The sequence below is a fragment of the Pseudomonas syringae pv. tomato str. DC3000 genome (assembly GCF_000007805.1).
In the GTDB taxonomy this organism is placed as follows: Bacteria; Pseudomonadota; Gammaproteobacteria; order Pseudomonadales; family Pseudomonadaceae; genus Aquipseudomonas; species Aquipseudomonas avellanae.
The window spans coordinates 1,650,901-1,708,253 of record NC_004578.1 but is presented as its reverse complement, the minus strand read 5'-3'; the positions used below and the strand labels follow the sequence as shown (position 1 = coordinate 1,708,253).

The following is a 57,353-nucleotide window of genomic DNA, read 5'->3' as shown; positions in this document are numbered from 1 at the left end:
TTCATGGGCCGTACGCACTGGCCCGAAAGAACGCCGATGAATAGGCGTAGGCCCGAGCCGGGCCAGTGCCTCAAGGTGCACCGGCGTAGGATACCCCTTGTGCCCAGCGATGCCATAACCCGGATAAATCAGCTCGAGCGCAGCCATTTCACGATCACGGCTCACTTTGGCGAGAATCGATGCGGCGGCAATCGCCGGCACTTTGGAGTCACCCTTGACCACCGGTGCAGAGGGCACCGACAGTTGCGGGCAGCGATTGCCGTCAATCAGGGCCAGTTTCGGGGTGATGCTCAACCCTTCTACGGCGCGCTTCATGGCCAGCATTGTGGCGTGCAAGATGTTCAACTGGTCGATTTCTTCAACTTCAGCCCGGGCGATGAACCAGCACAAGGCCTTTTCCTGAATTTCGACAAACAACTTTTCGCGTTTGGCTTCGGTCAGTTTCTTCGAGTCATTGAGCCCGAGAATGGGCTTGGCGGGGTCAAGAATGACTGCAGCGGTCACCACTGCGCCACACAATGGGCCGCGGCCGACTTCGTCAACGCCTGCGACCAGGTCCTCGACAAGGGTGAAATCCAGACCTGTTTGCATGTTTGGCGAACTCACAGTGAAAGTGGCAGGCCGAGCAGGCTCAACACTGCATCGGCGGCCTGATTGGAGGCATCACGGCGCAGGATGCGGTGAATGGCATCAAAACCTTCAGTCTGCGCGTGGCCGTCTTCGATCAGCGGCAATAGCGTCCGTGCAAGCGCTTCGGGGGTTGCATCATCCTGCAGCAGTTCAGGCACCAGCAAGCGTTGGGCCAGCAGATTGGGCAGAGACACGTAAGGGCTTTTGACCAGCCGCTTGAGCACCCAGAACGTCAACGGTGCCATGCGGTAGGCGACCACCATCGGACGCTTGTAAAGCAGGGCTTCCAGCGTGGCAGTGCCAGAGGCGATCAGCACCGCATCGCAGGCGGCCAGCGCCACATGCGAGCGCCCGTCGAGCAAAGTGATCGGCAGATCGCGACCTTGCAGCAGTTGCTCCACCTGAGCCCGGCGCTGCGGGCTGGCGCATGGCAGCACGAAGCGCAAGCCAGGACGCTCGACCAGAAGGCGCTCGGCGGCATCAAAAAACAATGCGCCCAGACGACCGACCTCGCCTCCCCGGCTGCCCGGCATCAACGCAACAACCGGACCGTCGACCGACAGGCCCAGCTCGGCGCGGGTGGCGCCACGATCGGATTCAAGTGGAATGGTGTCTGCCAGCGGATGGCCGACAAAACGCACCGGCACGCCCTTCTCTTCGTAAAAACGCGCCTCGAAAGGTAGTAGCGTGAGCATCAGGTCGCAGCCTTCGCGGATCTTCAGCACGCGCTTTTGACGCCAGGCCCAGACCGACGGGCTGACGTAGTGCACGGTCTTGATACCGGCGCGACGTAGCTGTAGCTCGATGTTGAGCGTGAAATCCGGTGCATCGATGCCGATGAACACATCGGGCTTTTCATCGATCAGGGTCTGAACCAGCAATTTGCGTCGGGCCAGCAGCTCGCGCAGCCGCCCCAGCACCTCCACCAACCCCATCACCGACAGACGCTCCATCGGGAAATAGGACTGCATGCCCTCGGCTTCCATCAGCGGGCCGCCCACACCGATGAAACGAACATCGGGATGACGTGCTTTCAGGGCACGCATCAGGCCGGATCCGAGGATATCGCCGGAGGCCTCGCCAGCGACCAGTGCGATACGTAAGGGACTGGTCATGGTTAGCGAATGATGCCGCGAGTCGACGTCTGAATGGACTGCAGAAACACTGCGACTTCAGGAAACTGCGCCGCAGGCTCAGCCAGATCAGACAGTGCCTGAGCGATGGTCAGCCCCTGGCGATAGACGGTCTTGTAGGCCCGGCGCAGGGCATGAATGGCTTCTTCGGAGAAACCACGACGGCGCATGCCTTCGAAATTCATGCTGCGCGCCTCGGCCGGGTTACCGAACACCGTCACGAACGCCGGAACGTCCTTGCCGATGGCCGTGCCCATGCCGGAGAAACTGTGCGCGCCGATGTGGCAGAACTGATGCACCAGGGTAAAACCGGACAGAATGGCCCAGTCATCCACGTGGACATGGCCTGCCAGCGCGGTGTTGTTGACCAATATCACGTGGTTGCCGATCACACTGTCGTGGCCGATGTGCGCATAGGCCATGATCAGGTTGTGATCGCCCAGCGTCGTCTCGGCACGGTCCTGAACGGTCCCGCGGTGAATGGTCACGCCTTCGCGAATCACATTGTGATCGCCGATGACAAGACGGGTTTCCTCACCCTTGTACTTGAGATCAGGCGTGTCCTCGCCCACCGATGAAAACTGGTAGATGCGATTATGCTTGCCGATCTTCGTTGGCCCCCTGAGGACAACATGAGGACCGACAACTGTACCCTCGCCAATTTCCACACCGGGTCCGATGATCGACCAAGGGCCGACCTCAACGCTGTCGGCCAGAATGGCCGTCGGATCGATGATTGCGCGAGGGTCAATCAAACTCATAGCTTGCGTTCCGCACAGATGATTTCGGCAGAGCATACCGCTTTACCATCAACGGTGGCCTTGCACTCAAACTTCCAGATCTGGCGTTTGCTGCTCAGAAACGTTGCTTCAAGAACCAGTTTGTCACCCGGAAAAACCGGTTGGCGGAAGCGCAGCTTGTCCGAACCTACGAAATAATAGAGCGTGCCGTCGGATGGCTTGGAGTCGAGCATCTTGAACGCAAGAATACCCGCAGCCTGAGCCATGGCCTCAATGATCAGAACGCCCGGCATGATTGGATGCTGGGGGAAGTGACCGTTGAAGAAAGGCTCGTTGACGCTGACATTCTTGTAGGCGCGAATGTTCTTGTTCTCGATATCCAGCTCGGTCACGCGGTCCACCAGCAGGAACGGGTAACGATGAGGCAGGTATTCGCGAATTTCGTTGATGTCCATCATTTCGAGAGGAAGCCTGTAGTAAAGATTAGGAGTGCGTCGCGACTGCGCAACACCCCTCTACATCAAGGAGGCAGTTTATCGACTGTGCACGCTTGATATTAAAAAGGTATCAGCCATCAGATGAGCGATTATCGGCGCAGGTCACCGTCTCGACAGCCTTTTCGAGCTTTTGCAGACGTCGCGCCATGTCATCGATCTTGCGCAGACGAGCTGCACTCTTGCGCCATTCTGCAGATGGCTGCATTGCCGTACCCGACGAGTAGGAACCCGGCTCGGTGATGGAATGGGTCACCATGGTCATGCCGGTGATGTAAACGCCATCACAGATGTCGATATGCCCCACCAGCCCGACACCGCCGGCCAGCATACAGTGCTTGCCGATTTTGGCGCTTCCGGAGATGCCCACACACGCAGCCATTGCCGTGTGATCGCCGATCTGCACGTTGTGGGCAATGTGAATCTGGTTATCCAGTTTCACACCATTGCCAATTCGCGTATCAGACAGCGCGCCACGATCAATCGCGGTATTGACGCCGATCTCGACGTCGTCACCCAAGGTGACGCCACCGATTTGTGCAAACTTCTGCCAGACACCCTTGTCGTTGACAAAGCCAAAGCCTTCGCCGCCCAGCACCGCACCCGACTGAATGACCACACGTTTGCCAATGCGCACGTCGTGGTAAAGCGTCACACGCGGAGCCAGCCAGCCACCTTCACCGATCTCGCTACGGGCGCCGATGAAGCAATGCGCACCGATGGTGACATTGGCCGCGATACGGGCACCGCTCTCGATCACAGCAAACGCGCCGATGCTGGCCGCAGGATCAACCTGCGCATCCTCGGCAATCACGGCTGTTGGATGAACACCTGCACTGCTTTTAGGCTTGGGGTCAAAAAAATGCGAAATGCGCGCGTAGGCCAGATAAGGATCCGGGACCAATAGCGCATCACCGGTGTAACCGTCGGCATCTGCAGGCTTGAGCAGCACAGCAGCGGCCTGGGTATCGACCAGGTATTTACGGTATTGAGGTTTTGCCAGGAAACTGATTTGACCAGGGCCGGCCTCTTCCAGAGTGGCCAGCCCGGTAATGTCCTTGTCCTTGTCGCCACGTAGCGTAGCGCCAAGGAACTCGGCCAACTGGCCGAGCTTGATGGTTATGCTCATGGTTACTTCAGCTGGTTCATGCGCTCGATGACCTGGCGAGTAACGTCATACTGAGGTTTGACGTCAATCACAGCACCGCGCTCGAAGACCAGATCGAAACCACCTTTCTTGATGACTTCTTCAACAGCCTGATCCAGTTTCGGCTTCAACTGCTTGAGCATTTCACGGTCAGCAACGGCTTTAGCTTCGTTCAGTTCCTTGGACTGGAACTGGAAGTCACGAGCCTTTTGCTTGAATTCAAGCTCCAGACGCTCACGCTCAGGCTGAGCCATCTTGTCGCCACCACTGACCAGACGGTCCTGAATACCTTTGGCGCTGCTTTCCAGGCTTTTCAGCTTGGTCAGTTGCGGGCCGAATTTCTTTTCGGCATCCACAGCGTATTTTTTGGCAGCGTCAGATTCCAGCAAGGCCATCTGATAGTTCAGTACCGCAATTTTCATGTCGGCAAATGCAGGGCTTGCGACCAGAACGGTGGCCAGCAGTACCAATTGAGTCAACTTACGCACAATACAACTCCTACAAAATTCGTTGCGTTATCAAAGGTCAGACGCTTAGAAAGTCTGACCCAGGGAGAATTGGAAGACCTGGGTTTCTGCTTCGTCGTCCGGCTTCTTGATCGGCATCGCCAAAGCGAAGCTCAGAGGGCCGAGCGCAGTGATCCAGGTAACGCCGATACCCACAGAGCTGGCCATGCCGGACAGGTCGATGTTGTTGCACTCGACTTTCTTGCCGCTGGCCGTCGTCCGGGTGGAGTCACAGTTGGTATCAAATACGTTACCGACATCCCAGAACACGGAGGTGCGCAGGGAACGCTGGTCCTTGATGAACGGCAGCGGGAACATGACTTCTACGCCACCTTGTACCAGGGCGTTGCCGCCGAACGGCAGTGGATCCTGATCAGGGTCCGGATCAGTGCCTTGATTCCCCGTTACAGCCACACCACGGCTTGGCGTACTACGTGGACCAAGCGTGCTGTCCTTGAAACCACGAACCGAGTTGAAACCACCGGCATAGTAGTTCTCGTAGAACGGCAGACCCGAGGTCGAACCGTATCCGTCGCCATAACCCAGCTCGGTGTGCAGACGCAGGGTGTAGTTATCGGTGATCGGGTGGAAGTACTGAGCACGGTAATCCAGCTTGAAGAACGACAGGTCGCTGCCCGGCAAGGTGGATTCGAACACCAGGCTTTGCGAGTGACCACGGGTGGCCAATACGCCTTTGTTCAGAGTCGATTCAGACCAGCCAATCGAGCCTTTGAAGTTCAGGTACTTGTCGCCTTCTTTTTGTACGAAATCAAAGATTTCATCGACAGTGTAACGGCCGGTCTTGATCTCATCCTGCTGCACGGTCAGGCCGTAGGTCAGGCGCGAGGTTTCGCTGATCGGGTAGCCGAGGTTGATACCGGCACCCAGGCTGTCTACTGCGTAGCTTGCGACATCAACGTCGAGGTCATCGTAGTTGGTGGTGCGGTAGAACGCGCTATAACCAAGGCTGACACCGTCCGGCGTGTAGTACGGATCGACGTAGCTGAAGTTGTAACGGCTCTGGTATTCACTGCGGGTCAGGCCGATGCTGACCTTGTTACCGGTGCCGAGGAAGTTGTTCTGGCTGATCGAACCTCCCAGGATCAGACCGGCGCTTTGCGCGAAGCCGACGCTTGCAGTGATCGAGCCGGAAGCCTGCTCTTCTACTGCGTAATTCACGTCAACCTGGTCGTCGGTGCCTGGTACAGGTGGCGTTTCGACGTTGACTTCCTTGAAGAAGCCCAGACGGTCCAGACGGGTTTTCGACTGGTCGATCAGGTAGGTAGAGGCCCAGCCGCCTTCCATCTGACGCATTTCGCGGCGCAGCACTTCGTCTTCCGACTTGGTGTTGCCACGGTAGTTGATGCGGTTGACGTAAGCACGCTTGCCGGGATCGACCACGAAGGTGATATCGACAGTGTGATCTTCGTTGTTCGGGGTCGGCACGCCGTTGACGTTGGCGAAGGTATAGCCTTCGTTACCCAGACGACGGGTGATCAGCTCGGAAGTCGTGGTCATGACCTTGCGCGAGAACACCTGGCCCGGCTGCACCAGCAACAGGGATTTGACCTGATCTTCCGGCACCTTGAGGTCGCCGCTCAGCTTGACCGACTTGACGCTGTATTTTTCGCCTTCGTTGACGTTGACCGTGATGTACACGTTCTTCTTGTCAGGCGTGATCGACACCTGGGTCGAGGCGATATCCATGTTGATATAGCCGCGATCAAGGTAGTACGAACGCAGACGTTCAAGGTCACCCGAGAGTTTCTCACGGGCGTACTTGTCGTCGTTCTTGAAGAACGACAGCCAGTTGCTGGTCTTCAGCTCGAACAGGTCGGTCAGGTCTTCATCGGAAAAGACCGTGTTGCCCACCACGTTAATATGCTGGATGGAGGCAACGGTGCCTTCATTGATGTTGATCTTCAGGCCCACACGGTTGCGTGGCTGAGGAACAACCTCGGCGTCGACCTCGGCGGAGTAACGACCCTGGGCAACGTATTGACGTTGCAGCTCGTTACGCACGCCTTCGAGGGTCGCACGCTGGAAAATTTCACCTTCAGCCAGACCGGACTGTTTCAGCCCTTTCATCAGGTCTTCAGTGGAGATGGCCTTGTTGCCCTCGATTTCGATACTCGCAACCGACGGGCGTTCGACGACGTTGATGACGAGTACGTTGCCATCGCGACCCAGCTGGATATCTTGAAAGAAACCGGTTTTGAACAACGAACGGGTAGCATCGACCAGACGACCGTCATCCGCCTGCTCGCCTACGTTCAGCGGCAACGCACCAAAGACACTGCCGGCGGAAACCCGCTGCAGGCCGTTGACGCGGATATCGGAGATGGTGAAGGACTCGGCGTGAACTTCAGCGATCATCAGTGCGGAAAGAACCGCAGTTAGCAGCAGACGTTTCATGAAGTCCTTTCTTATTCCAACTGGCAATAAACAAACTGCCGCAAAATGCGGCAGATTCGCAACTCGGTAAGGCTTTTCGGCAAAGCGTTACAGTCGGCCCAGATCGTTGACCAGCGCGAGCAACATTATGCCCACCACCAGACTGATACCGATCTGTGCCCCCCAACCTTGAACCTTTTCCGAAAGGGGACGACCACGCGCCCACTCGATCAGATAAAACAACAAATGCCCCCCGTCCAGGACAGGAATGGGCAACAAATTCAGAACACCCAGGCTTATGCTCAGGTAGGCGAGGAAATTCAGAAAATCTCCAAGGCCTGACTGGGCCGAAGCGCCCGCCACTTTAGCAATGGTTATCGGTCCACTCAAGTTTTTTACCGAGAGCTCGCCGAACAACATTTTCTTGAGCGAGTCCAGGGTCAGCACGCTCATGGTCCAGGTGCGCTTTACACCCTCGACCATCGCGGCGAAAGGCCCGTAACTGACCTCGCGCAGCATTTCAGGTGGCCAATCGACAGCCTTGACACCGGCACCCAGGTAACCTGCGGCAGCCTTGCCTTCGCCTCGGGCTGCAAGGGTAACAGGTACGTCCATCTGCACGGCGTCACGCTCGATGCGTAGTGAAACTTTGGCTTCGGGACGCTCGCGCACCCGATCGACAACCTGCTGCCACTCGTTAAGGGGCTGACCGTCCATCGAAATCAGGCGATCACCTGTTTTAAGCCCCGCGCTCTGAGCCGGCCCCTTGGGGTCGATCTCTGCCAGCACCGGCAGCAAGGCCGGACGCCACGGACGGATGCCCAGGGATTTGATCGGATCAGGCTCTTCAGCGCCTTTGAGCCAGTCACTGAGCACCAGTTCGCGAGAAGTATCGACCGTCGAGCCCTGATCCCTGACCTTGAGCGCGATGGTGCCGCTTTCGCCAAGGCGGCGGACCAGTTGCAAATTGACCCCGGCCCAGCCCGATGTCGGCTCGCCATCGACAGCAACGATCTCCTGCCCGGCAGTCAGACCGGCCTGCTGAGCAATACTGCCGGACTCAACGGCACCGATGACCGGGCGAACCTGCTCGCTGCCCATCATCGCCAGCACCCAGAAGAATGCGATGGCCAGCAGGAAGTTGGCGGTAGGGCCTGCGATCACGATCGCAATGCGCTGCCCTACCGTCTTGCGGTTGAAAGACTGATCAGCCAGTTCCGGCGGAACATTGCCTTCGCGCTCGTCGAGCATCTTCACGTAACCGCCCAGAGGAATCGCAGCGACGACGTACTCAGTCCCCTGACGATCACTCCAGCGCAGCAACGGCGTGCCGAAGCCTACCGAAAAACGCAGCACCTTGACGCCACAGCGCCTGGCCACCCAAAAGTGGCCAAACTCGTGAAAGGTCACCAGCACGCCCAGCGCAACAAGGGTGCCGAGAATCATATATAAAGCGCTCATCAGCCTTCTCCGGGTACCGACTGCTCGGCCAGTGTGTTAATCATCGCAGGCCGCGAGGCCCACCCTTGACGCACCACATCAACCCTTTCATTCATATTCTGGCGTGTTGTCTGGCGCTTATCGCTCGTTTCTTTCGAGCCATTGGCCTGCCAGCAAACGCGCCTTCGCATCCGCTGCAAATACCGCATCGAGCCCTACGACCGCAGTCACAGGCTCACGATTCAGAACCTCCTCGATGATACCGGCGATTTCCAGGTAACGGATACGCCCATCGAGAAATGCCGCCACAGCCACTTCATTGGCGGCATTGAGCATGGCGGGCGCACTGCCGCCAGCTTCGGCAGCCTGACGCGCCAGCCTCAGGCAAGGAAAACGCTCCTCGTCGGGCTCTTGGAAATCCAGCTGACCAATGCGAAACAGATCCAGTGGCGCGACGCCAGAGTCTACACGTGCAGGCCATGCCAGTGCATTGGCAATAGGCGTACGCATGTCGGGATTACCCAACTGGGCCAGTACCGAGCCATCAACGTAATCGACCAGCGAGTGGATCACGCTTTGAGGGTGAATCACCACCTCTACCTGATCAGGGCGTGCGTCGAACAGCCAGCAGGCTTCAATCAGCTCCAGCCCCTTGTTCATCATGGTCGCCGAATCGACCGAAATCTTGCGCCCCATTGACCAGACCGGATGAGCACAGGCCTGTTCCGGGGTTACATCCTGCAACTGCTCCAGCGGTGTTTCGCGAAACGGCCCGCCTGAGGCAGTCAACATGATGCGCCGCACACCGACAGCGCCCAGACCGCGAGCAAAATCGCCGGGCAGGCACTGGAAAATCGCATTGTGTTCGCTGTCGATAGGCAGCAGCACCGCACCGCTCTGGCGCACAGCCTGCATGAACAGGGCGCCGGACATGACCAGCGCTTCCTTGTTGGCCAGCAACACCTTCTTGCCCGCCTCGACCGCAGCCAGTGTCGGACGCAAGCCAGCCGCGCCGACGATGGCCGCCATAACCGCATCGACCATAGGATGCGCCGCCACTTCGCACAGACCGCCCTCGCCCACCAGCACTCGGGTATCGAGCCCGGCCGCCGCCAGGTCATCCTGCAGTTTTCGAGCGGCAACCTGCTCGGGCACTACCGCGTATTGCGGCGTGTGCTTGATGCACAGGGCCAGCAACTCGTCCAGACGACTGAAGCCGGTGAGCGCAAACACCTGATAAAGCGTCGGATGACGTGCAACGACATCCAGCGTGCTCAGACCAATCGAGCCGGTTGCACCCAGAATGGTAATGTGTTGCGGCCCACTCACATGACACCCCAGTCAGCGGCCCACAACAGCACGGCAAATACCGGAATGGCGGCCGTCAGGCTGTCGATGCGGTCCAGAACGCCGCCGTGCCCAGGCAGCAGATTACTGCTGTCCTTGACCCCGGACTGGCGCTTGAACATGCTTTCGGTGAGGTCACCGATCACGGAAATGAACACGATCACAGCGGCACCCAACAGTGCGGCGATGAACTGAACGACAGTCCAGTCACGCCAAACACCGACTGCCGCGGTGATACCCAGACTGACCACCAGACCGCCGTATACGCCCTCCCAGCTTTTACCGGGACTGACCTTGGGAGCCAGCTTGCGCCTGCCGAAAGCCTTGCCGGAGAAATACGCGCCGATGTCAGCCGCCCACACCAGCACCATCACCGACAGGATCAGCCAGTTGCCCAGCGGCCATTGCTTGATGAGCACCAGCCCCTGCCACGCGGGCAGCAGGATCAGCAGACCGATCACCAGCTTGCAGGCAGCACTGGCCCAGTGACTGCTGGAATCGGGATAAGTCAGAACAAGGAAGGTCGCAACGCTCCACCAGATGACCGCCGCGACCAGTACCCAGGGTTCAAGACCCGGCAGCAGGTACATGAAAAACAGCAGCACAGCGACCAGGGCCGCGTACCCCACACGCATCGACTGGGCAGCAAAGCCCGCCAACCGCGCCCATTCCCAGGCACCCAGTACGACCACTACGCCGATAAAAAGAGCAAAGTACATGCCGGTCAGCAGGAAAAAGCCACACAGGGCAATCGGCAACAGAATGAGTGCCGTGATGATCCGTTGTTTCAGCATTAAGCCCGGGCTCCAGCTTCTACCTGTTCGCTGGTCTTACCGAAGCGACGTTGGCGAGAAGCGAAATCTGCCAGCGCGGCGCGCATGGCATCGTGTTTGAAGTCCGGCCAGAACAGGTCGGAGAAGTACAGCTCGGCGTAAGCCAGCTGCCAAAGCAGAAAATTGCTGATGCGGTGCTCGCCACCGGTGCGAATGCACAGGTCAGGCAACGGCAGATCGCCCGTTGCCAGACAGGTCTGCAGCAACTGGGGAGTGATGTCCTCCGGCTGCAGATGCCCTGCCTGAACCTCGCGCGCCAGCCGCTGGGCCGCTTGCGCGATGTCCCACTGCCCGCCGTAGTTGGCAGCGATCTGTAGCACAAAGCGGCTGTTGCCGGACGTACGCACTTCCGCTTCACGCATCGCAGCCTGAAGCTCAGGGTGAAAGCGCGAACGGTCACCGATAATCCGCAGGCTGATGTCGTTCTCGTTCAGGCGCTTGGTTTCACGGCGCAATGCCGTGAAAAAAAGCTCCATCAACGCACCAACCTCTTCGGCCGGGCGCTGCCAGTTCTCGCTGGAGAACGCGAACAATGTCAGCACTTCAACCTTGGCTTCGGCGCAGACCTCGATAACAGCCCGCACAGCGTCGACACCCGCCTTGTGGCCAGCCACACCCGGTAACAGGCGTTTTCTGGCCCAGCGATTATTGCCATCCATGATAATCGCGACGTGGCGCGGTACCGAGGACGGTCCGGCCGATTTTATTTTTTCCATGAAAGCGTCCGAAACCTTAAACAGCCATCAGATCAGCTTCTTTCTGCTTGACCGCAACTTCGATATCCGCCACGAATTTGTCGGTCAGCTTCTGCACGTCGTCGGCAGCACGGCGCTCTTCGTCTTCGCTGATTTCCTTGTCCTTGACGAGGTCTTTCAACTGACTCAACGCGTCACGACGAATGTTACGTACGGCAACACGGGCGTCTTCGGCAGCATCACGCGCCTGCTTGGTGAAGCCCTTGCGGGTTTCCTCGGTCAGCGCAGGCATGGAGATCAACAGCAGCTCACCCAGGTTGGTGGGGTTGAAGCCCAGACCGGAGCTCTGGATAGCCTTGTCGACCGCCGCGAGCATATTGCGCTCGAAGGCCACAACCTGAAGGGTGCGCGAGTCCTTGACGGTCACGTTGGCAACCTGGCTCAGCGGGGTGTCGGCACCGTAGTAAGGGACCATGACGCCACCCAGAATGCTTGGGTGAGCCTTGCCGGTACGGATGCGGGTGAACGCGTGAGTCAGCGACTCGAGGCTCTTCTGCATGCGCGTCTGAGCGTCTTTCTTGATTTCGTTGATCATTGTTGGGCTTCCTCGATCAGGGTTCCTTCAGCGCCGCCATGGACGATATTCAGAAGGGCACCCGGCTTGTTCATGTTGAAGACGCGCAATGGCATCTTGTGATCGCGACACAGGCAGATTGCAGTCAGATCCATCACACCCAGCTTGCGATCCAGCACTTCATCGTACGTCAGATGATCGAACTTCTCGGCATTCGGGTCCTTGAACGGATCTGCGGTATACACACCATCTACCTTGGTGGCCTTGAGCACGACATCGGCGTCGATTTCAATCGCGCGCAGGCAGGCAGCCGAATCGGTGGTGAAAAACGGGTTGCCAGTACCGGCAGCAAAGATCACCACTTCCTTGGCACTGAGGTGGCGCATGGCCTTGCGACGATCATAATGATCCGTCACACCCAGCATCGAAATGGCCGACATCACGATAGCGGTGATATTAGCGCGCTCCAGCGCATCGCGCATTGCCAGGGCGTTCATCACAGTGGCCAGCATGCCCATGTGATCGCCCGTTACCCGATCCATGCCCGCAGCACTCAGTGCCGCACCACGGAACAGGTTACCGCCGCCGATGACCAGACCGACCTGAACACCGATACCGACCAGTTGGCCGACTTCCAGCGCCATGCGGTCCAGCACCTTGGGATCAATGCCGAACTCTTCCGAGCCCATCAGGGCCTCACCGCTGAGCTTGAGTAGAATGCGTTTATAGCGAGCCTGATAACCACTGCCCTGCTGAGCCATTGCGAATCTCTCCTGCGGCGTTTTCTGAAAAAAATCTGTGCTGGCTATCTCAAGCCTGCGCTTACTTTAGCTTGACGCTCGACGAGCGTCGGGAGAATGCAGCCTTGTGAGCCCAATCTCCAGGGAAAATTTCCCTTTCTCTTTCGACAAAGAGGCCGCACGCGTGAGCGGGCAGCCTCTTCGGGGCGACAGTTGAAAAACCGTCTTACTGCTTGGCAGCAGCCAGTTGAGCAGCAACTTCGTCAGCGAAGTTGTCAACTGGCTTCTCGATGCCTTCGCCTACTTTGAAGTAGGTGAAAGAAACGATTTCAGCGCCGGCTTTCTTGGCCAGATCACCGACCTTGATTTCCGGGTTCTTGACGAACGCTTGCTCGACAAGGCTGGCTTCAGCCAGGAACTTGGTGATACGGCCGCCAACCATCTTCTCGACGATTTCAGCTGGCTTGCCTTTGATCTTGTCTTCGTTCAGTTGCAGGAAGACACTCTTCTCGCGCTCGATCGCTTCGGCCGAAACTTCCGAAGGGAACAGGAACTCAGGGTTGCTTGCCGCGACGTGCATGGCGATATCTTTAGCCAGCTCGACGTTGCCGCCTTTGAGGGTAACAACCACACCGATCTTGTTGCCATGCAGGTAGCTGCCGACAACATCACCCTCGATGCGCTTCAGGCGACGAATGTTGACGTTTTCGCCAACCTTGCCGACCAGTACCAGACGTGCAGTTTCCTGAGCTTCGATCAACGGAGCCACATCAGTCAGCTTGTCAGCGAAAGCTTTTTCGACGCTTGCAGCAACGAAATTCTTGAAATCGTCCTGCAGGGCCAGGAAGTCGGTCTGCGAGTTGACTTCGATGATGACAGCAGCTTTGCCGTCGTCCTTGATGGCGATCGCGCCTTCAGCAGCAACGTTGCCTGCTTTTTTAGCGGCCTTGATCGCGCCGGAAGCACGCATGTCGTCGATTGCTTTTTCGATGTCGCCGCCAGCCTTGGTCAAGGCCTTTTTGCAATCCATCATGCCTTCGCCGGTACGCTCGCGCAGTTCTTTGACCAACGCTGCAGTAATCTCTGCCATTTCAAAATCCTCTTGGATAGGTCTTCAACCATTCCACCCGGCTCGCCGGGCGTGCAATTCTGGAAAAATCAGGGTGGCAGCAACACATGACAGCAAGGTCATGGCTACAGACCGACAAATCATTTCCTAGGTGGCAAAAAGGGGGCTAAGCCCCCTTTTCGCGTACTGAGTAAACGCCAGGCGTTTGTACTCAGCCTTCTACAGCAGCTGCAGCTGGAGCTTCTTCGACGAATACGTCGGTGCCGCCAGCAACATTGTTACGACCACGGATAACAGCGTCAGCCATCGAGCCCATGTACAGCTGGATGGCGCGGATTGCGTCATCGTTGCCCGGGATGATGTAGTCAACGCCTTCCGGGCTGCTGTTGGTATCGACAACGCCGATAACCGGGATGCCCAGCTTGTTGGCTTCGGTGATCGCGATGCGCTCGTGATCAACGTCGATAACGAACAGTGCGTCTGGCAGACCGCCCATGTCCTTGATACCACCCAGGCTGCGATCCAGTTTTTCCAGATCACGGGTGCGCATCAGGGCTTCTTTCTTGGTCAGCTTGGCGAAAGTACCGTCTTCAGCTTGTACTTCCAGCTCGCGCAGACGTTTGATCGACTGACGGATGGTCTTGAAGTTGGTCAGCATGCCGCCCAACCAGCGATGATCGACGTACGGCGAACCGCAACGTGCTGCTTCTTCAGCAACGATCTTGCCAGCGGAGCGCTTGGTGCCGACGAACAGAATCTTGTTTTTGCCCGACGCCAGGCGCTCAACGAAAGTCAGAGCTTCGTTGAACATAGGCAGGGTTTTTTCAAGGTTGATGATGTGAATCTTGTTACGCGCGCCGAAAATGTATTTACCCATTTTCGGGTTCCAGTAACGGGTTTGGTGACCGAAGTGCACACCGGCCTTCAGCATATCGCGCATATTGACTTGGGACATGATAGTTCCTTGATAAGTCGGGTTAGGCCTCCACGTATCCCAATGACCAACCAGTGGCATCTGCCAAGGGCACCCAGGTCATCGTGTCGACACGTGTGTGGGTTTGTGCTTCAAGGACGGACCTTGGAAAGCGGCGGATTTTATATCACAAAAGGGAAGAGAACGGAACTCCCATCAAGTTCTTGTTTTGCCGCGCTTTTAGAGAGGCATCGATTGCCTATAGAAGGAAGCGATGATCACCCGGCACGGGCGGTCTGATAGAATCGCGCTTTTGCGCACCAGCCGCGTGCCGGACACGTCGAGAGATCCAGTATGACCATCACCCTCAAAACCCCGGAAGACATTGAAAAGATGCGCATCGCCGGCCGTCTGGCCGCCGAAGTTCTGGAAATGATCGCCCCCCATGTCAAGCCGGGCGTCACCACCGAAGAGCTGGACCGCATCTGCCACGACTACATCGTCAACGAGCAGCAGGCGATCCCGGCTCCGCTGAACTACAAAGGCTTTCCCAAGTCGATCTGCACCTCGATCAATCAGGTGGTCTGCCACGGCATCCCCGGCGACAGGAAGCTCAAGGACGGTGACTCGCTGAACATTGACGTCACAGTCATCAAGGACGGTTACCACGGCGACACCAGCAAAATGTTTCACGTCGGCACCGTCCCGGTGTGGGCCGAACGCCTGTCGAAAGTGACCCAGGAATGCCTGTACAAGGCCATCGAGATCGTCAAACCCGGCACCCATCTGGGCGACATCGGTGCGGTCATTCAGAAACACGCTGAAAAGAATGGTTTCTCTGTGGTTCGCGAGTTCTGCGGGCACGGCATCGGCAAAGTGTTTCACGAAGAGCCGCAAGTCATGCATTTCGGCGAGGCGGGCACCGGCCTTCAGCTCAAGGAAGGCATGACCTTCACCATCGAGCCGATGATCAACCAAGGCCGCGCGGAAACCAAGATCCTGGGTGACGGCTGGACCGCGATCACCAAGGACCGCAAGCTCTCGGCGCAGTGGGAACACACGCTGCTGGTGACGGCCGACGGTTACGAAATCTTCACTTTACGCAGCGACGATACCATTGCACAAAAGGCTCCCTGACCCCAGCCTGCGTGGCCGAACGCTCGATATCACACTCGCACAGCTCGACACGAGGAATGCCGTTCCATGCCGCAAGTAGATCCAGACCTGTTCGATCGCGGCCAGTTTCAGGCCGAACTGGCCTTGAAGGCCAGCCCCATCGCTGCGTTCAAGAAAGCGATCCGCAGAGCAAGAGACGTCCTCGATAACCGGTTCAGGTCGGGCCGTGACATCCGCCGCCTGATCGAGGATCGTGCCTGGTTCGTGGACAACATCCTGCAACAGGCCTGGGATCAGTTCGAATGGAGCGAAGACGCCGACATCGCCCTGCTGGCAGTCGGCGGCTACGGTCGCGGCGAGCTGCACCCGTACTCGGACATCGACCTGCTGATTTTGCTGGAAAGCGATGATCACGAAGTTTTCCGCGAACCTATCGAGCGTTTTCTGACGCTGCTGTGGGATATCGGCCTGGAAGTGGGACAAAGCGTACGCTCCGTCGATGAGTGCGCGCAGGAAGGCCGAGCCGATCTGACGGTGATCACCAACCTGATGGAAAGCCGCACCATCGCCGGCCCCGAGCATCTGCGTCAGCGCATGCTGGAAGTCACCAGCACGCAGCACATGTGGCCGAGCAAGGAATTTTTCCTGGCCAAGCACGCAGAGCAGAAAAAGCGTCACCACAAGTACAACGACACCGAGTACAACCTCGAACCCAACGTCAAAGGCTCGCCCGGTGGCCTGCGCGATATTCAGACCATTCTCTGGGTGGCGCGGCGCCAGTACGGCACCCTCAACCTGCACGCGCTGGCAGGCGAAGGCTTTCTGCTGGGCAGCGAAAACGCACTGCTGGCCTCCTCTCAGGAGTTTCTCTGGAAAGTGCGCTACGCCCTGCACATGCTGGCCGGACGATCCGAAGACCGGTTGTTGTTCGATTATCAGGTTCGCATCGCCGGGCTGCTGGGCTATGAAGACAACGATGCCAAACTGGCCATCGAGCGCTTCATGCAGAAGTACTACCGCGTGGTCATGAGCATCGCGGAGCTGAGCGATCTGATCATTCAGCATTTTGAAGAAGTGATTCTCTCCGACGACGACGGCACCCCCCAGCCGATCAACTCGCGCTTCCAGTTGCACGACGGCTATATAGAAGCAACGAACCCGAACGTCTTCAGGCGCACGCCGTTCGCCATGCTCGAGATCTTCGTGCTGATGGCCCAGCACCCGGAGATAAAGGGCGTGCGTGCCGACACGATTCGGCTGCTGCGTGAGCACCGGCACCTGATCAACGATGACTTTCGCAACGATATTCGCAACACCAGCCTGTTCATCGAGCTGTTCAAGTGCGAAATCGGTATCCATCGCAACCTGCGCCGCATGAACCGCTATGGCATTCTCGGCCTGTACCTGCCGGAGTTCGGCCACATCGTCGGGCAGATGCAGCATGACCTGTTCCACATCTATACCGTCGATGCGCACACGCTGAATCTCATCAAGCACCTGCGCAAGCTGCAGTACACCGAGGTCTCCGAGAAATTCCCACTGGCCAGCAAAATCATGGCCCGCCTGCCGAAACCGGAATTAATCTATCTGGCCGGGCTGTACCACGACATCGGCAAGGGCCGTGGCGGCGACCACTCGGAGCTTGGTGCCGTCGACGCACAGGCCTTTGGCACGCGCCATCACCTGCCAGCCTGGGACAACCGGCTTATCGTCTGGCTGGTGAGCAACCACCTGGTGATGTCCACGACCGCGCAGCGCAAGGACCTTTCCGATCCGCAGGTCATCCACGATTTCGCCCAGTTCGTGGGCGATGAAGTACATCTGGACTACCTGTATGTGCTGACCGTCGCCGACATCAACGCGACCAACCCGACCCTCTGGAATTCATGGCGCGCCAGCCTGTTGCGCCAGTTGTACACCGAGACCAAGCGCGCCTTGCGTCGCGGCCTCGAAAACCCGGTTGACCGTGAAGAGCAGATTCGCCGTACCCAGACTGCCGCGCTGGACATTCTGGTGCGCAGCGGTACCGACCCTGATGACGTCGAGCAACTCTGGTCAGCGTTGGGCGATGACTACTTTCTGCGCCACACCGCCGGCGATGTGGCCTGGCACAGTGACGCGATCCTGCAGCAGCCTGCCGATGGCGGCCCGCTGGTGCTGATCAAGGAAACCACGCAGCGTGAATTCGAGGGCGGCACCCAGATATTCATCTATGCGCCGGACCAGCACGACTTCTTCGCCGTGACCGTGGCCGCGATGGACCAACTGAACCTGAACATTCATGACGCGCGCATCATCACGTCCAGCAGCCAGTTCACACTCGACACCTACATCGTACTGGATCACGAGGGCGGCTCGATCGGCAACAATCCGGAACGCATTCAGGACATCCGCGACGGCCTGACCGAAGCGCTGCGCAACCCGGACGATTACCCGACGATCATCAAGCGTCGCGTGCCCCGCCAGCTCAAGCACTTTGCCTTCGCTCCGCAGGTCACCATTCACAACGACGCCCAGCGCCCGGTAACGGTGCTCGAACTGCTGGCACCCGACCGGCCGGGCCTGCTGGCACGCATTGGCAAGATTTTCCTGGAGTTCGACCTGTCATTGCAGAACGCCAAGATTGCAACCTTGGGCGAACGTGTGGAAGACGTTTTCTTCATCACCGACGCCAACAATCAGCCGCTGTCCGATCCGCAATTGTGCAGCCAGCTGCAGGAGGCCATCGTCAAGCAACTGAGCGTCAACTCAGAGCCCGGCGGCGACCTGCGGATCAGCATATGAACACTGGGGTCTGCTCCCGTTTCATCGCGAGCCGCGATGAAACGGGAGCAGACCCCAGGCCAACCGAATCGACTCAACGCAGCTCATTGAGGAACACGTTCCATGAATAACGCCATGCAACTGCTTCAGCCCTACCCTTTCAAGAAGCTGCGCGCTTTGCTGGGAAGCGTAACGCCCAACCCCGAAAAACGCCCGGTGGCGCTGTCCATTGGCGAGCCGAAGCATCGCTCACCCGATTTCGTTGCCAAGGCTCTGGCAGACAACCTTGATCAGATGGCGGTTTACCCCACCACACTGGGTATACCCGCGCTGCGCGAGGCCATTGCCGGCTGGTGCAACCGTCGATTCGGCGTGCCGCAGGGCTGGATCGATCCGGCGCGCAACGTATTACCGGTCAACGGGACACGCGAAGCCCTGTTCGCCTTTACCCAGACAGTCGTCAATCGTAGCGATGACGGCCTGGTGGTCAGCCCGAACCCGTTCTATCAGATCTACGAAGGCGCGGCTTTTCTGGCAGGTGCTCAACCGCACTATCTGCCATGCCTGAGCGACAATGGCTTCAACCCTGATTTCGATGCAGTCGACGCGGACATCTGGAAGCGCTGCCAGATCCTGTTTCTGTGCTCGCCGGGCAACCCGACCGGCGCGCTGATCCCGGTTGAAACCCTGAAAAAACTCATCGCGCTGGCTGACGAACACGACTTCGTCATTGCCGCAGACGAGTGCTACAGCGAACTGTACTTCGACGAACAGACCCCGCCGCCGGGCCTGCTCAGCGCCTGCGTCGAACTGGGTCGCCAGGACTTCAAGCGCTGCGTGGTGTTCCACAGCCTGTCCAAGCGCTCCAACCTGCCGGGCCTGCGTTCGGGGTTTGTGGCGGGCGACGCAGAGATCCTCAAGGCCTTCTTGCTGTATCGCACTTACCACGGCTGCGCAATGCCGGTGCAAACCCAACTGGCCAGCATCGCCGCCTGGAATGACGAAGAGCATGTTCGCGCCAATCGTGACCTGTATCGCGAGAAATTCGATGCCGTGCTCGACATCCTCGCCCCGGTGCTGGATGTACAACGCCCGGACGGTGGCTTCTACCTGTGGCCGAATGTCGGCACCGATGACGCTGCATTCTGTCGCGACCTGTTCGTCGATCAGCATGTCACCGCAGTGCCGGGCTCGTACCTTTCGCGGGAAGTCGACGGCGTCAACCCGGGCGCTGGCCGAGTGCGTCTGGCGCTGGTAGCGCCGCTGGCCGAGTGTATCGAGGCTGCCGAACGCATCCGCGCATTCGTGCTCAAGTAAAACACTCGCCTCGCCGCATGCAATGTGCGGCGGGGTAACAATGTGCGGCGGAGTAATTAGTTACCACCTGCTACGCCCTGCCTGACAGTACCTTCAACCTTCATTTATCACGCTTCCTGACAGGAGGCGAACCACCATGAAGGTCAATCATATGTCCGCACAATCCGCCCTCCAGAGCATAAAGCTGCCTGCATCCTGCGCCATGCGCAGCGCAGAGAATCATCAGGCATCGTACGAAGCCGCCATTGGCGAAACGCCGGCCAATGCAGCAATCACCCCGACCTACGAATCAGAAACGGGCTACGACACCGACGACTCAAAGCATCTGGCCCGACTCCTGGTTTCGTTCACCAAATACTGGGCACGCGGGCGAACACTGAAAATTCTCTTTCAGAAAAATCCGCCAGCCATCCTGACAGCCCCTATCGTCGAAGCTGCAAAAAAATGGCTGCCTCATATAAACCTGAAATTCGAGTTCGTCACAGACGGAACGAGCGATATCCGAATCGGCTTCAATGAACATCTGAACTGGAGCGCCATAGGGACAGACGCCCTGCTGGCCGGGCAAAACGAGCCCACCATGGAATTCAACGTCAAGGAGCTGTACACGGCAGAGCTAAGCCCCCTGCCAGAATTGACACGCATTGTGCTCCATGAATTCGGGCACGCTCTGGGCGCTGTCCACGAGCATCAGCATCCCCAGGCGAATATTCCCTGGAACGAGCCGCTTTTGCGCCCATTGCTTTTGCAAACCGGGTTGAGTGACGAAGAGATCAATACCAACTTTTTCGACAGGTACGAAGCCGCGGACTTTCACTATTCCGCTTACGACCGCGACTCCGTCATGCATTTCGATATCCCCAACGGCCTGACCCTGGGCGACTTCGAGATCATCAACGTCGGCAAGACGCTCAGCCCCAAAGACATCGAAGTGATGAGCGCTATCTACCCGGATCGCGCCAATTCGAAATTCGACACGCCATAAAAAAGCCTGCGAGGCTGGCATCCACAGCCGGCAAGCAATGGAGCGCCACGTACTTCCATCAGTGAAGTGTGGCGCGACAGCTTCTGTAACTCCAGGTTACTGGCGGGTTCGCATCCTTTCTGCCACCCACCCAACCGCCCAGCTCACAGGGTCGTGGGACTGCATGGGCATCAGCGGTTTGCCTTCGCGCGCCGCCAGCCTGCCCTCTGCCTCGGCCTGGGCGTGAATCCAGATGGTGCTCTGCTTGAAGCCCTCGGCACGCTGACGTTCCCTGTAATAGCGCTGCCGGACAAGTGCCTCCTGACGCTTCTTATCTTGTTCAGACATAACGCGACCCAGTATTAAAGTTGAACGTCATCATTATCCGGCGCGGCTTATCACTCAAGCTGATGACGGTGAAATTTTCTTAATGATAGTCATTGATGTTACCTATCCTCATTCAGTCGCCAGATCTACGCGGCGCAGCGTCGAGTTGAATGACGTGGCATAATGTGCGGCTAAATTGCAAGGAGAAGCAGTGGGGAGTATCGAGCAAGATCAGCCTCCCCACCCTAAAACAATGACTTACACTCTGTTTGGCATCAAAGCCTGCGACACGATGAAAAAGGCCCGTACCTGGCTTGACGAGCATTCCGTGAGCTACGAATTTCATGATTACAAGACACAGGCCATTGATCGCGAACACCTGACGCAATGGTGCGATGAACATGGATGGCAGGTCGTACTGAACCGCGCCGGCACCACGTTTCGCAAGCTCGATGACGGACAAAAGGCCGATCTCGACCAAGCGAAAGCCATCGAACTGATGCTCGCGCAGCCGTCCATGATCAAGCGCCCGGTGCTTGATCTGGGCAATAAAACCCTGATCGGCTTCAAACCTGACCTGTATGCAGCGGCTTTACAGTAAGCCCAAGCGCTACTGAAAGCCCCTTGATAAAGTTAAGAGGTATTTGCATGTCCACTACTCTGTTCAGCCTGGCCTTCGGCGTCGGCACTCAAAATCGTCAAGGCGCGTGGCTGGAAGTGTTCTACGCCCAGCCATTGATCAACCCGTCGGCAGCGCTGGTCGCGGCCATCGCACCTGTTCTGGGTTACACAGACGGCAACAAGGCGATCACCTTCAACGTCGATATGGCCTACAAGCTGGCCGAAGCGGTAAAACCGGTAGACGCGACCCAGGCTGCACTGCTGACTCGTCTGGCTGAAAGCCAGAAGCCACTGGTTGCAACGCTGCTGGCTGAAGACGCAACGCTGACGTCGACCCCCGAGGCATACCTCAAGCTGCACCTGCTGTCGCATCGCCTGGTCAAGCCGCACGGCCTGAATCTGGCGGGTATCTTCCCGCTGCTGCCTAACGTTGCCTGGACCAGTCAGGGCGCGGTCGATCTGGCCGAACTGGCCGAACGCCAACTTGAAGCACGCCTCAAGGGCGAGCTGCTGGAAGTGTTCTCGGTCGATAAATTCCCGAAAATGACCGACTACGTCGTGCCAAGTGGCGTGCGTATCGCCGACAGCGCTCGGGTGCGCCTGGGCGCCTACATCGGCGAAGGCACTACCGTGATGCACGAAGGCTTCGTCAACTTCAATGGCGGCACCGAAGGCCCGGGCATGATCGAAGGCCGCGTTTCCGCAGGCGTATTCGTCGGCAAGGGTTCGGACTTGGGCGGCGGTTGCTCGACCATGGGTACGTTGTCCGGTGGTGGCAACATCATCATCAAGGTCGGCGAAGGCTGCCTGATCGGTGCCAACGCCGGTATCGGCATCCCGTTGGGCGATCGCAACACCGTTGAATCGGGCCTGTACGTGACCGCAGGCACCAAGGTTGCGCTGCTCGATGAAAACAACGCGCTGGTCAAGATCGTCAAGGCCCGCGAGCTGGCGGGTCAAAACGATCTGCTGTTCCGTCGCAACTCGCAGACCGGCGCCGTGGAATGCAAAACCCACAAGTCGGCCATTGAGCTGAACGAAGCACTGCACGCTCATAACTGATGCTGTGCGCGGACTCAACGCTATCCAGCATTGAGTCCGCCCCCACAGTCTGGACGAACAATGCCCCTCCTCTCTCCTTGGCGCGCCGATTTTCCGGCCATCGCCGCACTGCAACGGCAAGGCCAGACGTATCTGGACAACGCCGCCACCACGCAAAAACCGCAGGCGCTGATTGATGCCCTGACTCATTACTACACCAACGGTGCCGCCAATGTGCATCGCGCCCAGCATTTGCCCGGCGCGCACGCTACCCAGGCGTTCGAGGCCAGCCGCCTCAAAGCCGCCCACTGGCTGAATGCCGGCGAAAGCGGGCAGATCATCTTCACCCACGGTGCCACTTCTGCGCTCAACCTGCTCGCCTACGGGCTGGAGCATGAATTTACCGCAGGCGACGAGATCGCCCTCAGTGCCCTGGAACACCACGCCAACCTGTTGCCATGGCAGCAACTGGCTCAGCGCCGCGACCTGAAACTGGTGATTCTGCCGCTTGATCGCGACGGCGTGATCGACCTGGACGCTGCGACCAGCCTGATCGGACCACGCACGCGCCTGCTGGCGGTCAGCCAGCTTTCCAACGTGCTCGGCACCTGGCAACCGCTGGCGCGCCTGATCGCCCTGGCTAAGGCACAAGGTGCACTGACGGTGGTCGACGGTTCGCAAGGCGTGGTGCACGGTCGCCACGACGTTCAGGCATTGGGCTGCGACTTCTATGTATTTTCCAGTCACAAGCTTTATGGCCCGGAAGGACTCGGCGTGCTGTACGGGCGCAACGACGCACTGCCAAGCCTGACGCACTGGCAGTTCGGCGGCGAAATGGTGCTGACTGCCGACTATCAGCACGCGAAATTTCGTCCTGCACCGCTGGGCTTCGAGGCGGGCACGCCGCCCATCGCCAGCGTGATCGGCCTCGGCGCCACGCTGGACTATCTGGACAGCCTCGATCATCAGGCGGTTGCTGAACACGAAGCCAGGCTGCACCGCCGCCTGCTGGAAGGCTTGCAACAGCGCGATGGCATACAAGTGCTGGGCGCACCAGACCTGGCATTGGTCAGCTTTGTCGTGGACGGCGTGCACAATGCCGATCTTGCGCATTTACTGACCGAACAGGGCGTCGCTGTGCGTGCCGGTCATCATTGCGCGATGCCGCTGCTCAAGACGCTTGGCTTGCCTGGCGCAATTCGGGTTTCGTTGGCGCTGTACAACGATTCGGATGACCTGCTGCGGTTCTTCAGCGCACTGGATCAGGCGCTGGAGCTGCTTCGATGAGTCTTCCTGCGCAGGCCCAAACCGCTCTGGAAACCTTCGTGCAAGCGCAGAGTTGGGAACAGCGCGCGCGCCTGCTCATGCAATGGGGTGATCGTCTGCCGCCCCTGGGCGACGCCGAGAAATCCGACGAGCATCTGGTTCACGGCTGCGAAAGCAAGGTCTGGCTGACTGGCGAGGTCGGCACCGATGGCTGGCGCTTTCGTGCCAGCAGCGACGCAAGGCTGATTCGCGGGCTGGTGGCGCTGCTGCTCGCGCGCGTCAACGGGCTGTCAGCCCAGGAGGTGCAAGCCGTGGACTTGCCTGACTGGTTCAATCAACTGGGCCTCGGACGCCAGCTTTCACCTTCGCGCAGCAACGGCCTGAATGCCGTGCTGCAGAAGATGCGTGAATTGACTCAAGCCTGATTGGCCGTCACAGCCGCCGGCTTTGCACGTTCGGACGGCCGCCGTGTGCCGGCAACCAGTTTGTCGACGGCGCGAGTGGCGGCGATCATGCCGAAGGTGGCGGTCACCATCATCACAGCACCAAAGCCACCGGCACAGTCCAGCTTGACGCCATCACCAATGAACTTCTTTTCCAGACAAATGCTGCCGTCAGGCTTGGGATAGCGCAGTTGCTCGGTGGAAAACACGCAAGGCACGCTGTAATGGCGGTTCGGGGTGCGTGAAAAGCCGTAATCGCGACGCAAGGTGGAACGCACCTTGGAAGCCAGCGGGTCATTGAACGTGCGGTTCAGGTCAGCGATCTGGATCAGCGTCGGGTCGATCTGCCCGCCCGCCGCGCCGGTAGTGACCATTTGAATCTTGCGTCGTTTGCACCAGGAGATCAGCGCAGCCTTGGCATTGACGCTGTCGATGCAGTCGATCACAAAGTCCATGTCCGGGGTAATGCACTCGGCCATCGTGTCGCGCGTCACGAAATCAGACACCGCATGCACGACGCAATCAGGGTTGATCGCCCGGATGCGCTCGGCCATCACCTCGACCTTGGGCCGCCCCACGGTCGTGTCCAGCGCGTGTAGCTGGCGGTTGCTGTTGCTGACACAGACGTCGTCCATGTCGAACAGCGAAATCTCGCCAACGCCACTGCGCGCCATGGCTTCCGCCGCCCACGAGCCCACGCCGCCGATGCCAACGATCGCTACATGAGCCGCGCGCAGGCGTGCCAGCCCCTCAATGCCGTATAAACGGGCGATGCCTGCGAAACGTGGATCGTCTGTGCTCATGATCAATACCCCGAAAACCGGCGCGCATTATAGGGGGTTGTCGAGGGTTAGGACACCCGGCTTGTTACCCGGTCGCGATCAGCGCTGAGGGTGCAAAAAACCTTTGTTTAGCAGCGAAAACGCAGAAAAGAGTCTAAGTGCCGACCACACCTGGTACCTCGATGCCGCTAGGGTTAATAGACGCGACAGGAAGTCGCGATGTCGATATACCGCATGGAGCACAGTTTAGACATGAATAAAAAAATATCAGACGCTCCAATCTGGCCGGTCAACTCATTCAAATCCGTCGTGACCAAAGTCCCGGACTGGCCTGACAGCATCTCGGGCCTTGCCTATAACCCCTTTCGTCCCGGACAAAGTCCCTACAAGCACATCTATCCGACCCGCGAGCAAATCAAAGAAGACTTGCTGCTGATCCGCCCGTTGACTCGACATGTAAGAACCTACTCGGTCGAGCAGACGCTGGCCTGTATTCCCGAAATAGCCGAAGAACTCGGCATGAGTGTCACACTCGGCATATGGATAGGCTGGGACGAAAAACGCAATGATCGGGAACTGATCGAGGGCGTGAAGCTTGCCAATCAGTATCCCAGCGTCCGGCGTCTGATCATCGGAAATGAAACATTACTGCGCAATGACGTCACCGTCAGCCAACTGATCGATTACATGCAAACGGCACGACAAGGTGTCAACGTTCCGATTTCAACCTCAGAGGGATGGCAACAGTGGCACGATACGCCGGAACTGGCTGATCACGCAGACTTCATCGCGGCGCATGTCTTGCCATTCAGGGAGTTCGTTCCAGTCACCCAGGCAGGCTCTGCAGTTCTCGCACGGGCGAACGAATTGAGGCTGATGTTTCCCGAAAAACCGCTGATACTTTCCGAGATTGGCTGGCCAGACAAAGGCAACTTCAGAAGACGCACCACCGCCTACGTCGCCGAACAGTCAATTTACCTGCGCAGCCAGCTCGCGCTGTTGAACCAGAGTGGCCTCGACTACTTTGTCAGGGAGGCATTTGATCAACAATGGAAAACTGAGGAAGGGTTGCCGGGGCCTCACTGGGGCCTGTTCGATGCCCAGCGAAAGATAAAGTTACCACTGCAAGGCCCAGTGAAAATACGGGCCAGCTGGCGATCAGAAGTTCCGAGATTGGTCGCCGATTGGCAGCCCGACAACTGGCGAACAACCGTATTGATTTTTGCTGCGTTGTACACATTATTGGTAGGCGTTGGCATAAGTTACGCACAGCCCTTATCGATGTGGGTGGCTTTGCCCATCGCCTTGGTGTGGGTGACCAGCTTACTGATCGGCACGGGGATACAGGGTTACGAGTTCCTCGAATCATGCTGGGGACCGGAGAAACCGCGATCTTTTCCTCCGTTAAGAGCTTACCCGGGGCCGTTACCCAAAGTGTCCATACACGTACCGTGCTACAACGAACCTCCCGACATGGTGAAGCTGACGCTCGACGCATTACAACGCCTGGACTATCCGAACTTTGAGGTTCTGATCATCGACAACAACACTCAAGACCCGGAAGTCTGGGAGCCCATTGAGCAGTACTGCAGGCAACTGGGACCTCGCTTCCGGCTCTTTCATGTCAATCCACTTAGCGGGTTCAAGTCGGGCGCACTGAACTACCTGCTGGACTACACCGCCAAGGATGCCGAAATAGTAGCGGCGATCGATGCTGATTATTGCGTGCACCGGCATTGGCTCAAGCATATGGCCCCCTATTTTGCGTGCCCGGATATAGCGGTTATCCAAGTACCGCAAGACTACCGTGATGGCGACGACAGCCTGTTCAAACGTTGCTGCCAGGCCGAGTATCGCGTTTTTTTCAATATTGGCATGGTCATCCGCAACGACCACGACGCAATCATTCAGCACGGCACCATGACCCTGATTCGCAATTCGGTGTTGCAGCGACTGCGCTGGGCAGAATGGAGCATCTGCGAAGATGCCGAGCTCGGACTGCGGATACTGGAGAACGGTTTTTCCACCGGCTATGTCGCCATCAGCTATGGCAAGGGACTGATCCCGGATACATTCATGGACTTCAAGAAACAACGGTATCGCTGGGCTTACGGTGTCATCCAGATACTCAAACGACATACTGGAAGCCTGATCGCAGGTACGTGCGAGGCCTTGACGCCAATACAGCGCTATCACTTCATTGCCGGCTGGATGCCTTGGATTGCAGGGGGAATAAATTACTTTCTGGCTATCGCTGTGCTTCTCTGGTCAATGGCAATGATCATTCAACCCGACACACTCGAACCTGTGCCGTGGATATTTTCATCCTCATTACTGTTGATGTTTGTTCTGGGCGTTTGCAAAGCGATCAGCCTTTATCAACGATTGGCCAGCACCGACATCAAAGACGCCTTCGCAGCCATAATTGCGAGCATGGCGCTGTACTCGGTTGTAGGCAAGGCCGTGCTTTCATCGGCATTCACCTCAGGATTACCGTTCTTTCGCACTCCCAAGCAGACCTCTGGCAGCGGGCTCGGCAAGGCCCTGCTGGACGTCCGGGAAGATCTGTACATGGCCGTGGTCTGGTGGGTCATGACGGTATCGCTGTGCTTCCGAAAAGAAGCTATCGGTCCGGACCTTGGATTCTGGGTGGCGATAATGTTCGCCCAGTCATTGCCTTACGTAGCCGCCATGATCATGGCAATACTGTCGGCTCTCGCAAACCGCCCTTCACGCTCCACAACCTGACATATCCACAGGGCACGATAAACGACGGCCCCAGGTCATCATTTTGCTTTAAGATATCCGCCTTTTCGCGCCCAAAGTCTTGCTACCGGAGTTCTGTACATGACGGCCCCCGCCGACCTCTCGCCTACCCTCCAACTTGCCTGCGACCTGATCCGCCGACCATCGGTCACGCCGGTCGATGCCGATTGCCAGACGGTGATGATGCAGCGCCTGGGCGATGCCGGCTTCAAGCTTGAGCCGATGCGCATCGAAGACGTCGATAATTTCTGGGCCACTCACGGCACCCGCGAAGGGCCGGTACTGTGTTTCGCCGGTCACACCGATGTGGTGCCGACCGGACCGGTGCAGGACTGGCAGAATGATCCGTTCGATGCCCTGATCGACGAGCACGGCATGCTCTGCGGACGTGGCGCTGCAGATATGAAAGGCAGCCTGGCGGCAATGCTGGTCGCAGCCGAGCGCTTCGTGGCAGACCACCCGGACCACAAGGGTTCGGTGGCATTTCTGATCACCAGCGACGAAGAAGGTCCGGCGCATCACGGCACCAAGGCCGTTGTTGAGCGCCTGGCCGCGCGCAATGAACGTCTGGACTGGTGCATCGTCGGAGAGCCTTCCAGCACCACGCTGGTGGGCGATGTGGTCAAAAACGGCCGTCGCGGCTCGCTGGGTGCCAAGCTGACAGTGCGCGGCAAGCAGGGCCATGTGGCTTACCCGCATCTGGCGAAGAACCCGATTCACCTCGCCACGCCTGCGCTGGCCGAACTGGCCGCCGAGCATTGGGACAACGGCAATGATTTCTTCCCGCCGACCAGCTTCCAGATCTCCAACCTGAACTCCGGCACTGGCGCGACCAACGTTATCCCCGGCGATCTGGTGGCGGTCTTCAACTTCCGTTTTTCGACCGAATCGACAGTCGAAGGCTTGCAGCAACGCGTCGCCGCCATCCTCGACAAGCACGAACTGGACTGGCATGTGGACTGGGCATTGTCCGGCCTGCCGTTTCTGACCGAGCCGGGCGCGCTGCTGGACGCGGTGTCGTCCAGCATCAAGAGTGTTACCGGTCGCGACACTAAAGCCTCGACCAGCGGCGGGACGTCCGATGGCCGCTTCATCGCCACCCTGGGCACTCAGGTGGTTGAGCTGGGCCCGGTCAACGCGACGATTCACCAGGTCAACGAACGCATTCTGGCCAGCGACCTCGACGTGCTGACCGAGATCTACTACCAGACCCTGGTCAAGTTGCTCGCCTGATGCTGACTTGCCCGATCTGCTCTGCGCCGCTCAGTGCGGCTGACAACGGCGTGGTGTGCCCTGCCGGTCACCGTTTCGACCGTGCGCGCCAGGGTTATCTGAACCTGTTGCCGGTGCAGCACAAGAACAGCCGTGACCCCGGCGACAACCAGGCGATGGTCGAAGCGCGCCGCGACTTTCTCAACGCCGGCCACTACGCCCCGGTGGCCCGACGGCTGGCGGAGCTGGCAGCCGAGCGTGCCCCGGCACGCTGGCTGGACATCGGCTGCGGCGAAGGTTATTACACCGCGCAGCTTGCCCAAGCGCTGCCCCGTGCCGATGGCTACGCGCTGGACATCTCCCGCGAGGCGGTCAAACGCGCCTGCCGGCGTGACCCGAACCTGACCTGGATGGTTGCCAGCATGGCTCGCATCCCGTTGCCGGATGCCAGCTGTCAGTTTCTCGCCAGTGTGTTCAGCCCGCTGGACTGGCAGGAAGCCAAACGGCTGCTGACGCCCGGTGGCGGGTTGATGCGGGTCGGCCCGACCAGCGAGCACTTGATGGAGCTGCGTCAGCGTCTTTACGATGAAGTTCGCGATTATGCCGACGACAAGCATCTGTCGCTGGTGCCGGAAGGCATGCAGTTGCAACACAGCGAAACCCTGCGCTATACGCTCAAGCTGATCGACGGTCAGTCGCGTGCCGACCTGCTGGCCATGACGCCGCACGGCTGGCGTGCCAGTGCCGAACGCCGCACTGCGGTCATCGAACAACCAGGACCTTTCAAGGTCACCGTTTCCATGCGCTACGATTACTTCGTGCTGCAATAAGCATTCAACAGAGGCACCCATGCGCCAACCCGATATCGAGATTTACCTCAAAGACGCAGACGTCGACCACAAGGCAATCGCCCAGTGGCTGGGCGCCGCGCTGGGCACGTGCAGCGACTGGACCCAGAAGGGCCAGACCTGGAAGTGCCAGGCTGGCAACGTGTCCGTGACCTGGCTGCCCAAAGCAGTCGGCAAGTGGAACAGCTTGCACCTGGACAGCGACCAGACCCCGTGGGACGACGACATCGCCTGCGCCCGCGCAGCTTTCGCGGCGCTCAACGTCGAAGTGCGCTGCGCACCGGGCACTTGGGTCGAAGAAGAAAGCGACGAAACTGCTGACCGCTGGATGCGCATCAGTGCCGACGGAGAAGAAGAGATCACCTGGCACACCGCGTAAGGTTTTTCGCTCAAGCGGTGCGAATGCGTACCGCCGCGGCAATGAAGGCGCTCGTGGCGGGGGGCCTGCGGACTTCCTCTCCTCAACAGGCGTTCGAGCAGGCCTGTCAGGGCTTTTGCCGATCGTCTCGGGATACGTCACACTGACGCCCATCTCGGGCAACCGCTCGTTCCTCACTCAGCAGAAGCCGTATGACCCGTTCTCCGTTCCGTCGTCTTGTGTTCGGCACCCTGCGCCGATTGTTGTACCTCTGGGTTCGCTCGGAAACCATCAATCAATCGTCTTTCACGCTCAACCTCGACCGCAGCCGGCCGGTTTTTTATGCCCTGCAGTCGCCGTCGATCAGCGATCTGGCCGTGATCGATACCGAGTGCCGCAAAGCCGGCCTGCCCAGGCCTGTGCTTTCAGTGGCGGTCGGCAACCTGATCGAGCCGTCTGCGTACTTTTACCTCACGCCTGCACCTGACTGGCTGGGGCGTCAGGACAAGCGCGGCGCGCCGCCGACACTCGAACGTCTGGTGGCTGCGGTCAGCCAGAACCCCGGTGAAGACGCGCAGATCATTCCGGTCAGTGTGTTCTGGGGCCAATCGCCCGATCACGAGTCCAGCGCCTGGAAGCTGCTCTTCGCCGACAGTTGGGCGGTGACCGGTCGCTTGCGCCGCCTGGTGAGTATTCTGATTCTGGGCCGCAAGACCCGTGTACAGTTTTCCGCACCGATTCACATGCGCGAGCTGGTTGACCAGAACAAGGGCCATGAGCTGACGCTGCGCATGAGCCAGCGCCTTCTGCGTACGCATTTTCGCAACCTGAAAAGCGCCGTGATCGGCCCGGACGTGTCGCACCGCCGCACGGTGGTCAAAGGTCTGCTGGACGAGCCGCTGGTCAAGCAGGCGATCATCGAAGAAGCCGAGCGGGAAAACATCACTCAGGAAAAGGCGCGGGAACGCGCACTGAGTTACGGCAACGAGATCGCCTCGGACTACACCTACTCCGTCATCCGCTTCATGGAAGTGGTGCTCAGCTGGTTCTGGAACAAGATCTACGACGGCATCAAGGTCAGCCATATCGAAGGCGTGCAGGAAATCGCGCCGGGGCATGAAGTGATTTATGTTCCGTGCCATCGCAGCCACATCGACTACCTGCTGCTGTCATACCTGCTGTTTCGCAACGGCCTCACGCCGCCGCACATTGCTGCGGGCATCAACCTGAACATGCCGGTAGTCGGCAGCCTGTTGCGGCGCGGTGGCGCGTTTTTCATGCGTCGGACCTTCAAGGGCAGCCCGCTGTACACCGCTGTTTTTACTGAATACCTGCACACGCTGTTCACCAAAGGGTTTCCGGTCGAGTACTTTGTCGAAGGCGGTCGCTCGCGCACCGGGCGCATGCTGCAACCGAAGACCGGCATGCTCGCCATTACCTTGCGCAGTTTTTTGCGCAACTCGCGAATGCCGATTGTGTTCATCCCCGTGTACATCGGTTACGAGCGCGTGCTGGAGGGCCGTACGTACCTGGGCGAGCTGCGCGGCGCGACCAAGAAGAAAGAGTCGATCTTCGATATTTTCAAAGTCATAGGCGCGCTGAAACAGCGCTTTGGCCAGGTCTCGGTAAACTTCGGTGAACCCATCAGGCTGGCCGAGTTTCTGGATGGCGAACAACCGGACTGGCGCGAGCAGGAGCTGGCACCGCAATTTCGCCCCGACTGGCTGAGTGAAACCACGCACCGGCTTGGCGAGCGTGTGGCCCAGCATTTGAATGAAGCTGCAGCGGTCAACCCGATGAATCTGGTGGCCATCACCTTGCTGTCGACGCAAAAACTGGCGCTGGATGATCAGGCCATGGAGCGTGTGCTTGACCTGTACCTCACCCTGCTGCGCGCCGTGCCGTACTCGCCGCACACCACATTGCCGGAAGGCAACGGCCGCTCGCTGATCGAACACGTCAAAGGCATGGACCTGCTCGCCGAGCAAAAGGATGCGCTGGGCAAGATTCTGTACCTGAACGAACAGAATGCGGTCCTGATGACGTACTACCGCAACAACGTTCTGCACATCTTTGCCCTGCCCTCGCTGCTGGCCAGCTTTTTCCAGAGCTCGTCACGCATGAGCCGCGAGCAGATCCTGCGTTACACGCATGCGTTGTACCCGTACCTGCAATCGGAACTGTTCATCCGCTGGCCGCTGAGCGAGCTGGACGAGGTCGTCGACCAATGGCTGGCGGCGTTCGTCGAACAGGGCCTGCTGCGTTTCAGAAACGATGCCTATGTGCGCCCGGAGCCCAGCTCCCGCGAATTTGTGTTGCTGACGCTGTTGTCGCGGGCCATCGCGCAGACCCTGCAGCGCTTCTACATGGCTATTGCCTTGTTGCTCAACAGCGGCCCCAACACCCTGAACCCCGAAGAGCTGGAAGACCTGTGCACGGTCATGGCCCAGCGCCTGTCCATTCTGCATGGCCTCAATGCGCCGGAATTCTTCGACAAGAGCCTGTTCCGCCACTTCATCCAGACCTTGCTAGACCTGCGCGTGCTGCGCAAGGACCGTGCCGGCAAACTGAGCTATCACCCGATGCTGGGCGAATTGGCAGAAGGCGCAGCCAAGCGTGTATTGCCTGCCGAGATACGCCTGTCCATTCGCCAGGTCGCCCTGCACAGCAATGAAGAAGAGCAAAATGCAGGAAACGAATCGGGGGCCGCGTAGGGCTTTTCCGCAATTTGACCAGGATATTTAGACGGGGGTTTTCTGCGCGCTGGTATGGGCTAGGGTGTGGTGTGTACCAACGAATGGTGCCTATCAAATAAGGAAATTGAGATGTCCAGCGAACCCCTAGTACGCCTTCAGGGTGAAGTTTATTACCTGCCACGCATCGCGCTGCCGACAGGCTGCGAGTTGACCGTCACCTTGAGCGACATCAGCCTGGCTGATGCACTGGCGATTGAAATTGACACCTGCAAAAAAACGATCACCCACCAGGTGCCGTTGCCGTTTGAACTTGGCTATGCCTTTGACCGCTATCCTGTACCGGGTCACAGCTATGCCTTGTCGGCGCGAATCGAGCATGAGGGTCGGTTGATCTGGATCAACGACACCGTGCACCCGATTGAACTGACCAACGAAAATCAAAGCGATCTGAAGATCAAGGTCATTCAGGTCGCCGGCTGATTGGTTTCACCTTACAAAGCTCTCTTCGACGGCGCGTTTTCAACGCGCCGTCGTCGTTTCGCGTGGCTTCATCCTCTTCGGCATCGATCGACGCTTTTCGCTCCCGGGTTTCGAGTGCCTGTCACCACTTCCTGATACGCTTGTTCGCGTACCGCACCATTATCAACTCGGGTCCGGATTGAAACCCACTTTTACAAGGACGCTCTCATGCCTCGTTTTTCGTTTACCTTCGCTGCCCTGTGCGCCGGCCTTTTGCTGTCGGCCAACGTTTTCGCGCTGTCGCTGAGCGACCTTTCGCAATCAGACGCTACCGGCGGGCTCAAGGATGCCCTGACCCAGGGCGCGCAGGTTGCAGTCAAGCAACTGGGCGTTCCCGGCGGTTTCAGCAAAAATGACGAGGTGCGCATCGAGCTGCCAGGGAAGCTTGGCCAGGTGGCGAAAAAAATGAAAATGCTGGGCATGGGCACCCAGGTCGATCAACTCGAAACCAGCATGAACCAGGCGGCAGAAGCGGCCGTTCCGCAAGCGCAGGCGCTGCTGGTAGATGCAGTGAAAAAGATGAGCGTGACTGACGCCAAAGCCATTCTGGGCGGCGGCAAGGATTCGGCCACCCAATACCTGAACAGCACCAGCCGCGAGCAGATTCGCGCCAAATTCCTGCCGATCGTCAAGAAGTCTACGGATCAGGTCGGTCTGGCGCAGAAGTACAACGCATTTGCGGGCAAGGCAGCGGCACTTGGCGCGCTGGACAGCAAAAGCGCCAACCTCGAAAGCTACGTGACCGAGCAAGCGCTCAACGGCTTGTTTGAAATGATCGCCAAACAGGAAGAAAGCATCCGCGCCAACCCGGCAGCTGCCGCCACCGGCCTGGCGAAGAAGGTCTTCGGGGCACTTTGAGCGAACCTGCCGCAGCGGGTGGGGTACGCTCTATTCATCCACCCGTTTCACCCTGAACCACGCGGCAGCAACCGGTTGCGGTGCCAGATAACGCCCTCTTCAAAACCGTAATCGGGGGTTGCCACCTGCGAAATCGCCACGCTGGTGCCGTTTTCCGTCGGGATCGCCAGGCTGGACAGCGCATCCAGTTGATCACGCTCGTTGCGGGTACCACGCAGCAGAATGTCAATCAGCTCGTCATCATCGCGGCAGCCTGCGCATCGAACACCCGACACGCGCCGCCGAGCACTTTCTGAACATGATCAAGGGTGTGCACAACTTCCGTCTGCTGGTCGGCTGTGCAGCACCGGCCGATCAGGACACGGTCGAGGAGCATGTCCGGGAAGTAGTGATGTTGTTCATGCGCACCTACCGCCCGGACGCTTGAGCTACAGGTCCGGCGCTGGCTCGACAGCCTTGGGCTTCAGGGCTTTTCTGGGATAGATGTCATAACGGCTGGACTTGCCGTCCAGCGCGTAACCCGGCTTGGGGCCGTCGATACACGGCGCCTTGCGCGGTCGTTTGACCACCACGCGATGGGTGGCAAGCGCCAGCGCCGCCGCGAGCAACGCTGGCGCGTCCATGTCATCGCCCACCAACGGCCGGAACAGGCGCATTTCCTTCTTCACCAGTGCGGTCTTTTCCCGATGCGGAAACATCGGGTCAAGGTAGATGACCTGCGGCGGCTCTTCTACCCAGCTTCGAATGATCTCGATGGAGTTGCCGGTCAACAGGCGCATCCGGGCGATGATCGGGCCGATATCACGGTCGCCGCGCCCACGCGCCAGGCCATCCTCAAGCAGCGCGGCGATGATCGGCTGGCGCTCGATCAGGCTCATCTCGCAGCCAAGGCTCGCCAGCACGAAGGCATCCTTGCCCAGACCTGCCGTGGCATCCAGCACGCTGGGGCGAATACCTGGCTGAATGCCAACCGCCTTGGCAATCATCTGCCCGGTGCCGCCGCCAAACAACCGCCGATGGGCGACCGCGCCTTCGACAAAGTCGACCCGCACCGCGCCCGGCACGTCGTCGCCCAATTGCTGCAATTGCAGGCCATCGTCGGTCAATTGCAGTGCAAAATCCGCGTCGGCATCATGCAACGGCAAGCCCAGACGCTGTGCCCATTGCGCGGCGTGTTCCTGCCCGTCGATTGCCAGCGCTTCAACCCGGATACGACTGCCTGCTTGCTGCTCGATCATTACGTCTACACACTCAAAAATTGTTAATGATCGGCAAAATCTGCCGATAACCAAGTATCCGGCATTTTGCCAGACCCAAGGCCAGTACTGATCGCTATGTCAGACATTGTTCAATCATCCATCGGCTATTTGTCGCACTCAGGCGACTTTAGCGTTCGCAACAGCCGCACACTCGGTGGTGTGACGCAGCTGTGGTCGGATGCATTTGCCCGGGCGATGGCGGATCAGGTCAGCGAAAGCACTACCGTACCCGTGCACCCAACGGCTGTGGAAGTGGATGTTGAAACAGGCGAACCGGTCGCTGGCGCAAAAACCCTGAGCAAGATTGTCGAGCAACGTACCTGCCCGGTGACTGATACCGAGGTCAAACCACCTGAGCCTCTGTTTCTGCCAATCGCCGAATTTGACCTCGACCTGCTGCCGCCGCCTGCCGAGCCTTTCAGCATGGCAGAAATGATCGAACAGCAACGTAGCCTGGAATTCGAGAACCACTGGGTGCGCCCGACCGTTCTGAGCCCTTACGACGACAGCGTCAAACCAGGCCCCGGCCCGCAACCACGCCCATTGCACATGCCGATTGCCGAACTTGAATGGAACCTGGCCGACAAGCCCGCCCTGCCACTGGACGAGCAGACCATTGCTGCCCAACAACGCCAGTTTGACTACGAAAACGGCTGGGCCCGCCCACTGATCCTGCAAAACCTGCGGATGGCGGCTTGAAGCCTCAAGCTTCAAGCTGTTAGCTGCAAGCTAGAAGCGACTTGGATCAAAGCTTGAGACTTGCAGCTTGCAGCTTGCAGCTAAAGCCGCCCTACCTACATACCCGCCACTTCCCCATGTCCATGTGAAAATGATCGCGATGCGCGGCGTTGTACTGTGGTCCGAGCACGGTGCTGAAGTTCTTGCACGCGCCGTCGCGGACCAGCGTCAGAAAACGCCCTTTGTCGCCGCTGTCGCCCCAGTCCCTGAGCAGGTTGATCCGCTGGCCGTCAGCAAGGCGGAAACCCGCGATATCCAGCGCATTGGCGGTCGCGTGCTGACTGAGGCGGCTGTTGGCGCGGTTGTAGATGTTGCGGCAGGCGAAGCTGCCCAGATGATCGATTCGCGCAACCCGCTGGCCGAAAACTGCCTGCGCGGCGGGCTGCAAGGTATGAATATCGAACAGCGCATAGGCCACTGCCAGCGGGCAACTGGCCAGAAAGCTGCTGCTCAGCGCCACGTCACCCCCCTGGATACGCAACGTGTTCTCCAGCGGGCACTGTACAGACGGGGCGCTGTCAGCCTGACGACTGAAACGCAGCCCCGAAGTGCTCAGCACCTGATCGCACAGCGCCGGGTCGTCGCGCAATCTTGACAATTTGTAAGAGGTCAGGAAGTTGGGCTCGGCTCGCACATCCAGCGGCGCCCAAGGGTTCCAGCGCGCCGGCACATCGACCCAGCCGCGCCAGACAGCCAACACCCCGCCCGCACAGAGCAGCAGGAAGATCAGCAGCACGCGCATGCTTGCTCCCTGACCTGATAATCAGAGGCAAATTGCAAGGCATGGTTGAAAGTGCCGGTGCAACCGTCAAAACGGCGCAATTGTGAGTCCATCTGCACGCTCTCCACAGAGTCAGGCGCTATCAGCCTGTATCTGCAGACCTCAGAGCAAGCCCAACTGTTCCACCTGCGGCCCACGATCCAGTTCAGGCAACGCCGGCAACCCAGGCAAGCGCAACATCAATTGCTCGTGAAAACGTCTGGCCTGCTCGGGCGCCTTGAGGTTATCGGGGGTGTGCAGAAACACATAGGGCGTACGGCCCTCTTCAATCCACACGGCGACCTTCTCCACCCATTGCACAAGAAACTCGTTATTGGCCTCCAGGTCCGGGCCGCCGATGAAGCGAACCTGAGGGAATGAGGTCAGCGCCGCTGGGCGTGGCGGCACCTTGGGTTTCTTGGACTGGGCGTGAAGCACGGCGGGGTCGCTGGACACGCAGTTAAACAGTGCGCGCGAATCGAGACAGATGCGCTCGACACCTCGATCCAGCAACAGGCGATTGAGCATGCGCTCCTCGTCACCCTTCATGAAAAACGCCATGTTGCGCACTTCTACTGCCAGCGGGACGTTCAGCTCGTCGATAAAACCGACCAGTTCGGCAAGCCGCTGTGGGGTGAAGCTGGCGGGCAATTGCAGCCAGAACGGCGCGATCCGGCCACCCAATGGTGCGAGCAGGCGAATGAATGCTTCTGCCGCGCCGACCTGTTGACGAAGGTCGCCGTTGTGGCTGATGTCTTTATGGAATTTGGCCGTGAAGCGAAAGTCTTCGGGCATTGTTTCTGCCCAACGCTGAACAGTAGTGGCAGCGGGCCGTGCATAGAAGGTGGTGTTGCCTTCAACGACGTTGAACACTTGCGTGTAGAGGCTCAGAAAATCAGTGGGACGGGCATCTTCGGGGTACAACGAATCGCGCCAGGCGTTTTCACTCCATGACGGACAACCGAGGTAGTAAGGCAGGCGAGTCACAATCAAACGTGAAGGTCGAGCCCGGATACTTCAAGGTCCCAATCTACAAAGCTGGCAGTGGTCAGGTAGCTGGCCAGCGCATGGGCGACACGAGAGCTCATGGAGCGCGGGAAGATGATGTCTTGCGGACGCGCAGGCACGTTGGCGGTGCTGCCAACAGGCGAATCACCCGATTCACGGCGAGCTTGCGCCGCAGGTGGCGGCAACTCGGCATCAACCACGACTTCCTCAAAAGTACCCTCAACGGTAGAAGGCGTTTTCTGCGGCTTTCGCTTGATCGGGTAAGAGCGTTGTGAGGGTCCGTCTATGCGCATCGATTATATACTCGGTGTCGATAGTGGCAATTTAGCGTCACTGCACGGCAGTTCGCAAATTACTTAACGATAACTAGACCACATATATTGCAAATTGTTTTCTCGAAATGAGATTTAAGAGCATTCAGACGACAAGCGGTAGATGGCTAATTGATAGTTTTCTGTTGAGGGCACTCATTGCGCAAGTTGCGTCAGCCACTGGACAGTAGCGTGCCTGCACTTATTAACGCGCCTTCGGCGTGGCGACCTTGTCGCGCAGGTAAACCGGCTGTGCATCGTCTGCCGACAAGGCTTCGCCACGGTTCCAGGCAAAGGTGGCGAGGGTCAGCAGATCCTGTGCATGGGGCAGCATGCTTGCATCATGACCTGCCAGGCTGACCGGAATACGCTCGGCGTAGCCCCAGCCGGTACCCGAACCGAACCATTGCCCGCTGGCGTCCACCGGCAGCGTCGCCAGTTCGGGAGCCATGACGGCTTCGTTGCCGAGCAGACGCATTTCGCCGGCAGTCTCGCGGTAACAACCCCAGTAAACTTCATCCATGCGCGCATCAATGGCCGATGCAACCTGGGAAACGCCATGCTCGCGAAACGCGCGCTGGGCCAGTACGGCAAGATTGGAGACGGGCAATACCGGACGCTCCAGCGCGAAGGCCAGGCCTTGCACGACGCCGATGGCAATGCGCACGCCAGTAAAAGCACCCGGGCCGCGCCCGAAGGCGATGGCGTCCAGCGCTGACATCGCAATGCCAGCCTCGCCCAGCAGGTCCTTGATCATGGGCAATAGCCGCTGGGCGTGCAGGCGCGGGATCACCTCGTAGTGGCTCAGCACCTTGCCGTCATGCAGCAAAGCGACCGAGCAGGCTTCAGTGGCGGTGTCCAGGGCCAGCAAGGTGGTCATCGGTGTTTCCGTCTTGGTGAAAAAGTGGCGCAGTATAAATGACAAATAGCCCGCAAGCGGGCCATTTTATCAAGCAGGCTTTACACCTCAGCTCAGCGCTACCAGCACCTTGGCCGTAATCTCTTCAACCGAACCAACGCCTGGAATGTGGCTGCACTTGGGCTTGCCATTCTGCGCTTCAAGCTTGCTGTAGAACTCAACCAGCGGCTTGGTCTGGTCGTGATAGACCTTCAGGCGCAGGCGCACGGTTTCTTCGACATCGTCCTTGCGCTGCACCAGCGATTCGCCAGTCACGTCATCGACACCTTCGACCTTCGGCGGGTTGAAGATCGTGTGATAGATGCGGCCGGAACCTTCGTGAACACGACGGCCCGACATGCGCTTGACGATTTCTTCGTCATCCACGGCGATTTCGAGCACGTGGTCGATTTCCAGACCGGCCTTCAACAGGGCTTCTGCCTGAGGAATGGTGCGCGGGAAGCCGTCGAACAGTACGCCGTTCGCGCAATCGGGCTCGGCCAGGCGGTCCTTGATCAGGCCGATGATCAGGTCATCGGAAACCAGATTGCCTGCGTCCATGACGCTTTTGGCTTTCAGGCCCAGCTCAGTGCCGGCCTTGACCGCAGCGCGCAGCATGTCGCCAGTCGAAATCTGCGGAATGCCGAACTTTTCAGTGATGAATTTTGCCTGAGTACCTTTACCGGCCCCGGGAGCTCCTAGCAGAATCACGCGCATCGTCATGCTCCTCAAAATTTTTATAGTGAAATCAACGGATTCGCCTCGGGGGCCAATCTAAAAATAATCAGGCCAACAGGCCGAAAGGCTGATCAAGATACACAGCCGACAGTGGCCGCACAAGCCGCCAAAAGTCGCATTAACCGCCTGCGCACCGGCTTGCGTGCCTTGATTGTCGAGCTGGGTGATCTGTATCAACGTTTCCGGCAGGCTGGCCTGCAAACCCGGTCTTGCCACCGCCGGACCGAAACGACCCGACGACAGCAGCGGTGCGGTTGCTTAACCGGTGTTGCGCAGGCCGGCAGCAATACCTGCCACAGACACCAGCAGCGCCAGTTCCAGAGGGCTGTCCAGACTCGCTTCGCGATTGCGCGAGCGCGAAAGCAACTCGGCCTGAAGCAAATGCAGCGGGTCGAGGTAGGCGTTGCGCAGGCTGATGAACTCAAGCGTTTCAGGGCTGTGGGCCAGCAGTTGCGTCTGGCCGGTCAACCCCAGCACAACATTGCAGGCCTGCGACAATAGGTCGCGTAAATGTGCGCCCAAATGTTGCAGCTCAGCGGTCACCAGACGTTCGTCGTAGAGCCGGGCAATGTCTGCGTCGGCTTTGGCGAGGACCATTTCCAGCATGTCGATACGGGTTCTGAAGAACGGCCACTGCTCACGCATCTGCGCCAGCACCTCGCCTTCGCCGCGCTCCAGCGCCTTGCTCAACGCAGCCTCCCAGCCCAGCCATGCGGGCAGCATCAGGCGCGTCTGGGTCCAGGCGAAGATCCACGGAATGGCGCGCAGGCTTTCTACGCCCCCCTCGCGACGCTTGGCCGGCCGACTGCCCAACGGCAAGCGGCCCAGTTCCTGCTCGGGTGTCGCCTGGCGGAAGTATTCGACGAACTCGGGGTTCTCGCGCACCACCGCCCGGTAGGCACTGACCCCGTCGCTGGCCATCTGGTCCATCATCGTGCGCCAGGCTGGCTGCGGGGGTGGCGGCGGCAATAGCGTGGCTTCCAGTACGGCAGCCAGGTAGAGATTGAGGTTCTGCTCGGCGATGTCTGGCAGGCCGAATTTGAAACGAATCATTTCGCCCTGCTCGGTGGTCCGGAATCGCCCGGCAACCGACCCCGGTGGCTGCGACAGGATTGCCGCATGCGCCGGACCGCCGCCACGCCCGACGGTACCGCCGCGACCATGGAACAGCAGCAATTCGACCTGTTGCTCGCGACAGATCTCCACCAGTTTTTCCTGCGCCCGGTATTGCGCCCAGGCGGCCGCAGTGGTGCCAGCGTCCTTGGCCGAGTCCGAATAGCCAATCATGACTTCCTGCGGCCCCTGCAAACGTGAGCGATAACCAGGCAGCCCCAGCAGCGTCTCGATCACCGGCCCGGCGTTATCCAGGTCGGCGAGGGTCTCGAACAGCGGGACCACACGCATCGGCCGTTGCAGCCCGGACTCCTTGAGCAGCAATTGCACGGCCAACACGTCGGAGGCGGAACCGGCCATCGAGATCACGTAGGAACCCAAGGACGCTGCCGGCGCTGCCGCCACCTCTCTACAAGTGGCCAGCACTTCGGCGGTATCGGCTGCCGGTTTGAAGTAGCTCGGCAGCAACGGCCTGCGGTTATTCAATTCGCGCAGCAGGAAATCGATCCGGGTCTGCTCATCCCACTCTTCATAGCGACCCAGCCCCAGATAGTCTGTGATTTCGGTCATGGCCGCGCAATGCCGCGTGGAGTCCTGACGCACATCCAGACGCACCAGAAACAGGCCGAATGTGACCGCACGACGCAGGCAGTCGAGCAGCGGCCCGTCGGCGATCACGCCCATGCCGCACTCGTGCAGTGACTGGAAGCACAGCAGCAGCGGGTCCAGCAGTTCGCGGTTGTCGCGCAGCACCGCCTCCGGCGCAGGCAAGGTCTCGGTCAGCGAAGCGTTGGCCCAGTTACGTGTTGCACGTAGACGTTCGCGCAGGCGTTTGAGCTCGGCACGATAAGGCTCGGCGCTGTCGCCGACACTGGCGCGCAGTGCGTCACTGGCCTGCTGCATCGACAGCTCGGCGGCAAGGTTGTCCACGTCGCGCAAATACAGGTCAGCGGCCATCCAGCGGGCCAGCAGCAGAACTTCACGGGTCACGGCGGCGGTGACGTTCGGGTTGCCGTCGCGGTCGCCGCCCATCCAGGAGGCGAAACGGATCGGCGCAGATTCCAGCGGCAAATGCAGGCCAGTGGCGGCGTGCAGCACGTGGTCAGCCTTGCGCAGGTAATTCGGGATGGCGTGCCAGAGGGAATGCTCGATGACCGCAAAGCCCCACTTGGCCTCGTCGACCGGTGTCGGCCGGATACGCCGAATCTCTTCGGTGTGCCAGGCCTCGGCGATCAGACGCTGCAAGCGTGAGGTAATCTGCGCGCGCTCGGCGCTGTTGAGGTCGCGATGGTCCAGCGCCGCCAGTTGCGTGGCAATGGCGTCGTACTTCTGGATCAGCGTGCGACGAGCAACTTCGGTGGGGTGCGCGGTCAGCACCAGCTCGATTTCCAGTTTGCTCAACTGGCGCGCCAGGGTTTCAGGCTGGTGTCCTTCTGCTTTCAGACGATCAAGCAATTCGGACAGCACACGCGACTCGAACGGCAGCGGCTGCGCATCGTCACGCCGATGCATGAGCTGATATTGCTCGGCAATGTTGGCCAGGTTGAGGAACTGGTTGAAGGCCCGGGCCACCGGCAGCAGTTCGTCATCCTCAAGACCGTCGACGCTTGAACTGAGCTGCTCTGCACCTTCTGCAGAGCCACGCCTGCCCGCCTTGGCGCCCTTGCGAATGCGTTCGATCTTGTCGAGAAATTCAGCCCCGCGCTGCTCACGGATGGTATTGCCCAGCAGTTCACCCAGCAGGTGAACGTCTTCGCGCAGACGCGCATCGATATCGGCCATCGTTCCCTCTCCCGGTTATTGTTTGGGCTCAGTTGCGTATCCGTTCAACAGAACGAGCTACGTGAATTCAAATCCGCGTTGCCAACAGTGCACCAAAAGGCGGTAGTTCGCCAAATGCTTAGCGCAAAAAGCTGTGTTGGCGTGCACCGCCTGTTCGCCAACAGAACCTTTTGAGATGTCGCCCGACTACAGGCAGTTGGTCGAGCGCCGTTGAAAATTCCTGACCACTCGAAAAATATTAATATGAACTATTCAAAAACCCCGCAGGTCGGAGCCATTAACCATTACAGGAAAGCCCGAAAGGTAGCAGGTGTTGTACGACCTCATGCCCGGACTTGATGCACAACTGTCATGGATAACCACGTTCGGAGTCATACAATGGAGTTGATCACCATGAACACCCTTACTGCCAAAACCAAGTTCCAAGGCCTGCGCGGGCTCAAGCTGGCTGCGCTGGCAATCGGTAGCACGTTCATCCTGGCCGGTTGCGCAGGGAACCCGCCATCCGAGCAGTACGCGGTTTCTCAATCTGCCGTAAACAGCGCCGTCAGCGCCGGTGGCACCGAGTTCGCAGCCGTAGAGATGAAATCGGCTCAAGACAAACTCAAAGCTGCTGACCTGGCCATGCAGGATCACAAGTACGACGAAGCCCGCAAGCTGGCTGAACAAGCCGAGTGGGATGCTCGTGTAGCGGAACGCAAATCTCAGGCTGCCAAAGCCAACAAGGCTGTGCAGGATGCCCGTCAGGGCGTGAACGAACTCCGTGATGAAGGCCTGCGTCAGGTGCAGTAAGCACCTCGCCACCCTTCTGCTTTCATGAATTCGTAACTGATTAAAGGACGACCTTATTATGCGTAAACAATTGATGATCCCTGCTCTGCTGGCCATGAGCGTTGCGTTGGCAGCCTGTGCAACCAAGCCTAACCCTAACCTGGAACAGGCACGCAGCAACTTCACCGCGCTGCAGACCAACCCTGAGTCCACCAAAGTCGCCGCCCTGGAAACCAAGGACGCGAGCGAATGGCTGGCCAAGGCAGAGCAGGCGTTCCGTAATGATGACGACGTCAAGAAAGTCGATCAGCTTTCTTACCTGACCAACCAGCGCGTCGAGCTGGCCAAGCAGACCATCGCCCTGCGCACCTCCGAAGCCGCTCTGCAGAACGCTTCTGCCGACCGTGCCAAGGCTCGCCTGGAAGCGCGTGACGCTCAGATCGCTGCGCTGAAAAACAGCCTGAACGCCAAGCAGACCGAACGCGGTACGCTGGTGACTTTCGGTGACGTGCTGTTCGACTACAACAAGGCCGAGCTGAAGCCAACCGCCCAGGGCGACATCGGCAAGCTGGCTGCGTTCCTGCAGGAAAACACTGACCGCAAAGTGATTGTCGAAGGCTACACCGACAGCACCGGTTCGGCTTCCTACAACCAGTCGCTGTCCGAGCGCCGCGCCAATTCGGTTCGTATGGCACTGGTCCGCATGGGTGTAGACCCGGCGCGCGTTGTGACCATGGGTTATGGCAAGGAATATCCGGTTGCTGACAACTCCAGCAACTCGGGCCGCGCCATGAATCGTCGTGTGGAAGTGACCATTTCCAACGACAACCAGCCTGTTGCCCCACGCTCGTCGATGAAATAAGCGACCGAGCGGCTGTACCCAAGCCCCGTCTGCGCATGCAGGCGGGGCTTTTTAATGGGTGGGCACTTATGCGGGTTTATTGCTGTGGTGTCTGCTGGCCGATACAGCGCACCGCCTGCCTGCGGTCGTCGATCAGCACGCCGGACAAGCCCTTGCGTGACGTATCGAACAGCACCAGCACGCCGTCGATGCACTGCGCAACTTCAGCGGCGGGCGTCGCAGCAATCTTGTAGTCCTCGCCCGGCACAGTCTTGAGCAGGGTGAATTCACTGAGCAACAAGGCGTCTTCAGGTTTGGCGAAGTGCAGGTAGCCGTAGAACCACAGGCAGCCGACCGTACCGATGACTGCGCCAACGCCGGCCAGGATCATGCCGTTCACATTACGATCATCACTCATTGCGCAGGATGTTTGTCAGAAGCGGGAAAATTGGGCACTTCGGCCAGACGACGCAGGCCATTGAAGTGCTCGGGGTCTTCGAGGTAGCGCAGCATGACCTGACGCCACAGAGGGTCGCCAAAGGTTTGCGCGTGCTCGCCGCGGGTCAGTTGCAGCACGCGCGGGGGCGGCGCAGCCTTGTACAGCTCGATGCCATTGGCGAGCGGCACCAGTGTGTCGTCCATGCTGTGGAAGATCAGCATCGGGGTACCCGCCAGTTGCGGCAGGCCGTTCACCGCACTGTCGGCGTCCGGGATCAGCCATGACAATGGCGTTTTCAACGGCCAGGTCAGCCAGGATTTGCTCAGCGAGTTTTGCGCAACACTGCGGTAGCTGGCCGGCACGCTGTCCAGCACCAGTGCTTTGACTCTGGAGCGTTCTTGCGGGTGCTGCGACAGGTAGTGCACTGCCAGCGCGCCGCCAATGCTCTGTCCCAGCACCACGAGCGGCCTGCCTTGTACCTGCGGCGTGGTGTTCAGCCAGTCGAAAGCCGCCTGAACATCCTGATAGATCGCCGGCAGGCTGGGCTCGCCCTGCGACTGGCCGTAACCGCGATAGTCGACCATCAGCACCTGATAACCCTGCTCGGGCAGCCACCAGCTGCCCCCCAGGTGCCACGAAAGATTGCCGCCGTTGCCATGCAGGTGCAACACCGTGCCTTTGACCGGCACACCTTCTTTGACCGGCAACCACCAGCCATGCAACTGCGTGCCATCGGCAGCGGTGAGGTTCACGTCCTGATACTGCAGACGCGCCTTGTCGGGCGTGAACGGCAGGCCATGTTCCGGATAGAACAGCATTGAGCTGCAACCGGTGAGGCTCAGGATCAGGACGATGATGCCGATCAGTTTCAAATGGGGGGTTCCTTGAAGTCTCAGTGCTATCCAGCCCCAGAGTGTAGGAGCTTCAGAAGGTTACGACGGCTGCGATGGGCTGCGAAGCGGCCCTGAAACCGGTGACCTTGGTTGTGACTGATACACATTGTGCACAGGTTTTGCTGCCGGTTCCCGGCAGATCGCGGACAAGTCCGCTCCTACAAAAAATGGAGTTCCCGGCAGGCAGCCAAGCGTCGCCCGGTCCGCTCCTGCAAACAATGATCAACGGCTACAAAATATTCGAATAATCCGCTTCGATACGGTCCAGGCTCAGGTGGTTGAGGAAGTTGGAGAAGCACATCCAGGCCGATAATGCGTTCATGTCACGAAACTGCTCTGGCAGGTACTTGGGTGCAACCACTAGCCCTTCATCCACCAGTTGGCGCAGGGTGCGCATGTCTTCCAGCGTGGTCTTGCCGCAGAACAGCAGCGGCACCTGCTCAAGTTTGCCTTTGCGCACCGCCAGCTGAATGTAGTTATAGACCATGATGAAACCCTTCAAGTACGAAAGGTCTTTGGTGAACGGCAAACCGTCAGGCACCGAGCCGCGGAACACCCGGCTGGCGTTGCCGTAGCTCTCCGACATGCCGAAACCCTGCTCGCGATAGAACTCGAACACCTGCAGAAAATCAGCGCCCTGCTCGGCCATGTGAATGGCGCGCGTGCGGTTGGTCAGCTTGCGCAGGCGGCTGGGGTAGGAGGCAAAGGCAATGACTTCCATGAGAATCGCCAGCCCTTCCTGCGTCACCGTCGAGGACGGCGGGCCTTTGGACAGGAAGGTGCAGATCGGCTGGTTTTGCCCGTTCAGTGTGGTGCCGACGTGCACCAGACCTTCGTGAACCTCCAGCGCTCGTACATCCCGCTCGTTGAACATCGCGTCGGTACGGATCTTGATGTAGTCAGCACCGGCGGCCGCGTCGGCGACGATACCGTCGGACTCGAACACCCGTATGGTTTCTTCAGCCTCGCCAAAAACCCGATTCAGGCGCGATTGCAGCAGCGAAACAGCGTCTTTGGCCGTAAGGATTTTCGGCTCGTCTTTCAGGTCACCGCGCCCGGCAATGTTATTCAGGTAATCCGAAAGCATCAGCCCCAGATCGGCCAGGGTCGGGTCACCGGCGTGAAAGGCATCGGACGCCGCGCCGTAAAGCTCCTGAGAGATCAGCCCGAAATCGGGAGTGCCACGCGCTTCAAGCATGCGCACCACCATGCGGTACTCGCGGCACATGCGCCGCATGATCTGCCCGACCGGGTTGAACTGTCCCAGTTGACGTGTGACGTCCCGCTCGATGTTCTGAAACTCTTGTTTCAGGGCCACCGAATCGAACCCCAACGGACGGTTTTCGTAATAGGCACGATCTACAGCAGGGAGCGCCTTGCCCTTGGCGGCGAGAAAGTTCTTGCGAACCGTGTCATCCCATTTCACTGCATCCAGAATGCGAATCGGCGTCTGTGCAACGACGATCCGATCCGATAAAGCACGAATAGTCTGTTGATACTCGTCCACCGGTACTCCTTGGCTGGCGGGCTTTTTGCCCTGCTGCGGGGTGGCGCATGAATAACGTGCCACCTGTAGAAAAATATCGGATCTGGCAAGATCGTCAAGCCGCGGGAACACTTGATCCAGAGCACGCCAGAAAAGGTGCCGCTACCCTCGAAGCGGTTGCGGCGTACCCAGTACCAGACGCAACTGGCGAGTGAGGATATCAAGCATTTCGTCCCCCGCTTGACGCTGCGGACCATGAAGCAGGCCTTGATACTCCATGCGACGGATCAATCCCGTCAACACCTGAGCGTCCTGATAAGGCTGCAGCGAGCCGATCACCTGAAAGAACTGACAGCTGCCCTGCAACAAAATTTCCTGATGGGCCATGACCAGCGGGGTCAGACGCGGGTTGATCAGTGCTTCATGGTAGAACGCCTGCTCGGCAATCAAGTATTCGCGGCGGGTCAGCAACTGATGGCGAATATGCTCCATCGCCATGCGTGCGATGTCGTCGGCCAGCCGAAAACGGTCGGTCGGGCTGCCGGAGCTGCGGCTCATCATCTCGCGCAGGATGATTTCGGTGGTCTGCCACAGCCGCGCAAGGTAGTCGGCACTGCGTTGCACGTATTGGGCGAAGGCATCGGTCAGCAGATCATCGATGTCCTTGAAATAGTAGGTGGTCGCAGACAGCGGCACACCGGCCTCGGCGGCCACGGCACGATGACGCACGGCACGTACACCGTCACGCACCACAATGCGCATGGCGGCATCGAGAATCACCTGCCTGCGTTGTTCACTGCCCTCCCGAGCAGCCTTGCGGCCTTGATACTTGACACTTTTGGCCACCGCACTCGCTACTCCGGCAGCCCCTTCTCTTGCAATTGTCACGACAGCTTCCTTTTTGAGAACGTCCTGAAAAACGCTTAAAAAAAAGCCGCCCATTGAAGGCGGCTTTTTTTCCACTGCTTACGCCTGGGGGCGCATGTGCGGGAACAGGATCACGTCCCGGATCGACGGCGAGTCGGTGAGCAGCATCACCAACCGGTCGATACCGATCCCCTCACCCGCCGTGGGCGGCATGCCGTATTCCAGCGCACGAACAAAGTCGGCGTCGTAGTGCATGGCTTCGTCGTCACCGGCGTCCTTGTCGGCCACCTGGGCCTGGAAGCGTTCGGCCTGATCTTCAGCGTCATTGAGCTCGGAGTAGGCGTTGGCGATCTCGCGGCCGCCGATGAACAGCTCGAAACGGTCGGTGACGTTCGGGTTGTCATCGTTGCGACGGGCCAGCGGCGACACTTCGAACGGGTACTGGGTGATGAAGTGGGGCTGTTCCAGCTTGTGCTCGACCAGTTCTTCGAAAATCATCACCTGCAGTTTGCCCAATCCTTCGAAGCCGAGCACTTTCGCACCCGCCTTCTTGGCGATGGCGCGCGCTTTGTCCACATCCTGCAGATCGGCAGCGGTCAGCTCAGGGTTGTACTTGAGGATCGAATCGAACACCGACAGGCGCACGAACGGTTCGCCGAAGTGGAACACCTTGTCGCCGTAAGGCACGTCGGTGCTGCCCAGCACCAGCTGCGCCAGCTCGCGGAACAGTTCTTCGGTGAGGTCCATGTTGTCTTCGTAGTCAGCGTAGGCCTGGTAGAACTCGAGCATGGTGAACTCGGGGTTATGCCGGGTCGAAACACCTTCGTTACGGAAGTTGCGGTTGATCTCGAAGACTTTCTCGAAACCGCCGACCACCAGACGCTTGAGGTACAGCTCCGGTGCAATACGCAGGAACATTTCCAGGTCCAGTGCATTGTGGTGGGTTTCAAACGGCTTGGCTGCCGCACCGCCAGGAATGGTCTGCAACATCGGCGTTTCAACTTCAAGGAAGTCACGCTGCATCAGGAAGCTGCGGATGTGAGCGATGACCTGCGAGCGCACACGGAAGGTTTCGCGCACGTCTTCGTTGACGATCAGGTCAACGTAACGCTGGCGGTAGCGCTGCTCGGTATCGGTCAGGCCGTGGTGCTTGTCGGGCAGCGGGCGCAGCGACTTGGTCAGCAGGCGCACGCTGGTCATTTCGACGTACAGGTCGCCCTTGCCGGAGCGTGCCAGCGTACCTTCGGCCGCGATGATGTCGCCCAGGTCCCAGGTTTTCACCTCGGCCAGGGTTTCTTCAGGCAGGGTTTTGCGATTGACATAGACCTGGATGCGCCCGGTCATGTCCTGGATGACCATGAACGAACCACGGTTAAGCATGATGCGACCGGCAACCTTGACCGGGATCGCTGCCTCTGCCAGTTCTTCCTTGGTCTTGTCGACGTACTGTTTCTGCAGGTCATTGCAGTAGCTGTCGCGGCGGAAGTCGTTGGGGAAGGCCTGACCCTTGGCACGGCCGGCAGCAAGCTTTTCCTTGCGCAGGGCGATCAGGGTGTTTTCTTCCTGTTGCAGGGCTTGCGGGTCGAGTTGTTGGTCGCTCATGTCTTTAGATATTCCATCACAGGTTCGCCCTCGCCTTGCAGCGAGGGGCTTGAGGTGTCGGCTGACGGTTTACAGCCCTTGCTTGAGGCTCGCGATCAGGTATTCGTCGATATCGCCATCAAGCACCTTGTCGCAGTCGCTGCGTTCGATGTTGGTTCGCAGGTCCTTGATACGCGAGGCGTCCAGGACATAAGAGCGAATCTGATGACCCCAGCCGATATCCGACTTGGTGTCTTCGAGCGCCTGGGACGCTGCGTTGCGCTTCTGCACTTCCTGCTCATACAAACGGGCCCGCAGCATTTTCATGGCGGTGTCCTTGTTCGCATGCTGGGAACGTTCGTTCTGGCAGCTGACCACAGTGTTGGTCGGAACGTGGGTAATACGTACCGCCGAGTCGGTGGTGTTTACGTGCTGACCACCGGCACCCGAGGAGCGGTAGGTGTCGATGCGCAGATCCGACGGGTTGATGTCGATTTCGATGTTGTCATCGATTTCCGGCGACACGAACACGGCCGAGAACGAGGTGTGACGGCGGTTGCCAGAGTCGAACGGGCTCTTGCGCACCAGACGGTGCACGCCGATTTCGGTGCGCAACCAGCCAAAGGCATATTCACCCTTGATGTGCACGGTAGCGCCCTTGATACCGGCGACTTCACCGGCGGACAGCTCCATGATGGTGGCGTCGAAGCCGCGCTTGTCGGCCCAGCGCAGGTACATGCGCAGCAGGATGTTGGCCCAGTCCTGGGCTTCGGTGCCGCCGGAACCGGCCTGGATGTCCAGATAGGCGTTGTTGGGGTCCATCTCGCCACTGAACATGCGGCGGAATTCGAGCTTTTCCAGCGAGGCACGCAGGCGCTCGACTTCGGCAGCCACGTCGTCGACGGCAGCCTGGTCTTCTTCTTCGGCGGACATCAGCAGCAGGTCTTTGGCGTCGACCAGCCCGGAGGACATTTCGTCCAGGGTTTCGACGATCTGCGCCAGCAACGAGCGCTCGCGCCCCAGCTCCTGAGCGTAGGCCGGGTTGTTCCAGACATTGGGATCTTCGAGCTCGCGGTTTACTTCGGTCAGACGATCATGTTTGTGATCGTAGTCAAAGATACCCCCGAATGGTTTCGGAGCGCTCGGACAAATCCTTGATGCTGTTTAGGATCGGGTTGATTTCCATGGTAGGCAGCACTCGCAGGCGAAATTTTCAAAGCCGACGAGTATACCCCAAGGCGCGCCGCGAAAGCAGCCCGCGCGGGCTGCCTATTTTATCTGCCGCGGGTGATATCAGCCGGCAGCCACCTGATTGCGCCCATTGTTCTTGGCCAGATACAGCCCTTTGTCGGCGTCGAGGATCAGTTGCCTGCTGTGCTGGCCCACCTGCGGCGTCACGGTGGCGACGCCGATACTCACGGTCAGGCTGGAACCCGGCACCGGGGCGATGTGCGGGATGTTCATGCCGGCCACGCTCTGGCGCAGTTTTTCAGCAAGCAGACGCGCACCACCCGGCGACGTGTTGGGCAGGACCATGGCGAATTCCTCGCCGCCGTAGCGCGCCGGCAAGTCCGACGGGCGACTGCAACTGTTGCGGATTGCCTTGGCCACCTGACGCAGGGCTTCGTCGCCCTCCAGATGCCCAAAGTTGTCGTTGTAGGCCTTGAAGTAGTCCACATCGATCATCAGCAGCGACAACTGCGCCTGATCGCGGGTCGCTCGACGCCACTCCAGCTCCAGGTATTCGTCGAAGTGGCGACGGTTCGACAGCCCGGTCAGGCCATCGGAGTTCATCAGGCGCTGCAGCACCAGATTGGTGTCGAGCAACTGTTGCTGGCTGACGCGCAGGGCGCGATAGGCTTCATCACGCTGCAACAGGGTCATGTAGGAGCGCGAGTGATAGCGAATGCGCGCCACCAGCTCGATGTTGTCCGGCAGTTTGACCAGATAGTCGTTGGCCCCGGCCGCGAACGCTGCGCTTTTGATCAGCGGGTCTTCCTTGGTGGAGAGCACGATGATCGGAATGTCACGGGTCAGCGGGTTGCTGCGGTATTCGCGAACCAGCGTCAGGCCGTCAAGGCCGGGCATGACCAGATCCTGCAGAATCACCGTCGGCTTGATCTGCACAGCCTGGGCAATCGCCTGGTGCGGGTCGGCGCAAAAATGGAAGTCGATCGATTCATGGCCGGCCAGACCACGCCGTACCGCTTCGCCAATCATGGCCTGATCATCGACCAGCAGCACCATTGCGCTGTTTTCATCCGAGGTTTTGATGTCGTCCGCCTGCAGGTCATCCATGAATCGTCTCCTGTTCGCCGACAGCCGGTGGTTTCACCTGAGCAATCATTGAGTAAATACCTCCATCAAGCGCGGCGCAATCGTGTGCAGCGGGCGGATTTCGACGGCCGCATCAATGGCGGCGGCAGCCTTGGGCATGCCATACACCGCAGAACTGGCCTGATCCTGAGCGATGGTCAGAAAGCCCCGCTCACGCATGGCCTTGAGCCCCTGCGCGCCATCGCGCCCCATGCCAGTCAATAAAACGCCCACAGCCTCACCAGTCCAATAACGAGTCACGCTCTCGAAAAACACATCGATTGAGGGCCTGTAAACTTCGTTGACCGGCTCTGCGGTGTACGCCAGCGTGCCGTCCTTCAACAAGCGAATATGATGGTTGGTCCCGGCCAGCAGTACAACACCGACTTGCGGCGTTTCGCCCTCTTTTGCCAAGCGTACCGGCATGCCCGACGCTGAGCACAGCCACTCGGCCATGCCTGCAGCAAACACCTGATCCACATGCTGCACCAGCACAATGGCTGCCGGGAAATTTTCCGGAAGCCCCTTGAGCAGGATCTCCAGCGCCGCCGGGCCACCCGCCGATGAACCAATGGCGACCAGCCTGTCGCGTCTTGAGACCTCTGACCTGGACGTGGTCACCACGCGCTCACGGCCGACACGCTGGCCCATGAGCCAATCGATATTAAGTATCTTGCGCAGCAACGGCGCTGCGGCTTCTCTGGGGTTGGGGCCGCCGATGGCCGGCGTGTCTACCACATCCAGCGCGCCGTGCCCCATGGCTTCGAACACGCGGCGCATGTTCTGCTCGCGGTCGACGGTCACAATGACAATAGCGCATGGCGTCTCGGCCATGATGCGCCGTGTCGCCTCTACACCGTCCATCACGGGCATGATCAAGTCCATCAGGATCAGATCCGGCGTCTGCTCGATGCTGCGCTGCACAGCGTCGGCACCATTGGCCGCCACCCAGATGACCTGGTGTGCAGGCTCGAAAGCCAGCGCACGACGTAACGCCTCGATGGCCATAGGCATGTCGTTGACAATGGCAATCTTCATCCTTGCGCGTCTCCTATCAGTTCGACAACAGCGTCGAGCAAGGCATCATCATGGAAACTGGCCTTGGCCAGATAATAATCAGCACCGGCGTCCAGGCCGCGGCGGCGGTCTTCTTCACGGTCCTTGTAGGACACGACCATCACCGGCAGCGATTGCAGGCGGGTGTCACGCCGCAGCAGCGTCACCAGTTCGATACCGTCCATGCGCGGCATGTCGATGTCGGTGATAAGCAGGTCGAAGTCTTCGGCGCGCAACGCATTCCAGCCATCCATGCCGTCAACGGCAACCGACACGTCATAACCACGCCCCACCAGCAGCTTGCGTTCAAGCTCGCGCACTGTCAAAGAGTCATCGACCACCAGCACCCGTTTACGCGTGGCCTGATCGACCTGACGATTGCGCCGGTCGATACGCTCCAGCCTGCCGGTGTTCAGAAGCTTTTCCACCGAGCGCAGCATGTCTTCGACGTCAACGATCAACACCACCGAACCGTCATCGAGCAAAGCGCCTGCCGAGACGTCCTGAACCTTGCCCAGGCGTGCATCCAGCGGCATCACCACCAGCGTTCGCTCGCCGATAAAACGCTCGACGGCCACGCCGTAAACGGCATCACGCTCACGAATGACCACAACCTTGAGGGTCGTCTCGCCGGCATTTTGCGCGGGAGGGCGGTTCAACAGCTGACTGGCCGAGACCAGCCCCACATGGCGCTCTTCGTCCCAAAAGTGCTGACGCCCTTCCAGTTGCAGAATGTCATCAGGCTGCAAGTCACGCATGCGCTCGATGTGGGCCAGCGGGAAGGCATAGGCTTCGCCGCCGACTTCAACCACCAGGCTGCGCACCACCGAAAGGGTCAGTGGCATTTCGATCCTGAAACGACTGCCCTCGCCTGCCCATTGCTGCAACTGGACGCTGCCGTGCATCTGGCGAACCATGTGTTGCACGGCATCAAGGCCGACACCGCGCCCGGAAATCTGCGTGACCTTGTCGCGCATGCTGAAACCCGGCAGGAACAGAAAGCTCAGCAGTTCTTCTTCGCTCATCTGTTCGGCGGTTTCGGCCGGTGAAAGCTTGCGGTCCACGATACTCTGGCGCAAACGCGCCAGGTCCACGCCGCCACCGTCATCGCTCAACTCCACCACCAGCAGACCTGCCTGATGCGAGGCCTGCAGACGGATCAGCCCTTCAGGCTCCTTGCCGGCGGCAGCGCGCTTTTCGGGCAATTCGATGCCGTGATCAACAGCGTTGCGCAACAGGTGGGTCAAGGGCGCTTCGAGCTTTTCCAGGACATCGCGATCAACCTGAGTCTTCTCGCCTTCGATCTGCAAGCGGACCTGTTTGCCAAGCTCACGCCCCAGATCGCGGACCATGCGCGCCTGACCGTTCAACACATCGGCGAACGGCCGCATGCGGCAAGCCAGCGCGGTGTCGTACAACAGCTGCGCACGCTGGGCCGACTGCCAGCCGAATTCGTCGAGCTCGGCGGTCTGCTGGGCCAGCATGTGCTGCGCCTGAGATAACAGACTGCGCGCATCTTCCAGCGCTTTTTGCACATCGGCGCCTGGGCCGTACTCGCCAAAGCTGGCGCCGAGCACTTCAAGCGCCCGGTCGCTGCTGCTCTGCAGACGTTTGAGGCGCTGCATGCCAGCCAGCAAGGGCTTGAGTCGCTGGGTCTCGACCAGCGACTTGCTCGACATGTCCAACAGCCCGTTGAGGCGCTCGGCGGTAACGCGCAACACCCGCTCGCCGCCCTCGGCTACCCGACGCTCACGCAATGGCGTAAAGGGCGGTTCGGGTTCAGCGGCTGGCTCGGCCGGGGCCGGCACGGGGCCGGGAGGCGAACCGGCAGCCAGCGAATCAGTGGCCTGGCCGGTCAATGCCGCGGCCGCTGCGGAAGAAAGCTCCAGTTGTTGCATCGCGCTCGCCAGCAAGGGGTCGAGCAACGGATCAGTCAGCGCCTTAGTAACCGTACGTGCGGCACCGGCCCCCGAGGCCAGCAGGGTGTTGAGCCTTTCGACATAACTGTCGATATCGGCCTGACCGACGCTGGTGCCACCTGGCGTGGCAACACGCATCAACAGGTCAGTCCCGGCCAGCAACGCGTCGATGTGCTCGGCCTGCAGCAACAGCCGGCCCTCCTGAGCGCTGACCAGGCAATCTTCCATCACGTGCGCGACGCTGACACCGAAATCCACGCCGACAATCCGCGCGGCCCCCTTGAGCGAGTGCGCCGCACGCATGCAGGCTTCCAGCTGATCGGCCTGGGTCGGGTTGCGTTCGAGCGCCAGCAACCCGGCACTGAGTACCTGGGTCTGCGCATCGGCTTCCAGCGTGAACAGTTCAAACAGTGAGGCGTCACGCATTTGATCTGGCGTCATGTAAGGCTCCGATGCACCGCCGACAACAACTGTTCTTCATCCAGCCAACGCAGGCTGCGGTCTTTCCATTGCAGCACGCCACGGGTAAAGCGGGCATTGGCATGCGTGCCGGACGCAGAAGCGGCTTCCAGCTCACGCTCGTCAATGGCATGAATGCCGTCGACCTCGTCCACGGGCACCACGACCGGCCCGCCTCCGACCGCGATAATCAACATGCGCGGCACCACACGTGTCGACTGGGCAATCACCGGGTTGCTGTCCAGCCCGAGCAGCTCGACCAGCGAAATGCACGCGACCAGAGCCCCGCGCACGTTGGCCACGCCCAGCATCGCACGTGATCGCTGATGCGGCAGCGAATGAATCGTCTGGTACGGAGCGACCTCTGACAGGCAACTGGAAACCAGCCCCAGCCACTCTTCACCGAGGCGAAACACCAGAATCGAGCGGGTCTTGATGTCGCGCTGCAACACCGAACCCTGAAACTGCTCGTGATGCTCCTGAGCCAGTGAATAGCGGTCCAGCAAACGTGTGGCCGCCGCGGAATAAACCGCACAATTGCGGCAATGGATATGCTCTTCCAGCAACGGGCATGAGCGGTCACCGTGAATGCCGATGCGGTTCCAGCAATCATCGATGTCCAGGGCTTGATCATGGGTAATGCTGGAAAAACCGGACAGGCCCGTCATCAGTGGTTTCCTTGTTTATTCGCGCCACGTGCGGCACGGTCCTGCAAGCGCCGGGCACCTGCACTGTCACCCTGAGCGGCCAGCAGCGCTGCCAGCTGGGCCAGCGATTCGCGGTGCTGCGGTTGCAGGTACAACGCCTTGCGATAGAACCCTTGGGCCTGAACCACAGCGCCTTCAACTTCGCTGAGCAGGCCCAGCCAGTAGAACACTTGCGCAACCGGCTCATGCTGCTGCAGGTAGCGCTCGCAGGCGGCTCGCGCTTCGGCGCTTTTGCCTTCGTTGGCCAGGCCGGCAATGGTGTCGAGCAGCGCCGAGACCTCGCTATTGCCAGCCGCGGCGGCCGGTTTGGCGAGGGGCGCAAAAGCTGCTGACGTTCGTGCGGCAGGTCGTGGCGTGGGTGCTGGCGATCTGGCGGGTGCCTCAACGACTGGACGCGGGGCAATCGGCGCTGCGGCCTGCACCTGCGCCGGGGCGGCTGCTTCGGCGGGTGCGTGACGGAAGGCGAATGACTGCGCAATACCAATCGAGCGCATGCCAATGCCCGCCAGCAGGTTGCCCTCGGCCGGACCGATGAACAGCAGGCCGTCTTCACGGGTCAGTTGCTTGAGGACCTGAAACACGCGTTGCTGGGTCGGCCGGTCGAAATAGATGACCAGGTTGCGGCAGAACACGATGTCATACGGCACCTGCGAGGCCAGCTTCGGATCAAGCAGGTTGCCAGGCTGAAAATTCACGCAGGCACGAATTTCATCGGCAACTTCAAAGCCGTCGGTGATGGCGCTGAAAAAACGCTCGCGGTAACTGAGGTCGCTGCCGCGAAACGAGTTTTTGCCGTAAATGCCATGCACGGCCTTGGCAATGGAAACAGGGCTGATATCGACCGCATCGACCTTGAACT

General features: G+C 59.3%; 53 protein-coding genes and 2 pseudogenes (2 of these 55 only partly in view). 19 read left to right on the top strand and 36 right to left on the bottom strand.

Going from position 1 to position 57,353, the window contains the following annotated elements; genetic code table 11:
- The 15 genes from rnhB to rpsB all read right to left on the bottom strand — a co-directional run.
- On the bottom strand, positions 1–591 hold the 5' portion of the coding sequence (rnhB, locus tag PSPTO_RS08115; protein ID WP_005765997.1) for a ribonuclease HII. It extends 63 nt beyond the left edge of the window; the window shows 591 of its 654 coding nt (coding positions 1–591); the start codon lies at positions 589–591; the stop codon falls past the left edge of the window.
- A gap of 11 nt (positions 592–602) precedes the next feature.
- Positions 603–1,745, bottom strand: a complete 1,143-nt coding sequence (gene lpxB / locus PSPTO_RS08110; RefSeq protein ID WP_011103595.1) for a lipid-A-disaccharide synthase — start codon at positions 1,743–1,745, stop codon at positions 603–605.
- A 2-nt stretch (positions 1,746–1,747) separates the two neighbouring features.
- The gene (gene lpxA / locus PSPTO_RS08105; RefSeq protein WP_011103594.1) at positions 1,748–2,524 is read right to left on the bottom strand and encodes an acyl-ACP--UDP-N-acetylglucosamine O-acyltransferase; all 777 of its coding nucleotides are present in this window, start codon (positions 2,522–2,524) and stop codon (positions 1,748–1,750) included.
- On the bottom strand, positions 2,521–2,961 hold the full coding sequence (fabZ, locus tag PSPTO_RS08100; protein ID WP_003377815.1) for a 3-hydroxyacyl-ACP dehydratase FabZ: 441 nt from the start codon (positions 2,959–2,961) through the stop codon (positions 2,521–2,523). The genes lpxA and fabZ overlap by 4 nt, the downstream gene beginning before the upstream one ends.
- A gap of 109 nt (positions 2,962–3,070) precedes the next feature.
- Positions 3,071–4,126, bottom strand: a complete 1,056-nt coding sequence (lpxD, locus tag PSPTO_RS08095) for a UDP-3-O-(3-hydroxymyristoyl)glucosamine N-acyltransferase (protein WP_005765994.1) — start codon at positions 4,124–4,126, stop codon at positions 3,071–3,073.
- 2 nt (positions 4,127–4,128) lie between these two features.
- Positions 4,129–4,632, bottom strand: coding sequence for an OmpH family outer membrane protein (locus PSPTO_RS08090; protein WP_002554721.1), 504 nt, complete (start codon positions 4,630–4,632; stop codon positions 4,129–4,131).
- A gap of 45 nt (positions 4,633–4,677) precedes the next feature.
- On the bottom strand, positions 4,678–7,065 hold the full coding sequence (gene bamA, locus PSPTO_RS08085; protein WP_007245414.1) for an outer membrane protein assembly factor BamA: 2,388 nt from the start codon (positions 7,063–7,065) through the stop codon (positions 4,678–4,680).
- Between the two features lie 87 nt (positions 7,066–7,152).
- Positions 7,153–8,505, bottom strand: coding sequence for a sigma E protease regulator RseP (gene rseP, locus PSPTO_RS08080; RefSeq protein WP_011103593.1), 1,353 nt, complete (start codon positions 8,503–8,505; stop codon positions 7,153–7,155).
- A gap of 117 nt (positions 8,506–8,622) precedes the next feature.
- Positions 8,623–9,813 (bottom strand): 1-deoxy-D-xylulose-5-phosphate reductoisomerase, encoded by a 1,191-nt coding sequence (gene ispC / locus PSPTO_RS08075; protein WP_005765988.1) that lies wholly within the window; start codon positions 9,811–9,813, stop codon positions 8,623–8,625.
- Positions 9,810–10,625 (bottom strand): phosphatidate cytidylyltransferase, encoded by an 816-nt coding sequence (locus tag PSPTO_RS08070; protein ID WP_011103592.1) that lies wholly within the window; start codon positions 10,623–10,625, stop codon positions 9,810–9,812. The genes ispC and PSPTO_RS08070 overlap by 4 nt, the downstream gene beginning before the upstream one ends.
- Positions 10,625–11,380, bottom strand: a complete 756-nt coding sequence (gene uppS / locus PSPTO_RS08065) for a polyprenyl diphosphate synthase (RefSeq protein ID WP_005765985.1) — start codon at positions 11,378–11,380, stop codon at positions 10,625–10,627. The genes PSPTO_RS08070 and uppS overlap by 1 nt, the downstream gene beginning before the upstream one ends.
- A 16-nt stretch (positions 11,381–11,396) precedes the next feature.
- Positions 11,397–11,954: a ribosome recycling factor gene (frr, locus tag PSPTO_RS08060; RefSeq protein ID WP_005765982.1), complete on the bottom strand. Its 558-nt coding sequence runs from the start codon at positions 11,952–11,954 to the stop codon at positions 11,397–11,399.
- Positions 11,951–12,694, bottom strand: coding sequence for a UMP kinase (pyrH, locus tag PSPTO_RS08055; RefSeq protein ID WP_002554728.1), 744 nt, complete (start codon positions 12,692–12,694; stop codon positions 11,951–11,953). The genes frr and pyrH overlap by 4 nt, the downstream gene beginning before the upstream one ends.
- A gap of 205 nt (positions 12,695–12,899) precedes the next feature.
- Positions 12,900–13,763 carry a translation elongation factor Ts gene (tsf, locus tag PSPTO_RS08050; protein WP_005765978.1) on the bottom strand — a complete coding sequence of 288 codons (864 nt, stop codon included), beginning with the start codon at positions 13,761–13,763 and terminating at the stop codon, positions 12,900–12,902.
- A gap of 190 nt (positions 13,764–13,953) precedes the next feature.
- The gene (rpsB, locus tag PSPTO_RS08045) at positions 13,954–14,697 is read right to left on the bottom strand and encodes a 30S ribosomal protein S2 (RefSeq protein WP_005615972.1); all 744 of its coding nucleotides are present in this window, start codon (positions 14,695–14,697) and stop codon (positions 13,954–13,956) included.
- A 312-nt stretch (positions 14,698–15,009) separates the two neighbouring features.
- Between rpsB and map the strand changes: the two genes are divergently transcribed.
- The 4 genes from map to PSPTO_RS08025 all read left to right on the top strand — a co-directional run bounded on the left by map (position 15,010) and on the right by PSPTO_RS08025 (position 20,836).
- Entirely contained in the window at positions 15,010–15,792 is a 783-nt protein-coding gene (map, locus tag PSPTO_RS08040) for a type I methionyl aminopeptidase (RefSeq protein WP_005765976.1), read from the top strand.
- Positions 15,793–15,858: 66 nt separating this feature from the next.
- Entirely contained in the window at positions 15,859–18,555 is a 2,697-nt protein-coding gene (locus tag PSPTO_RS08035) for a [protein-PII] uridylyltransferase (protein ID WP_007245412.1), read from the top strand.
- A gap of 102 nt (positions 18,556–18,657) precedes the next feature.
- Positions 18,658–19,851 carry a succinyldiaminopimelate transaminase gene (gene dapC, locus PSPTO_RS08030; RefSeq protein WP_011103591.1) on the top strand — a complete coding sequence of 398 codons (1,194 nt, stop codon included), beginning with the start codon at positions 18,658–18,660 and terminating at the stop codon, positions 19,849–19,851.
- 136 nt (positions 19,852–19,987) lie between these two features.
- Positions 19,988–20,836, top strand: coding sequence for a matrixin family metalloprotease (locus PSPTO_RS08025; protein WP_011103590.1), 849 nt, complete (start codon positions 19,988–19,990; stop codon positions 20,834–20,836).
- Positions 20,837–20,932: 96 nt separating this feature from the next.
- Here PSPTO_RS08025 and PSPTO_RS08020 read toward each other — a convergent pair whose 3' ends face one another.
- Positions 20,933–21,163 carry a hypothetical protein gene (locus PSPTO_RS08020; protein WP_003377787.1) on the bottom strand — a complete coding sequence of 77 codons (231 nt, stop codon included), beginning with the start codon at positions 21,161–21,163 and terminating at the stop codon, positions 20,933–20,935.
- Positions 21,164–21,395: 232 nt separating this feature from the next.
- Between PSPTO_RS08020 and PSPTO_RS08015 the strand changes: the two genes are divergently transcribed.
- From PSPTO_RS08015 to PSPTO_RS08000, 4 genes are read left to right on the top strand one after another with little or no spacing between them, the layout of a single operon-like run.
- The gene (locus PSPTO_RS08015; RefSeq protein ID WP_003377785.1) at positions 21,396–21,743 is read left to right on the top strand and encodes an ArsC family reductase; all 348 of its coding nucleotides are present in this window, start codon (positions 21,396–21,398) and stop codon (positions 21,741–21,743) included.
- 47 nt (positions 21,744–21,790) lie between these two features.
- Complete coding sequence (dapD, locus tag PSPTO_RS08010) at positions 21,791–22,825, top strand: 2,3,4,5-tetrahydropyridine-2,6-dicarboxylate N-succinyltransferase (RefSeq protein ID WP_003377783.1); 1,035 nt, start codon at positions 21,791–21,793, stop codon at positions 22,823–22,825.
- A gap of 60 nt (positions 22,826–22,885) precedes the next feature.
- Positions 22,886–24,091: an aminotransferase class V-fold PLP-dependent enzyme gene (locus tag PSPTO_RS08005; RefSeq protein WP_011103589.1), complete on the top strand. Its 1,206-nt coding sequence runs from the start codon at positions 22,886–22,888 to the stop codon at positions 24,089–24,091.
- Complete coding sequence (locus PSPTO_RS08000) at positions 24,088–24,495, top strand: SufE family protein (RefSeq protein WP_011103588.1); 408 nt, start codon at positions 24,088–24,090, stop codon at positions 24,493–24,495. The genes PSPTO_RS08005 and PSPTO_RS08000 overlap by 4 nt, the downstream gene beginning before the upstream one ends.
- Here PSPTO_RS08000 and tcdA read toward each other — a convergent pair.
- Positions 24,486–25,316, bottom strand: coding sequence for a tRNA cyclic N6-threonylcarbamoyladenosine(37) synthase TcdA (tcdA, locus tag PSPTO_RS07995; protein ID WP_011103587.1), 831 nt, complete (start codon positions 25,314–25,316; stop codon positions 24,486–24,488). The genes PSPTO_RS08000 and tcdA overlap by 10 nt on opposite strands.
- 198 nt (positions 25,317–25,514) lie before the next feature.
- On the opposite strand from tcdA, the gene PSPTO_RS07990 reads away from it, so the two are divergent.
- The 7 genes from PSPTO_RS07990 (at position 25,515) to PSPTO_RS07960 (ending at position 34,552) form a co-directional block, all read left to right on the top strand.
- The gene (locus tag PSPTO_RS07990; RefSeq protein WP_011103586.1) at positions 25,515–28,043 is read left to right on the top strand and encodes a glycosyltransferase family 2 protein; all 2,529 of its coding nucleotides are present in this window, start codon (positions 25,515–25,517) and stop codon (positions 28,041–28,043) included.
- 99 nt (positions 28,044–28,142) lie between these two features.
- Complete coding sequence (dapE, locus tag PSPTO_RS07985) at positions 28,143–29,294, top strand: succinyl-diaminopimelate desuccinylase (RefSeq protein ID WP_005765961.1); 1,152 nt, start codon at positions 28,143–28,145, stop codon at positions 29,292–29,294.
- Positions 29,294–30,103, top strand: a complete 810-nt coding sequence (locus tag PSPTO_RS07980) for a putative RNA methyltransferase (protein WP_005615949.1) — start codon at positions 29,294–29,296, stop codon at positions 30,101–30,103. The genes dapE and PSPTO_RS07980 overlap by 1 nt, the downstream gene beginning before the upstream one ends.
- Before the next feature lie 19 nt (positions 30,104–30,122).
- Entirely contained in the window at positions 30,123–30,500 is a 378-nt protein-coding gene (locus tag PSPTO_RS07975) for a hypothetical protein (protein ID WP_005765957.1), read from the top strand.
- Positions 30,501–30,691: 191 nt separating this feature from the next.
- Entirely contained in the window at positions 30,692–33,193 is a 2,502-nt protein-coding gene (gene plsB / locus PSPTO_RS07970; RefSeq protein WP_007245401.1) for a glycerol-3-phosphate 1-O-acyltransferase PlsB, read from the top strand.
- A gap of 111 nt (positions 33,194–33,304) precedes the next feature.
- A complete protein-coding gene (locus PSPTO_RS07965) occupies positions 33,305–33,655 on the top strand; it encodes a YbaY family lipoprotein (RefSeq protein ID WP_005765951.1) in 351 nt (116 codons plus the stop codon).
- Positions 33,656–33,862: 207 nt separating this feature from the next.
- Positions 33,863–34,552, top strand: coding sequence for a DUF4197 domain-containing protein (locus PSPTO_RS07960; protein WP_005765949.1), 690 nt, complete (start codon positions 33,863–33,865; stop codon positions 34,550–34,552).
- 68 nt (positions 34,553–34,620) lie between these two features.
- On the opposite strand, the pseudogene PSPTO_RS07955 reads toward PSPTO_RS07960, so the two are convergent.
- Positions 34,621–34,800: pseudogene (locus tag PSPTO_RS07955) on the bottom strand (AcrB/AcrD/AcrF family protein); the annotation flags it as partial.
- Between PSPTO_RS07955 and PSPTO_RS07950 the strand changes: the two are divergent.
- A pseudogene (locus PSPTO_RS07950) lies at positions 34,800–34,979 on the top strand (TetR/AcrR family transcriptional regulator C-terminal domain-containing protein); the annotation flags it as partial. The pseudogenes PSPTO_RS07955 and PSPTO_RS07950 sit on opposite strands and share 1 nt — an antisense overlap.
- A gap of 1 nt (position 34,980) precedes the next feature.
- On the opposite strand, the gene PSPTO_RS07945 reads toward PSPTO_RS07950, so the two are convergent.
- Positions 34,981–35,790, bottom strand: a complete 810-nt coding sequence (locus PSPTO_RS07945; protein WP_005765943.1) for a class I SAM-dependent methyltransferase — start codon at positions 35,788–35,790, stop codon at positions 34,981–34,983.
- Positions 35,791–35,886: 96 nt separating this feature from the next.
- On the opposite strand from PSPTO_RS07945, the gene PSPTO_RS07940 reads away from it, so the two are divergent.
- Positions 35,887–36,510 (top strand): hypothetical protein, encoded by a 624-nt coding sequence (locus PSPTO_RS07940; protein ID WP_005765940.1) that lies wholly within the window; start codon positions 35,887–35,889, stop codon positions 36,508–36,510.
- A gap of 91 nt (positions 36,511–36,601) precedes the next feature.
- Here the strand turns inward: PSPTO_RS07940 and PSPTO_RS07935 are convergent, their stop codons facing one another.
- From PSPTO_RS07935 to ppc, 6 genes are all read right to left on the bottom strand, one after another.
- Complete coding sequence (locus PSPTO_RS07935) at positions 36,602–37,291, bottom strand: extensin-like domain-containing protein (protein WP_005765937.1); 690 nt, start codon at positions 37,289–37,291, stop codon at positions 36,602–36,604.
- A 141-nt stretch (positions 37,292–37,432) separates the two neighbouring features.
- Complete coding sequence (locus PSPTO_RS07930) at positions 37,433–38,296, bottom strand: DUF72 domain-containing protein (protein ID WP_010201379.1); 864 nt, start codon at positions 38,294–38,296, stop codon at positions 37,433–37,435.
- Between the two features lie 2 nt (positions 38,297–38,298).
- Positions 38,299–38,610, bottom strand: a complete 312-nt coding sequence (locus tag PSPTO_RS07925) for a hypothetical protein (protein WP_007245395.1) — start codon at positions 38,608–38,610, stop codon at positions 38,299–38,301.
- A 223-nt stretch (positions 38,611–38,833) separates the two neighbouring features.
- Positions 38,834–39,508, bottom strand: a complete 675-nt coding sequence (gene tsaB, locus PSPTO_RS07920) for a tRNA (adenosine(37)-N6)-threonylcarbamoyltransferase complex dimerization subunit type 1 TsaB (RefSeq protein ID WP_005765933.1) — start codon at positions 39,506–39,508, stop codon at positions 38,834–38,836.
- Positions 39,509–39,595: 87 nt separating this feature from the next.
- The gene (gene adk, locus PSPTO_RS07915) at positions 39,596–40,243 is read right to left on the bottom strand and encodes an adenylate kinase (protein WP_011103583.1); all 648 of its coding nucleotides are present in this window, start codon (positions 40,241–40,243) and stop codon (positions 39,596–39,598) included.
- Positions 40,244–40,522: 279 nt separating this feature from the next.
- The gene (gene ppc / locus PSPTO_RS07910; protein WP_011103582.1) at positions 40,523–43,159 is read right to left on the bottom strand and encodes a phosphoenolpyruvate carboxylase; all 2,637 of its coding nucleotides are present in this window, start codon (positions 43,157–43,159) and stop codon (positions 40,523–40,525) included.
- A 378-nt stretch (positions 43,160–43,537) separates the two neighbouring features.
- Between ppc and PSPTO_RS07905 the strand changes: the two genes are divergently transcribed.
- Together PSPTO_RS07905 and PSPTO_RS07900 are read left to right on the top strand one after the other, a co-directional pair.
- Positions 43,538–43,951: a DUF4398 domain-containing protein gene (locus tag PSPTO_RS07905; protein WP_005765928.1), complete on the top strand. Its 414-nt coding sequence runs from the start codon at positions 43,538–43,540 to the stop codon at positions 43,949–43,951.
- Positions 43,952–44,009: 58 nt separating this feature from the next.
- Entirely contained in the window at positions 44,010–44,792 is a 783-nt protein-coding gene (locus tag PSPTO_RS07900; RefSeq protein WP_005765926.1) for an OmpA family protein, read from the top strand.
- 76 nt (positions 44,793–44,868) lie between these two features.
- Here the strand turns inward: PSPTO_RS07900 and PSPTO_RS07895 are convergent, their stop codons facing one another.
- The 11 genes from PSPTO_RS07895 to PSPTO_RS07845 all read right to left on the bottom strand — a co-directional run.
- Positions 44,869–45,189, bottom strand: coding sequence for a lipoprotein (locus PSPTO_RS07895; protein WP_011103581.1), 321 nt, complete (start codon positions 45,187–45,189; stop codon positions 44,869–44,871).
- Positions 45,186–46,082: an alpha/beta hydrolase gene (locus PSPTO_RS07890; RefSeq protein WP_007245391.1), complete on the bottom strand. Its 897-nt coding sequence runs from the start codon at positions 46,080–46,082 to the stop codon at positions 45,186–45,188. Before PSPTO_RS07890 ends, PSPTO_RS07895 begins: the two co-directional genes overlap by 4 nt.
- Positions 46,083–46,332: 250 nt before the next feature.
- On the bottom strand, positions 46,333–47,610 hold the full coding sequence (locus PSPTO_RS07885; protein WP_005765921.1) for a flavohemoglobin expression-modulating QEGLA motif protein: 1,278 nt from the start codon (positions 47,608–47,610) through the stop codon (positions 46,333–46,335).
- A 141-nt stretch (positions 47,611–47,751) separates the two neighbouring features.
- The gene (locus PSPTO_RS07880; RefSeq protein WP_024657440.1) at positions 47,752–48,531 is read right to left on the bottom strand and encodes a TetR/AcrR family transcriptional regulator; all 780 of its coding nucleotides are present in this window, start codon (positions 48,529–48,531) and stop codon (positions 47,752–47,754) included.
- Positions 48,532–48,555: 24 nt separating this feature from the next.
- A complete protein-coding gene (lysS, locus tag PSPTO_RS07875; RefSeq protein WP_005765916.1) occupies positions 48,556–50,058 on the bottom strand; it encodes a lysine--tRNA ligase in 1,503 nt (500 codons plus the stop codon).
- Positions 50,059–50,127: 69 nt separating this feature from the next.
- A protein-coding gene (gene prfB, locus PSPTO_RS07870) for a peptide chain release factor 2 (RefSeq protein WP_096059895.1) occupies positions 50,128–51,223 on the bottom strand; the annotation gives its coding sequence in 2 pieces (ribosomal slippage) (positions 50,128–51,150 and positions 51,152–51,223; 1,095 coding nt in all).
- A gap of 107 nt (positions 51,224–51,330) precedes the next feature.
- Entirely contained in the window at positions 51,331–52,335 is a 1,005-nt protein-coding gene (locus PSPTO_RS07865; protein WP_005765914.1) for a response regulator, read from the bottom strand.
- 45 nt (positions 52,336–52,380) lie between these two features.
- Complete coding sequence (locus PSPTO_RS07860; protein WP_005765912.1) at positions 52,381–53,391, bottom strand: chemotaxis response regulator protein-glutamate methylesterase; 1,011 nt, start codon at positions 53,389–53,391, stop codon at positions 52,381–52,383.
- On the bottom strand, positions 53,388–55,769 hold the full coding sequence (locus tag PSPTO_RS07855; RefSeq protein WP_011103579.1) for a hybrid sensor histidine kinase/response regulator: 2,382 nt from the start codon (positions 55,767–55,769) through the stop codon (positions 53,388–53,390). The genes PSPTO_RS07860 and PSPTO_RS07855 overlap by 4 nt, the downstream gene beginning before the upstream one ends.
- Positions 55,766–56,455 carry a chemotaxis protein CheW gene (locus PSPTO_RS07850; protein ID WP_005765908.1) on the bottom strand — a complete coding sequence of 230 codons (690 nt, stop codon included), beginning with the start codon at positions 56,453–56,455 and terminating at the stop codon, positions 55,766–55,768. Before PSPTO_RS07850 ends, PSPTO_RS07855 begins: the two co-directional genes overlap by 4 nt.
- Positions 56,455–57,353 carry the 3' portion of a CheR family methyltransferase gene (locus PSPTO_RS07845; protein WP_011103578.1) on the bottom strand. 382 nt of this gene lie beyond the right edge of the window, so only the last 899 of its 1,281 coding nucleotides appear in the window; its start codon lies off the right edge, out of view; its stop codon occupies positions 56,455–56,457. Before PSPTO_RS07845 ends, PSPTO_RS07850 begins: the two co-directional genes overlap by 1 nt.

Bases quoted from the DNA above. Each gene is read 5' to 3' on its own strand.
- PSPTO_RS07865 (WP_005765914.1), bottom strand. From the start codon at position 52,335: ATGGATGACCTGCAGGCGGACGACATCAAAACCTCGGATGAAAACAGC.
- PSPTO_RS07860 (WP_005765912.1), bottom strand. From the start codon at position 53,391: ATGAAGATTGCCATTGTCAACGACATGCCTATGGCCATCGAGGCGTTA.
- plsB (WP_007245401.1), top strand. From the start codon at position 30,692: ATGACCCGTTCTCCGTTCCGTCGTCTTGTGTTCGGCACCCTGCGCCGA.
- PSPTO_RS07880 (WP_024657440.1), bottom strand. From the start codon at position 48,531: ATGGGCGGCTTTTTTTTAAGCGTTTTTCAGGACGTTCTCAAAAAGGAA.
- tsf (WP_005765978.1), bottom strand. From the start codon at position 13,763: ATGGCAGAGATTACTGCAGCGTTGGTCAAAGAACTGCGCGAGCGTACC.
- PSPTO_RS08005 (WP_011103589.1), top strand. From the start codon at position 22,886: ATGCCCCTCCTCTCTCCTTGGCGCGCCGATTTTCCGGCCATCGCCGCA.
- PSPTO_RS07965 (WP_005765951.1), top strand. From the start codon at position 33,305: ATGTCCAGCGAACCCCTAGTACGCCTTCAGGGTGAAGTTTATTACCTG.
- adk (WP_011103583.1), bottom strand. From the start codon at position 40,243: ATGCGCGTGATTCTGCTAGGAGCTCCCGGGGCCGGTAAAGGTACTCAG.
- lysS (WP_005765916.1), bottom strand. From the start codon at position 50,058: ATGAGCGACCAACAACTCGACCCGCAAGCCCTGCAACAGGAAGAAAAC.
- PSPTO_RS07900 (WP_005765926.1), top strand. From the start codon at position 44,010: ATGCGTAAACAATTGATGATCCCTGCTCTGCTGGCCATGAGCGTTGCG.
- lpxA (WP_011103594.1), bottom strand. From the start codon at position 2,524: ATGAGTTTGATTGACCCTCGCGCAATCATCGATCCGACGGCCATTCTG.
- rseP (WP_011103593.1), bottom strand. From the start codon at position 8,505: ATGAGCGCTTTATATATGATTCTCGGCACCCTTGTTGCGCTGGGCGTG.
- PSPTO_RS07990 (WP_011103586.1), top strand. From the start codon at position 25,515: ATGTCGATATACCGCATGGAGCACAGTTTAGACATGAATAAAAAAATA.
- PSPTO_RS07960 (WP_005765949.1), top strand. From the start codon at position 33,863: ATGCCTCGTTTTTCGTTTACCTTCGCTGCCCTGTGCGCCGGCCTTTTG.
- pyrH (WP_002554728.1), bottom strand. From the start codon at position 12,694: ATGGCTCAGCAGGGCAGTGGTTATCAGGCTCGCTATAAACGCATTCTA.
- PSPTO_RS07945 (WP_005765943.1), bottom strand. From the start codon at position 35,790: ATGATCGAGCAGCAAGCAGGCAGTCGTATCCGGGTTGAAGCGCTGGCA.
- PSPTO_RS07850 (WP_005765908.1), bottom strand. From the start codon at position 56,455: ATGACGGGCCTGTCCGGTTTTTCCAGCATTACCCATGATCAAGCCCTG.
- frr (WP_005765982.1), bottom strand. From the start codon at position 11,954: ATGATCAACGAAATCAAGAAAGACGCTCAGACGCGCATGCAGAAGAGC.
- PSPTO_RS08070 (WP_011103592.1), bottom strand. From the start codon at position 10,625: ATGCTGAAACAACGGATCATCACGGCACTCATTCTGTTGCCGATTGCC.
- map (WP_005765976.1), top strand. From the start codon at position 15,010: ATGACCATCACCCTCAAAACCCCGGAAGACATTGAAAAGATGCGCATC.
- dapD (WP_003377783.1), top strand. From the start codon at position 21,791: ATGTCCACTACTCTGTTCAGCCTGGCCTTCGGCGTCGGCACTCAAAAT.
- PSPTO_RS08000 (WP_011103588.1), top strand. From the start codon at position 24,088: ATGAGTCTTCCTGCGCAGGCCCAAACCGCTCTGGAAACCTTCGTGCAA.
- rpsB (WP_005615972.1), bottom strand. From the start codon at position 14,697: ATGTCCCAAGTCAATATGCGCGATATGCTGAAGGCCGGTGTGCACTTC.
- PSPTO_RS07895 (WP_011103581.1), bottom strand. From the start codon at position 45,189: ATGAGTGATGATCGTAATGTGAACGGCATGATCCTGGCCGGCGTTGGC.
- PSPTO_RS07905 (WP_005765928.1), top strand. From the start codon at position 43,538: ATGGAGTTGATCACCATGAACACCCTTACTGCCAAAACCAAGTTCCAA.
- bamA (WP_007245414.1), bottom strand. From the start codon at position 7,065: ATGAAACGTCTGCTGCTAACTGCGGTTCTTTCCGCACTGATGATCGCT.
- tcdA (WP_011103587.1), bottom strand. From the start codon at position 25,316: ATGAGCACAGACGATCCACGTTTCGCAGGCATCGCCCGTTTATACGGC.
- PSPTO_RS08015 (WP_003377785.1), top strand. From the start codon at position 21,396: ATGACTTACACTCTGTTTGGCATCAAAGCCTGCGACACGATGAAAAAG.
- dapC (WP_011103591.1), top strand. From the start codon at position 18,658: ATGAATAACGCCATGCAACTGCTTCAGCCCTACCCTTTCAAGAAGCTG.
- PSPTO_RS07980 (WP_005615949.1), top strand. From the start codon at position 29,294: ATGCTGACTTGCCCGATCTGCTCTGCGCCGCTCAGTGCGGCTGACAAC.
- lpxD (WP_005765994.1), bottom strand. From the start codon at position 4,126: ATGAGCATAACCATCAAGCTCGGCCAGTTGGCCGAGTTCCTTGGCGCT.
- PSPTO_RS08035 (WP_007245412.1), top strand. From the start codon at position 15,859: ATGCCGCAAGTAGATCCAGACCTGTTCGATCGCGGCCAGTTTCAGGCC.
- PSPTO_RS07855 (WP_011103579.1), bottom strand. From the start codon at position 55,769: ATGACGCCAGATCAAATGCGTGACGCCTCACTGTTTGAACTGTTCACG.
- tsaB (WP_005765933.1), bottom strand. From the start codon at position 39,508: ATGACCACCTTGCTGGCCCTGGACACCGCCACTGAAGCCTGCTCGGTC.
- lpxB (WP_011103595.1), bottom strand. From the start codon at position 1,745: ATGACCAGTCCCTTACGTATCGCACTGGTCGCTGGCGAGGCCTCCGGC.
- PSPTO_RS07940 (WP_005765940.1), top strand. From the start codon at position 35,887: ATGTCAGACATTGTTCAATCATCCATCGGCTATTTGTCGCACTCAGGC.
- PSPTO_RS08025 (WP_011103590.1), top strand. From the start codon at position 19,988: ATGAAGGTCAATCATATGTCCGCACAATCCGCCCTCCAGAGCATAAAG.
- fabZ (WP_003377815.1), bottom strand. From the start codon at position 2,961: ATGATGGACATCAACGAAATTCGCGAATACCTGCCTCATCGTTACCCG.
- PSPTO_RS08020 (WP_003377787.1), bottom strand. From the start codon at position 21,163: ATGTCTGAACAAGATAAGAAGCGTCAGGAGGCACTTGTCCGGCAGCGC.
- PSPTO_RS07925 (WP_007245395.1), bottom strand. From the start codon at position 38,610: ATGCGCATAGACGGACCCTCACAACGCTCTTACCCGATCAAGCGAAAG.
- dapE (WP_005765961.1), top strand. From the start codon at position 28,143: ATGACGGCCCCCGCCGACCTCTCGCCTACCCTCCAACTTGCCTGCGAC.
- uppS (WP_005765985.1), bottom strand. From the start codon at position 11,380: ATGGAAAAAATAAAATCGGCCGGACCGTCCTCGGTACCGCGCCACGTC.
- PSPTO_RS07935 (WP_005765937.1), bottom strand. From the start codon at position 37,291: ATGCGCGTGCTGCTGATCTTCCTGCTGCTCTGTGCGGGCGGGGTGTTG.
- PSPTO_RS07975 (WP_005765957.1), top strand. From the start codon at position 30,123: ATGCGCCAACCCGATATCGAGATTTACCTCAAAGACGCAGACGTCGAC.
- ppc (WP_011103582.1), bottom strand. From the start codon at position 43,159: ATGGCCGATATCGATGCGCGTCTGCGCGAAGACGTTCACCTGCTGGGT.